Annotated in this window: 58 protein-coding genes (2 of these 58 cut by a window edge); 27 read left to right on the top strand and 31 right to left on the bottom strand. The window is 62.0% G+C overall.

All coding sequences use genetic code 11. The features are described 5' to 3' along the window. From BLS60_RS05600 to BLS60_RS05580, 5 genes are all read right to left on the bottom strand, one after another. A protein-coding gene (locus tag BLS60_RS05600) for an NAD(P)/FAD-dependent oxidoreductase (RefSeq protein WP_092365734.1) crosses the window boundary here: on the bottom strand, window positions 1-84 show its 5' end (the start). Its footprint begins 1182 nt before the window's first position; only the first 84 of its 1266 coding nucleotides appear in the window; the start codon lies at window positions 82-84; its stop codon lies off the left edge, out of view. Between the two features lie 385 nt (window positions 85-469). Continuing rightward, window positions 470-3001, bottom strand: a complete 2532-nt coding sequence (locus tag BLS60_RS05595; RefSeq protein WP_092365731.1) for a penicillin acylase family protein — start codon at window positions 2999-3001, stop codon at window positions 470-472. A gap of 163 nt (window positions 3002-3164) precedes the next feature. After that, window positions 3165-3614 (bottom strand): DUF2489 domain-containing protein, encoded by a 450-nt coding sequence (locus BLS60_RS05590; RefSeq protein WP_244153369.1) that lies wholly within the window; start codon window positions 3612-3614, stop codon window positions 3165-3167. Next, on the bottom strand, window positions 3607-3813 hold the full coding sequence (locus tag BLS60_RS05585; RefSeq protein WP_092365725.1) for an SEC-C metal-binding domain-containing protein: 207 nt from the start codon (window positions 3811-3813) through the stop codon (window positions 3607-3609). The genes BLS60_RS05590 and BLS60_RS05585 overlap by 8 nt, the downstream gene beginning before the upstream one ends. Window positions 3814-3819: 6 nt before the next feature. Continuing rightward, a complete protein-coding gene (locus BLS60_RS05580; RefSeq protein WP_092365722.1) occupies window positions 3820-4317 on the bottom strand; it encodes an LEA/WHy family protein in 498 nt (165 codons plus the stop codon). 208 nt (window positions 4318-4525) lie between these two features. Here BLS60_RS05580 and BLS60_RS05575 point away from each other — a divergent pair, with 208 nt between their 5' ends. Next, the gene (locus tag BLS60_RS05575) at window positions 4526-5080 is read left to right on the top strand and encodes a hypothetical protein (protein WP_092365719.1); all 555 of its coding nucleotides are present in this window, start codon (window positions 4526-4528) and stop codon (window positions 5078-5080) included. A 10-nt stretch (window positions 5081-5090) separates the two neighbouring features. On the opposite strand, the gene BLS60_RS05570 is transcribed toward BLS60_RS05575, so the two are convergent. Together BLS60_RS05570 and BLS60_RS05565 are read right to left on the bottom strand one after the other, a co-directional pair. Beyond that, the gene (locus BLS60_RS05570) at window positions 5091-5573 is read right to left on the bottom strand and encodes a YchJ family protein (RefSeq protein WP_092365716.1); all 483 of its coding nucleotides are present in this window, start codon (window positions 5571-5573) and stop codon (window positions 5091-5093) included. Between the two features lie 2 nt (window positions 5574-5575). Next, on the bottom strand, window positions 5576-6073 hold the full coding sequence (locus tag BLS60_RS05565) for a DUF6231 family protein (protein WP_070882303.1): 498 nt from the start codon (window positions 6071-6073) through the stop codon (window positions 5576-5578). Window positions 6074-6237: 164 nt separating this feature from the next. Here BLS60_RS05565 and BLS60_RS21965 point away from each other — a divergent pair, with 164 nt between their 5' ends. The 3 genes from BLS60_RS21965 (at window position 6238) to BLS60_RS05550 (ending at window position 8082) form a co-directional block, all read left to right on the top strand. Continuing rightward, the gene (locus tag BLS60_RS21965) at window positions 6238-6873 is read left to right on the top strand and encodes an OmpA family protein (protein WP_092365713.1); all 636 of its coding nucleotides are present in this window, start codon (window positions 6238-6240) and stop codon (window positions 6871-6873) included. 152 nt (window positions 6874-7025) lie between these two features. Further along, a complete protein-coding gene (locus BLS60_RS05555; protein ID WP_092366536.1) occupies window positions 7026-7325 on the top strand; it encodes a DUF1145 domain-containing protein in 300 nt (99 codons plus the stop codon). Further along, window positions 7318-8082 carry a hypothetical protein gene (locus BLS60_RS05550; protein WP_092365710.1) on the top strand — a complete coding sequence of 255 codons (765 nt, stop codon included), beginning with the start codon at window positions 7318-7320 and terminating at the stop codon, window positions 8080-8082. Before BLS60_RS05555 ends, BLS60_RS05550 begins: the two co-directional genes overlap by 8 nt. 29 nt (window positions 8083-8111) lie before the next feature. On the opposite strand, the gene BLS60_RS05545 is transcribed toward BLS60_RS05550, so the two are convergent. Next, window positions 8112-8576, bottom strand: coding sequence for a CopD family protein (locus BLS60_RS05545; protein WP_092365707.1), 465 nt, complete (start codon window positions 8574-8576; stop codon window positions 8112-8114). A gap of 246 nt (window positions 8577-8822) precedes the next feature. On the opposite strand from BLS60_RS05545, the gene dinG reads away from it, so the two are divergent. The 16 genes from dinG to BLS60_RS05465 all read left to right on the top strand — a co-directional run bounded on the left by dinG (window position 8823) and on the right by BLS60_RS05465 (window position 27736). Continuing rightward, window positions 8823-10967 carry an ATP-dependent DNA helicase DinG gene (gene dinG, locus BLS60_RS05540; RefSeq protein WP_070882308.1) on the top strand — a complete coding sequence of 715 codons (2145 nt, stop codon included), beginning with the start codon at window positions 8823-8825 and terminating at the stop codon, window positions 10965-10967. A 329-nt stretch (window positions 10968-11296) separates the two neighbouring features. After that, window positions 11297-13534, top strand: a complete 2238-nt coding sequence (locus tag BLS60_RS05535; RefSeq protein ID WP_092366533.1) for a beta-agarase — start codon at window positions 11297-11299, stop codon at window positions 13532-13534. A 46-nt stretch (window positions 13535-13580) separates the two neighbouring features. Then, window positions 13581-14726, top strand: coding sequence for a serine hydrolase domain-containing protein (locus tag BLS60_RS05530; protein ID WP_092365704.1), 1146 nt, complete (start codon window positions 13581-13583; stop codon window positions 14724-14726). An 83-nt stretch (window positions 14727-14809) separates the two neighbouring features. Then, window positions 14810-15634 carry an OmpA family protein gene (locus BLS60_RS05525; protein ID WP_244153368.1) on the top strand — a complete coding sequence of 275 codons (825 nt, stop codon included), beginning with the start codon at window positions 14810-14812 and terminating at the stop codon, window positions 15632-15634. 48 nt (window positions 15635-15682) lie between these two features. After that, entirely contained in the window at window positions 15683-16330 is a 648-nt protein-coding gene (gene pdxH, locus BLS60_RS05520; protein ID WP_092365698.1) for a pyridoxamine 5'-phosphate oxidase, read from the top strand. Between the two features lie 94 nt (window positions 16331-16424). Further along, window positions 16425-17534 (top strand): sugar diacid recognition domain-containing protein, encoded by a 1110-nt coding sequence (locus tag BLS60_RS05515; protein WP_092365695.1) that lies wholly within the window; start codon window positions 16425-16427, stop codon window positions 17532-17534. Window positions 17535-17674: 140 nt separating this feature from the next. Further along, on the top strand, window positions 17675-19033 hold the full coding sequence (locus tag BLS60_RS05510) for a GntP family permease (RefSeq protein ID WP_092366530.1): 1359 nt from the start codon (window positions 17675-17677) through the stop codon (window positions 19031-19033). A gap of 54 nt (window positions 19034-19087) precedes the next feature. Further along, a complete protein-coding gene (locus BLS60_RS05505) occupies window positions 19088-20230 on the top strand; it encodes a glycerate kinase (protein WP_092365692.1) in 1143 nt (380 codons plus the stop codon). Between the two features lie 240 nt (window positions 20231-20470). After that, a complete protein-coding gene (locus tag BLS60_RS05500; protein WP_092365689.1) occupies window positions 20471-20935 on the top strand; it encodes an outer membrane lipoprotein in 465 nt (154 codons plus the stop codon). A gap of 450 nt (window positions 20936-21385) precedes the next feature. Next, complete coding sequence (locus BLS60_RS05495; RefSeq protein ID WP_092365686.1) at window positions 21386-24178, top strand: monovalent cation/H+ antiporter subunit A; 2793 nt, start codon at window positions 21386-21388, stop codon at window positions 24176-24178. Next, complete coding sequence (locus tag BLS60_RS05490) at window positions 24178-24504, top strand: Na+/H+ antiporter subunit C (RefSeq protein ID WP_092365683.1); 327 nt, start codon at window positions 24178-24180, stop codon at window positions 24502-24504. Before BLS60_RS05495 ends, BLS60_RS05490 begins: the two co-directional genes overlap by 1 nt. Then, window positions 24504-26018 carry a monovalent cation/H+ antiporter subunit D gene (locus tag BLS60_RS05485; protein ID WP_092365680.1) on the top strand — a complete coding sequence of 505 codons (1515 nt, stop codon included), beginning with the start codon at window positions 24504-24506 and terminating at the stop codon, window positions 26016-26018. The genes BLS60_RS05490 and BLS60_RS05485 overlap by 1 nt, the downstream gene beginning before the upstream one ends. Next, entirely contained in the window at window positions 26015-26518 is a 504-nt protein-coding gene (locus BLS60_RS05480; RefSeq protein ID WP_070882318.1) for a Na+/H+ antiporter subunit E, read from the top strand. Before BLS60_RS05485 ends, BLS60_RS05480 begins: the two co-directional genes overlap by 4 nt. After that, on the top strand, window positions 26503-26772 hold the full coding sequence (locus tag BLS60_RS05475) for a K+/H+ antiporter subunit F (RefSeq protein WP_070882319.1): 270 nt from the start codon (window positions 26503-26505) through the stop codon (window positions 26770-26772). Before BLS60_RS05480 ends, BLS60_RS05475 begins: the two co-directional genes overlap by 16 nt. A 13-nt stretch (window positions 26773-26785) precedes the next feature. Further along, window positions 26786-27118: a Na+/H+ antiporter subunit G gene (locus BLS60_RS05470; RefSeq protein ID WP_070882320.1), complete on the top strand. Its 333-nt coding sequence runs from the start codon at window positions 26786-26788 to the stop codon at window positions 27116-27118. A 96-nt stretch (window positions 27119-27214) separates the two neighbouring features. Next, window positions 27215-27736 carry a GNAT family N-acetyltransferase gene (locus BLS60_RS05465; protein WP_092365677.1) on the top strand — a complete coding sequence of 174 codons (522 nt, stop codon included), beginning with the start codon at window positions 27215-27217 and terminating at the stop codon, window positions 27734-27736. Here BLS60_RS05465 and BLS60_RS05460 read toward each other — a convergent pair. Further along, complete coding sequence (locus BLS60_RS05460) at window positions 27724-29343, bottom strand: NAD(P)/FAD-dependent oxidoreductase (protein WP_092365674.1); 1620 nt, start codon at window positions 29341-29343, stop codon at window positions 27724-27726. The two genes, BLS60_RS05465 and BLS60_RS05460, sit on opposite strands and share 13 nt — an antisense overlap. Window positions 29344-29527: 184 nt before the next feature. Between BLS60_RS05460 and BLS60_RS05455 the strand changes: the two genes are divergently transcribed. Next, the gene (locus BLS60_RS05455; protein ID WP_244153367.1) at window positions 29528-30178 is read left to right on the top strand and encodes a DUF998 domain-containing protein; all 651 of its coding nucleotides are present in this window, start codon (window positions 29528-29530) and stop codon (window positions 30176-30178) included. Here BLS60_RS05455 and rlmF read toward each other — a convergent pair. Next, complete coding sequence (gene rlmF / locus BLS60_RS05450; RefSeq protein WP_092365669.1) at window positions 30154-31131, bottom strand: 23S rRNA (adenine(1618)-N(6))-methyltransferase RlmF; 978 nt, start codon at window positions 31129-31131, stop codon at window positions 30154-30156. The genes BLS60_RS05455 and rlmF overlap by 25 nt on opposite strands. Window positions 31132-31326: 195 nt before the next feature. Here rlmF and BLS60_RS05445 point away from each other — a divergent pair, with 195 nt between their 5' ends. After that, window positions 31327-31794 carry a bacteriohemerythrin gene (locus BLS60_RS05445; RefSeq protein WP_092365666.1) on the top strand — a complete coding sequence of 156 codons (468 nt, stop codon included), beginning with the start codon at window positions 31327-31329 and terminating at the stop codon, window positions 31792-31794. Between the two features lie 385 nt (window positions 31795-32179). On the opposite strand, the gene BLS60_RS05440 is transcribed toward BLS60_RS05445, so the two are convergent. From BLS60_RS05440 to BLS60_RS05410, 7 genes are all read right to left on the bottom strand, one after another. Further along, window positions 32180-34009, bottom strand: coding sequence for an SLC13 family permease (locus BLS60_RS05440; RefSeq protein ID WP_092365663.1), 1830 nt, complete (start codon window positions 34007-34009; stop codon window positions 32180-32182). Between the two features lie 224 nt (window positions 34010-34233). After that, window positions 34234-34530 carry a winged helix-turn-helix domain-containing protein gene (locus tag BLS60_RS05435; protein ID WP_070883344.1) on the bottom strand — a complete coding sequence of 99 codons (297 nt, stop codon included), beginning with the start codon at window positions 34528-34530 and terminating at the stop codon, window positions 34234-34236. Window positions 34531-34645: 115 nt separating this feature from the next. Then, window positions 34646-36025 (bottom strand): sodium:proton antiporter NhaD, encoded by a 1380-nt coding sequence (gene nhaD, locus BLS60_RS05430; RefSeq protein ID WP_070883343.1) that lies wholly within the window; start codon window positions 36023-36025, stop codon window positions 34646-34648. Window positions 36026-36314: 289 nt separating this feature from the next. Beyond that, window positions 36315-39146: a valine--tRNA ligase gene (locus BLS60_RS05425; protein WP_092365660.1), complete on the bottom strand. Its 2832-nt coding sequence runs from the start codon at window positions 39144-39146 to the stop codon at window positions 36315-36317. 150 nt (window positions 39147-39296) lie between these two features. After that, window positions 39297-39707, bottom strand: coding sequence for a DNA polymerase III subunit chi (locus tag BLS60_RS05420; protein ID WP_092365657.1), 411 nt, complete (start codon window positions 39705-39707; stop codon window positions 39297-39299). Window positions 39708-39716: 9 nt separating this feature from the next. Continuing rightward, entirely contained in the window at window positions 39717-40136 is a 420-nt protein-coding gene (locus tag BLS60_RS05415; RefSeq protein WP_092365654.1) for a DNA polymerase III subunit chi, read from the bottom strand. A gap of 60 nt (window positions 40137-40196) precedes the next feature. Next, window positions 40197-41696 carry a leucyl aminopeptidase gene (locus BLS60_RS05410; RefSeq protein WP_092365651.1) on the bottom strand — a complete coding sequence of 500 codons (1500 nt, stop codon included), beginning with the start codon at window positions 41694-41696 and terminating at the stop codon, window positions 40197-40199. A gap of 143 nt (window positions 41697-41839) precedes the next feature. Here BLS60_RS05410 and lptF point away from each other — a divergent pair, with 143 nt between their 5' ends. Together lptF and lptG are read left to right on the top strand one after the other, a co-directional pair. Beyond that, window positions 41840-42952 (top strand): LPS export ABC transporter permease LptF, encoded by a 1113-nt coding sequence (lptF, locus tag BLS60_RS05405; protein ID WP_070883338.1) that lies wholly within the window; start codon window positions 41840-41842, stop codon window positions 42950-42952. Continuing rightward, entirely contained in the window at window positions 42945-44006 is a 1062-nt protein-coding gene (gene lptG / locus BLS60_RS05400) for an LPS export ABC transporter permease LptG (RefSeq protein WP_070883337.1), read from the top strand. Before lptF ends, lptG begins: the two co-directional genes overlap by 8 nt. Window positions 44007-44092: 86 nt before the next feature. Here lptG and BLS60_RS05395 read toward each other — a convergent pair whose 3' ends face one another. Both BLS60_RS05395 and BLS60_RS05390 read right to left on the bottom strand, forming a co-directional pair. Further along, complete coding sequence (locus BLS60_RS05395) at window positions 44093-44587, bottom strand: RDD family protein (RefSeq protein WP_092365648.1); 495 nt, start codon at window positions 44585-44587, stop codon at window positions 44093-44095. An 89-nt stretch (window positions 44588-44676) separates the two neighbouring features. Beyond that, entirely contained in the window at window positions 44677-44889 is a 213-nt protein-coding gene (locus tag BLS60_RS05390; RefSeq protein WP_010486675.1) for a cold-shock protein, read from the bottom strand. Between the two features lie 707 nt (window positions 44890-45596). Between BLS60_RS05390 and BLS60_RS05385 the strand changes: the two genes are divergently transcribed. Then, on the top strand, window positions 45597-46409 hold the full coding sequence (locus BLS60_RS05385) for a site-specific integrase (RefSeq protein ID WP_244153366.1): 813 nt from the start codon (window positions 45597-45599) through the stop codon (window positions 46407-46409). On the opposite strand, the gene BLS60_RS05380 is transcribed toward BLS60_RS05385, so the two are convergent. Genes BLS60_RS05380 through BLS60_RS05365 form a run of 4 tightly spaced genes read right to left on the bottom strand, consistent with a single transcriptional unit; the run spans window position 46410 to window position 49295 of the window. Beyond that, window positions 46410-46724, bottom strand: coding sequence for a hypothetical protein (locus tag BLS60_RS05380; protein ID WP_092365642.1), 315 nt, complete (start codon window positions 46722-46724; stop codon window positions 46410-46412). After that, the gene (locus tag BLS60_RS05375; RefSeq protein WP_092365639.1) at window positions 46724-47029 is read right to left on the bottom strand and encodes a hypothetical protein; all 306 of its coding nucleotides are present in this window, start codon (window positions 47027-47029) and stop codon (window positions 46724-46726) included. Before BLS60_RS05375 ends, BLS60_RS05380 begins: the two co-directional genes overlap by 1 nt. Continuing rightward, window positions 47026-47583, bottom strand: coding sequence for a phage protein NinX family protein (locus tag BLS60_RS05370; RefSeq protein ID WP_092365636.1), 558 nt, complete (start codon window positions 47581-47583; stop codon window positions 47026-47028). Before BLS60_RS05370 ends, BLS60_RS05375 begins: the two co-directional genes overlap by 4 nt. Next, window positions 47580-49295, bottom strand: a complete 1716-nt coding sequence (locus tag BLS60_RS05365) for a DNA cytosine methyltransferase (RefSeq protein ID WP_092365632.1) — start codon at window positions 49293-49295, stop codon at window positions 47580-47582. Before BLS60_RS05365 ends, BLS60_RS05370 begins: the two co-directional genes overlap by 4 nt. A gap of 74 nt (window positions 49296-49369) precedes the next feature. Between BLS60_RS05365 and BLS60_RS05360 the strand changes: the two genes are divergently transcribed. Beyond that, the gene (locus BLS60_RS05360; RefSeq protein WP_092365629.1) at window positions 49370-50029 is read left to right on the top strand and encodes a hypothetical protein; all 660 of its coding nucleotides are present in this window, start codon (window positions 49370-49372) and stop codon (window positions 50027-50029) included. Between the two features lie 105 nt (window positions 50030-50134). Further along, complete coding sequence (locus BLS60_RS05355; RefSeq protein ID WP_092365626.1) at window positions 50135-50782, top strand: hypothetical protein; 648 nt, start codon at window positions 50135-50137, stop codon at window positions 50780-50782. On the opposite strand, the gene BLS60_RS05350 is transcribed toward BLS60_RS05355, so the two are convergent. From BLS60_RS05350 to BLS60_RS05315, 8 genes are all read right to left on the bottom strand, one after another. After that, complete coding sequence (locus BLS60_RS05350) at window positions 50773-51348, bottom strand: phosphohydrolase (protein ID WP_092365623.1); 576 nt, start codon at window positions 51346-51348, stop codon at window positions 50773-50775. The two genes, BLS60_RS05355 and BLS60_RS05350, sit on opposite strands and share 10 nt — an antisense overlap. Further along, window positions 51345-52538, bottom strand: coding sequence for a DHH family phosphoesterase (locus tag BLS60_RS05345; protein WP_167357650.1), 1194 nt, complete (start codon window positions 52536-52538; stop codon window positions 51345-51347). The genes BLS60_RS05350 and BLS60_RS05345 overlap by 4 nt, the downstream gene beginning before the upstream one ends. Continuing rightward, window positions 52535-53278 (bottom strand): hypothetical protein, encoded by a 744-nt coding sequence (locus BLS60_RS05340; protein ID WP_092365620.1) that lies wholly within the window; start codon window positions 53276-53278, stop codon window positions 52535-52537. Before BLS60_RS05340 ends, BLS60_RS05345 begins: the two co-directional genes overlap by 4 nt. A gap of 63 nt (window positions 53279-53341) precedes the next feature. Continuing rightward, on the bottom strand, window positions 53342-54172 hold the full coding sequence (locus BLS60_RS05335; RefSeq protein ID WP_092365617.1) for a DUF2303 family protein: 831 nt from the start codon (window positions 54170-54172) through the stop codon (window positions 53342-53344). Window positions 54173-54231: 59 nt separating this feature from the next. Then, window positions 54232-54576: a hypothetical protein gene (locus BLS60_RS05330; RefSeq protein ID WP_092365614.1), complete on the bottom strand. Its 345-nt coding sequence runs from the start codon at window positions 54574-54576 to the stop codon at window positions 54232-54234. 39 nt (window positions 54577-54615) lie between these two features. Beyond that, complete coding sequence (locus tag BLS60_RS05325) at window positions 54616-54891, bottom strand: pyocin activator PrtN family protein (protein ID WP_092365611.1); 276 nt, start codon at window positions 54889-54891, stop codon at window positions 54616-54618. After that, window positions 54888-55247, bottom strand: a complete 360-nt coding sequence (locus BLS60_RS05320) for a hypothetical protein (RefSeq protein ID WP_092365608.1) — start codon at window positions 55245-55247, stop codon at window positions 54888-54890. Before BLS60_RS05320 ends, BLS60_RS05325 begins: the two co-directional genes overlap by 4 nt. Further along, window positions 55244-55289: the 3' portion of a hypothetical protein gene (locus tag BLS60_RS05315; protein WP_092365605.1), read on the bottom strand. Its footprint extends 245 nt past the window's final position; the window shows 46 of its 291 coding nt (coding positions 246-291); the start codon falls outside the window, past its right edge; its stop codon occupies window positions 55244-55246. The genes BLS60_RS05320 and BLS60_RS05315 overlap by 4 nt, the downstream gene beginning before the upstream one ends.

Here is a 55289-nt window from a genome sequence, read left to right as displayed (position 1 = left end):
GTCCGGGGCGATCTTGAGCAGTTCTTCGAGCGTGCGTACACCGGCCATGCCGTTGCCGATCATCACTAACTTCAATCGTTTCATCCGCTACCTCCGTGGCCCTGAATGAATCGCCGCAAACAAAAAAGGCGTCCTGCACCGTGAGTGCAAGGACGCCTTTGTCCGGTCCCGATTCGTTTCGGGGAGCCGCGCCGGCTTTCGACGGGCTCTATGTCTGTAAGGACACAGAGCAGGGAGTGTGCCAATTACCGGTGCACGTGTCGGTCGGTTGGTAGGGGGCAGTTGAACTGATCCGGTTAGGCAGGGGTTCGCCGGGTGGTAACCCCTGCGGCCCTGGCCCTGCCGCCGGGAGAGGAGGCAGCGCGCAGCCGGCATCGTTTTGCCCAGTGCACCGATGGCGGCGCCTGATCACTCCATCGAGAACGCAATCGCTGCGCGGTGTTGGTGCGCCGCGCACTCTCGCTGTGCGTTAAGGGGTCAGCAGCAGGCGTTTGCGGCCATAGGCCTTTTCCAGGTTCTGCTGTTGTATGGGGAAGCTCAGGTACTGGGCGCGGCGCCAGGCGTCGATGCCGTCGGCATAGTGCGGGCTGGCCGGGTTACCGGATTGCCCGGAGCTGTTCAGGCCAATCATCGGTTCCTCGCGCCCGAAGTCGACGATCATCCGCATGCTCGGGATCAGCCAGGTGTCGAAGTCCTGGCCCCAGTTGTAGGCCGACACGTTCAACGTGCTGTGGTCCCCGCCAGCCGGGTACGGGCCGCGATCCAGATAGCCTTTCAGCGAGCCGATACTGGCGCGCTGACCGGCGCTCAGGTACGGCGCCATCTGCGTGCTGCCGCTCAGCCACTCGTAGGTGTGCAGCTTGCCCCACTGCCAGGCGGCGCGTTCGCTGCCCAGGCGCTGTTCGAGCAGCTCGATGCTGGCCGCCAGGCTGCGGGCGAGGATGGCCGGTTTGTCTTCCTTCTGCGGGGTGCGCACGTCGTTCCAGAACGGGCTGTCTTCGCGGCCAAGCAGGTGATCGGCCTGGGCCGAGTACGAGAGGTTGGCGGTATCCACCAGCGCCTTCCAGGCCTGCGAGGTCTCCGGGCCAAGCTCGTCGAGGAAGATCTGCCGCGCGCTCTCGTGCAGGAAGGCGCCATACACCGCAGCATCCGCCGAGTTTGCCGAGAGTTTGCCGTCGAAGGCCATTAGCCGGCTGAGGGCTTCATGCGCCTTGCCACGCTGGGCTTCGGGCAGACGATCGATGGCCTGGCGCAGCGGTGCGGCCATGTTCTCTGCCTCGAACATGTTCTGCAGCTTGGCGACGAAGGGCGAGGTCTGGTCGTACTGCATGGCGATCATGCTTTGCGTGTCATGGCGGCCACTGCCGGCCAATTGTGCCAGGCGCTCGTAGCGTTCCGGGTAATGCCAGGAATTGGACAGCTGCATGCCGTAACCGCGCGGCACGCTGCGCTGGTTGGCGCTGCCCAGCCAGCCCTGCTGTGGGTCCTGATCGTAAGGATGGAGCATCGGGTCAGCAAACCCGTCCCACTCGTAGTGGCTATCCCAACCCGGTGACGGCACCAGGCCCTGGCCGCCGCGACGATTGGGGAAGCGCCCGGTGACCTGCCAGCCGATATGTTCGGCATCGGCGAACACCAGGTTGAGCGGCATGGCGCGGATTTCCCGGGCCGCCTCGAAGGCCTGCTCGACCGACTGGGCGCGAGACAGGTCGAAAAAAGCGTCCAGGCTGGCGTCGTCTTCGAATTGTGTGGTCTGCAGTGCCAGGCCGTAGCCGCTTTGTAGCTGCAGCGGTTGCATCGGGTGCTTGCGCTCGCCCAGCACGCTGTTAAGCAGAGGGCCATGGCGGGTTTCGTAAACCGTCTCGCGAATCGGTTTCTGGCCCTTGATGATGAAGGTTTCCTGGCGCTCGCGGGCCGGCTGCCATTTGCCATCGGCGAGATACAACAGGCGATTGCCTTCGCGTTTGACCTGCTCGAGGAACAGGTCCTGGTTGTCGCCCATGACCATGGTCATGCCCCAGGCGAGCTTGCCGTTGAAGCCGGCAACCACCGCCGGCATGCCGGCGACGGTCACGCCCGACGCCTGGAATTTCGGCGCGCGAATCTGCACGAAGCTCCATACCGAGGGCAGTGCGATCGGCAGGTGGGTGTCGTTGGCCAGCAGGCTCTTGCCGCTGCGGCTGCGCGACGGGGCGATGGCCCAATTGTTCGAGGCGGCGACGCCGAGCATGTGCCGCTCGGAAACCTGGGCAGCGGCTGTTTTCACCGCCTGCAAGCCGGCAATGTTGCCGCTGAGAGCCAGGCCCTTGAGCTTTTCGGCTTCCTCGAACGGCAACGGCTCGTCCGGGTAGGTCGGCATTAGCCAGGCGAGTTTGTCGGCGCCGACTTTTTGGGTCAGGGTCAGCGCGGCAATCTCCTCCTGCAGGTTCACCGACAGACCGAAGTTGAGCAGGCAGAAAATCATCACCGAGTCTTCCGGCTTCCAGTACGGCGGGCGGTAGCCAGCCTCGGCCAGGTCCATCGGCAGCTTGTCGCGGTAGCGGAACAGGTAGGCGTTGACGCCGCGCGCATACACCTCGAAGAACGCCTTCATCCGCGGCGAGGCATTCTTGTAGAGCACCTCGGCGCTCTTCTTGAGGTTCACTGCACGCATGAACCTGTCCATTTCCAGCACGCCAGGACCGGCCATTTCCGCCAGGCGACCTTCGGCCATCAGGCGCAGGCTGACTATCTGGCTGAGGCGGTCGCTGGCATGCACGTAGCCGAGGGTGAACAAGGCGTCGTGAAAGGTGTGGGTTTCGATCAGCGGCATACCCAGCGGGTTACGGCGCACCGAGGCAGTCTGCGCCAGGCCCTGGACGCGGAAGGAGCCCTGGTCCGGGTGCACGCTGTTGCGGTAACGGCTGTCGAGCAGGGACTGACAACCGCTCAACGCAACCATGCCGGTGACGATGCCGGCAAGGCTCAGGGTGGCGAGAGGACGGAAAGCGCGCGGCAGCATGCGGCGGACTCCTGGCAGAAAGGGCGGTGGTGGGCGGCTGCCCGGGCGCGAATGGCGCTAAAGGTAGTGAGCGGCATGGCGGCTGGCAAGAGGCGCAGCGCTTGAAGCACTGCTGGTCGTCGGTAAACACAGCGGCACGCAGGCGCGCCGCTATCGGTGCGCGCTAAAGGCGGCTGGCCAGGCCTTCGTCGAGCAGCCAGCGGGCAGCCTCGCGGGCCTGCTGATCGTGTGCCTCGCTAAGCTCGGCGAAGCGCGCCTCATGGTGACGGCGCTCGTCGCGGCTCAGGGCTTTCCAGTTCTCGTGGGTGGGCACATCGACGGTCGCGTCATACAGCTGCTGAAAGACCTGGGTCTGTGGGGCCAGGCTCAGGCTGCTGTCGTAGTTGTCGAGCAGCACCTTGATGCGGATCGCGCCCTCGATCAGCGGCAGCTGTCCATCGAGCAACGAACTGGCCAGTACCCGCAAATCATCGTGCAGGCGCTGGCGCTGCGAGTTGAGTACTTCTGCCTGCTGACGCTGCCTGGCCCAGACTGTGCGCCACAGCTGGGCTGCGTACACGGCGAGGGCGATGACGACGACGGCCGCGAGCAGGATCAGCAGATAATCAGGCACCGTGGCACTTCTTGAATTTCTTGTCGCTGCCACACGGGCAGGGATCATTGCGGCCAACGTCCTTCAGGGTGTTGCGTACCGGCTCCTGAGGCGCGTGGTTGCAATGCGGGCCGTGCACATGGCCGTGGTGATCGTGACCATGATCATGCTCATGATCGTGGTTGCAGTCAGGGCCATGGACGTGGGGTTGCTGGGTCATGCGCGGCTACTCCGGTAGATATTGACCGGGAATTATCTCGCCATTGCGCGACATGTGCACGCGGCGGCCAAAGAATAATCCGGTTTTCACCTGGCCCTGCAGGCGGTAGCTGATGGGCTGATCCGGCTGCTCCAGCAACTTGACTACCTGGCGAACGTGGCGCCACAGGTTGGTACGTACCGGCACGTCGAACTCCGTATGACCTTTGGCGGGCACGGTGAACCAGACTTCCGACTCACCCTCGGCCAGCTTCACGTCGTTAAGGTGCACCACGTAGTTGAGGCCACGTACCGGCAGGCTGACGTCATTGGGGTTGTCGATGCGAAAGCGCAGCACGAAGCGCTGTTCCAGCAGCTTTGCCCGCACGACATCGACATTGACGAGGCGTACATCGGGGTCTTCGAAATCGTCCGAAAGCCAGGTCGAGCAACCGCTCGATACCGCGCCCAGACCAAGGAATACCAGTAGGCTAAGAATTCTTATCATTTGCGCCTGAGAAAACATTTCATACTCCGTTTGAACCCTCAGTGTATCAAGAGACCGCTTGGCTGCCCTAGGGGGGGACGTCAATTCATGGCGAGCGGTGGAAAGAGGGAAATGCAGACCGACTCTCGTATGCTCGCGAAAAGCTGCGTCATACTGGCCTGTATGCATTTAGGTTTTATTGCCGTGGCAGAAGCGGCGACAGGAATCGAGCAAAAGGAGCCTGGTGATGGCGCGGTATGAAATTGCATTTTCCGGAGAGCTGGTGCCTGGTGCCCAGTTGGAGACCGTACAGGGCAACCTGGCGAAGCTGTTCCAGGCTGACGCGCAGCGTATCGCCCAGTTGTTTTCCGGACGGCGGGTGGTGATCAAGAACAACCTGGACGAAGCCGCTGCCGAGAAGTACCGCAGCACGTTGGAGCGCGCGGGTGCCCGCGTCGAAGTAGTCGATACCGAGGCGGAGCTCGTCGAAGAGATCGAACTGGCGCCGCCGCCAGTGGCCGAGCCCGACAGTCGGGTAATCAGCCAGCCTGCCAGTCAGCCTCAGAGGCGTCTGCAGGTGGCGCCACGTGACGAGTACATGGCCGCTTTCGCCGATGTCGATGCGCCTGATTTCGGTGTCGCCGCGCTGGGCGCTGATCTGCAAGAGTTGGCACCCGAGGTACCCCAACCCGCGCTGGACCTGTCGCAGTTCAGCCTGGCGCCAGTTGGCAGCGACATGGGGCAGGCGAAGGGGCAACCCGCTGCGCCAGCGCCTGACACCTCGCACTTAAAACTGGTCTGAGGGCAGCCCGCTATAGATAGCCGGCGCAGCACTTCTTGAATTTCTGCCCGCTGACGCAGGGGCAGGGGTCGTTGCGACCGGCCTGCAGACCTACGGTTGGGTCGATGAAGTACCAGCGTCCCTGATTCTGTACGAATGCCGAGCGTTCGCGGTGGCTGTGCTCGCCGGCTTCGTCGTGCCAGCGCGCGACGAATGTCACGCGTGCGTGCTCAGGCTGGCCGCCCAGCAACTCGGAGTGCTCGACCTCGAGGCCCAGCCAGGTGCTTTGCAGGCTCCAGACACGAATGCTCTCGACATCCAGCTTGGCCTGCTGGGCAGGCAGCGTGGTCGCTACCAGATAATCGATATTACCGGTTACGTAGGCACTGTAGCGCGAGCGCATCAGGCTCTGCGCACACGGCGCTGGCGCTCCCTGGTGATAACGGCCACAGCAATCGGTCAGTGAATCGCCGCTGCCGCAGGGGCAGCCGGCTTGCGAGGCTTGGGTCACCATCCTTACCACCAATACTTCCCAAAATTTTCCGGGTTTGCCCAGAACTTGGCGTTCAGCCAATCGGGCGCCTGCTTGTATTCCATCAAGTCGTAGGTGAACAGACTGAGGATTTGTTCATCGCGTGTGAAGCGTTCGCTGACATGCAGCGCAAGCGCGAAGAAATCCGTGTCCTTCCAGTTGGCGGCCTGCAAATCGACCAGCACGGCCATGCGACTGGCATTCAGGTTGCGTATCCCACCAAGCAGTTGCAGGCCGTCGCGTTTGGGCATGTGCTCAAGGCAGTCAACCACAATGGCAAGATCGAAACGTTGCCCGGCCAGCGTTGCCGGCAGGCTGCCGGCCTCCGCGTGGGCGATCAAACTGGTGGGGTGTGCTTGCCGGAAGGCACTCACCGCAGGTTGCTCGCTGGCACCGATCAATAGCAGGCGCTCAGGCGCATAACGTTGCAGTAGAGCTGCCAGCGACTGTTGGGGCGTGCGAGTGGACGTGATGTGGCTCATCGAAAACCTCGAAAGAATCACAAAAGACTACCGCGCACCGGCGCAATCAACTAGAACTGTTCGTTCTGCCCGGCTGTCGTAACGCTGTCTGGCAGATTTTACTACGGGCGTCTTTAATCCAAGCGTGTCGATTTAAGCGCCGATTCCCATTAGGAGACTTGCATATGAGTATTACAAGGAAAGCGGTACCCCTGATCATTGCATCCACCTTTCTGACAGGGTGTGCTGGCGTTCAGAAGTCCGACTGGCCTACCTGTGCTGCAGTGGGCGGTGTCAGTGGTGCTGCGTTGGGCGCCATCGAGAGCTCGGCTTGGGCAGGTGGTGGTGCAGTAATCGGTGCTGGCTTCGCTGCTGCCTATTGCTGGGTGCATGGCGCTGACGGTCAGGAAGAGCTGGTGATGGTTGAAGAAACCATCGTTGAAGAGCAGGTCGTTGCTGAGCCGGTAGCCGAAGCAGTACGTGTCGAGCTGGACGTCAAGTTCGACTTCGACAAGGCTCAGGTCAAGCAGGAAAGCCTCGGCGATATCCGCAGCCTGGCTGATTTCATGACTCAATACCCGCAAACCTCCACAGTGGTTGAAGGCCATACCGACTCCGTTGGTACTGACGCCTACAACCAGCGCCTGTCGGAGCGCCGCGCCAATGCCGTGCGTGACGTACTGGTCAACCAGTACGGTGTCGGCGGCACCCGCGTGAACGCAGTCGGCTATGGCGAAAGCCGTCCGGTTGCTGATAACGCCACCGAAGAAGGCCGTGCGATCAACCGTCGCGTGGAAGCGGAAGTCGAAGCTCGGCCATAAGCCAGCCCAGACGTTAGTAGTCCTCCTGATCGGCTTCACGCCGGTCAGGAGGGCGATGTCACGCAATGGGCATCGTTTTCGTTTCACCCTCTGGTCTCGCCACCCGCAAACGCAGTAATGTGCCGCACAACAATAAGCGGCCGGGGCGGGGAATGAAGACTATCGCGGGACTGGGCAAACTGTTGGCGACACTGTTCTGGTGCGTCGTACTAGCCAATCTGATCGATCCATACGCTCAACCTTTCGCGCAGTTGTTGATGCTCGCAGGCGTTGCCGTGTTGGCGTTGCATGCTGCCGAGATGCTGCTGTTCAACCGCCTGCTTAGTGCACAACCCAGCGCTGGCGTAGCGCGGATGAACGTGCTGGCGTTCGGCATGTTTCATCTGTGGACGTTGCCTGGGGTGGAACACACGTCGCAGCCGGTCAGCCTCGAGGAAACCGCCCATGCGTAGGCTAGTGCTCGTCGCGGTATTGTGCTGCCCGCTACTGGCTGTGGCCGAGGCGGTGATCGAGGTCGACTCCCATCATTTCATGCGCCTGCCTGCTCAAGGCAGCGTATTGCAACTTGATCGACTCGCGGTCGCCGATAACGGCACCTTGCTGATTCCTGTCGGTGTCAGTGAGTTGCACATCGACACGCTCTACCTGGGACGCAATGCGCAGATTGCCGTCGCGCCATCCAGTGAAAGCCTGCATCTGGATATCGTTTCAGGCGAAATCGCAGCCGGCGCACAAATCAGCGCGCCAGGCGCACCGGGCACCGCACAGCGTCCGGCGATACCAGGGCGTACGCTGGTGGTGCGCTTGCAGGCAGTTACCACCGAGCAGTGGCTGATCGATGCACGCGGAGGCCGGGGAGCTGCCGGCTACGCGGGGCTGGACGGTGCCGATGGCAAAGCAGGCGGTTGTGCCTGGGGCCAGGCCAGTTCGGGCTATAACGGCCAGAACGGTACGGATGGCCAGGCCGGTGCGCCCGGCGGCGAGGTTCGCCTGGAAGTCCCAGCGGATTTCCCGGTCGAGCGTTTGCAGACGCGTCTGGAAGGCGGCCCAGGCGGTCCAGCGGGCGCTGCAGGCAATCCGGGTAGCGGCGGCGCAAGCAAGGGTTGCTGGATCTACAGCACCAGCGGTGCCCGCGATGGCTTGCCGGGAATCGCCGGTCAGCCCGGCGCGGCAGGTCGTGACGGGCGACTGGATGTTGTGCGTTTCTGAGCGATGACGGGCCTGTAAACAGGCCCTGATCAGAAGATCGGGCGGGCTGCTGCGATCGCTACCACGGCCAAGCCCAGCAACAAATTGATCGCTACCAGACGGCGAATTCCGCTCAGCACGGCGCCGCCGGCAGGCCAGTCCTGTGCGTCCACCGCGCGGCGCAAGGCTGGCAGCTGCAGGGCCTGGATGCGCAGAAACAACGCCAACATCGCCAGGTAGAGGCCCATCATCACGTGCACGTAGCGTGGTGCACCCGCGAAGCCACTAAAGCCCATGTGCAGCATGCCGATGCCGCTGATGGGCAGCAGCAGGACGGCGACCCACACCCAGACGAAAAAGCGGCGGAAGACGTCCAGCCACAGCGTCAGTCGCTCCGGCGCTTGCAACGAACTCATCGCAGCCGGGCGCAGCACCATCCACGCGAAGAACATGCCGCCGACCCAGATCAGCGCAGCGAGCAGGTGCAGGGTGTAGATGAGGGAATAAGGTTGCATTCAGGCACTCCGGTTAAACCTGTCACGCCGCGCGCCTGCTGACTCGGCGAGGCCGCTCATTGTCGGCCTCTCTTGCAAAGCAGGTAGTCACGCGCGACATGCACATCAGGTTTCAGAAAGTCTGCCCAGGCGCTGCTCTTTATCCGGTTTCGGCAAGCGAGTCAGCGCGCGGGCGATTGGCGCGTTATGATAACGGCCGTTTGCAAACACTGAAAATATATCCAGCCTTTTTAGCTTGAATTCTTAATGCTCAGCACCGAACTAAAATCTCAGATCCAAGGCGCCTACAGCCGTTTTCTCGAGGCCAAGGGGCTCAAGCCGCGCTACGGCCAGCGCCTTATGATCGCTGAAATCGCCAAGGTGCTCGGCACCATCAAGACCGATGACGAAGGTCGCCGCGTGGGCGAGCCGGCGGTGGTTGCGGTGGAGGCGGGCACCGGTACGGGCAAGACCGTGGCCTACAGCATGGCGGCGATCCCAATCGCCAAGGCCGCCGGCAAGCGCATGGTGCTGGCAACGGCGACCGTCGCCTTGCAGGAACAGATCGTGCACAAGGACCTGCCGGACCTGATGCGCAACAGCGGCCTCAGTTTCAGCTTCGCCCTGGCCAAGGGCCGCGGCCGCTACCTGTGCCTGTCCAAGCTCGACGTGCTGTTGCAGGAAGGCCAGGCGCAAAGCTCTACCGCGCAGTTGTTCGAGGAAGAAGGCTTTCGCATCGACGTGGATGAGGAAGGGCAAAAACTCTTTACCACCATGATCGAGAAGCTGGCGGGCAACAAATGGGATGGCGACCGTGACAGCTGGCCGCAGGAGATGGAAGACAGTCGCTGGGCGCAGCTGACCACCGATCACAGCCAATGCACTGGCCGGCATTGCCCGAATTTTGGGCAGTGTGCGTTCTATAAAGCTCGCGAGGGCATGGGCAAGGTCGACGTGATCGTCACCAACCACGACATGGTGCTGGCTGACCTGGCCCTGGGCGGCGGTGCGGTGCTGCCTGATCCGCGCGACACCCTGTATGTGTTCGACGAAGGCCACCACCTGCCGGACAAGGCCATCGGCCATTTCGCCCATTTCACCCGGCTGCGCTCCACCGCCGACTGGCTGGAACAGATCGCCAAGAACCTCAGCAAGCTGCTCGCTCAGCATCCATTGCCGGGCGACCTTGGCCGCTTGATCGAACAGGTGCCAGAGCTGGCCCGCGAGCTGAAAACGCACCAGCAATTCATGTTCAGCGCCTGTGAGCAGGTTGCCGACTTCAAACCCGGTGAGGACATGGAGGGCCGCGAGCGCCCGCGCCATCGCTTCATCGGCGGTGTGGTGCCCGAGCATTTGATCGAGCTGGGTCTGGAACTGAAAAAGGGCTTCTCCAAACTCACCGATCTGTTCACCGGGGTCACCGAGCGGCTCAAGGAAGCCATGGACGGCGAAACCAGCATCGGCATCGCCAGCCACCAGGCCGAGGAGTGGTATCCGCTGTTCGGCAGCTTGCTGGCGCGTGCGCAGGGCACCTGGGAGCTGTGGCTGGCGTTCACCAGCGAAGACCCGGAAAACAGTCCGCCAATGGCGCGCTGGCTGACCCTGGCCGAGAGCGGTGCGCTGTTCGATATCGAGGTTAACGCCAGCCCGATCCTGGCGGCCGAGACCTTGCGTCGCAACCTGTGGAACGTGGCCTATGGCGCGCTGGTGACCTCGGCGACGCTGACCGCGTTGGGCACGTTCGACCGCTACCGCATGCGCGCCGGGCTGCCGAAGGTGTCCGTCACCGCCGTGGTACCGAGCCCGTTCCACCACGCCGACGCCGGTGTGTTGCGGGTGCCGGATCTCAAGGCCGACCCGCGCAATGCTGCCGAGCACACGGCCGCCATCATCCGTGAACTGCCTGGGCTGGTGCAGGGCTCGCGGGGGACGCTGGTGCTGTTTTCCTCGCGCCGACAGATGCAGGACGTATTCGACGGCCTGGAACGCGATTGGCGCAAGCGGGTGTTCATCCAGGGCAATCTGTCCAAGCAGGAAACCCTTAACAAGCACAAGGCGCGGGTCGACAGTGGTGAGGAGAGCGTGCTGTTCGGTCTGGCCAGTTTCGCCGAGGGCGTTGACCTGCCAGGCGCTTACTGCGAACACGTGGTGATCGCCAAGATTCCCTTCGCCGTGCCGGATGACCCGGTCGAGGCCGCGCTGGCGGAATGGATCGAAGCCCGTGGGGGCAATCCGTTCATGGAAATCTCTGTGCCCGATGCCTCGTTGCGCCTGGTGCAGGCGTGCGGACGCTTGCTGCGTACCGAGGCGGATCGCGGCACCATCACCTTGCTGGATCGGCGGGTGGTCACCCAGCGTTACGGCAAGGCGATTCTCAATGCGCTACCGCCGTTTCGCCGGGAAATTTCCTGAGCCCCACGGCGTTCTCCCGCGCTTCGCTGACGCGGCATAAAAAAGCCGCGCCGAAGCGCTGCTAATCGACATGCGGGCTTTGCGGTCGAGCCCCCAACTGGCGCACTATTGCGCCTTCGCGCGCGGTGCGCGAAAACGGCGTGTGGCAGGGTTGCCGCGCGCCATCCATATCTGTCGAGTTGCGGGGAGAAGGGGTCTTGAAGGTCAACACCTGGCTGCTGTCGGCAGACCGTTCGGTGCAGTGCGAAGCGCACTCAGCCACCGAGGGTCTGGTTTCCAAAGTTCTGTCACTGTGCATCGCTGCAGCCCGTCCCCGGCAACCCATGGCGATGGGGCGCCTGGCGCTGATCGCGCTGCTTGGCCTGCCCTTGGTGGGCAACGCCGCGGACCGCCAGGAATTGTTCAACTTCGTGCGCCCGATGGATGCCGTGCAGGTCGCTGGCGACAATGCGTTCCTGCCCAGCATCACCGCAGAAAGTGGCGCTCAGGGTGAAATCCTGCGCCGCGCGACGTTCAATCCGGGCGAGCGGCCGACCCTGCGGCTGACCCCGCAGAGCGGCAGCTGGGACTGGTCGGAATCGAGCGCCATGAGCCTGCGCGTGCAGAACGCCATGGACTGGGCGCTGACCGTCGATGTGACCATAGAAAGCACCGATGGCAAACGCCTGACCACGCAGATCGCGCTGCCTGCCGGGCCGGCGCAGACGCTGCTGGTGCCGCTGGGTGCTACTTCGCCACGTGCACAGGGTATGCGCGCCGGTGTGGTGATGCCGTGGCGCTATGACGGTCGCCTGCTGTTGCTGGCGGAAACCGTGAATGGCGAGATCGACGCCGCCAGCGTCAGCGCGGTGACGCTGTCGATCCCCAATCCCCAGGCCGCCCAGCATCTGCTGCTGGGGCGTTTTGGCGTGCGCGGCAGTGAGGACCTGGATGATGCCTACCAGGGCATCGTCGACAGCTATGGCCAGTTCACCCGCCGCGACTGGCCGGGCAAGATCAAGAACGACGAGCAGTTGCGTCAGAGCGTTGCCCAGGAAGACAAACAGCTGCAAGCCTGGCAGGCCGACCATCCCAAGCAGGACGTATACGGCGGCTGGATCGGCGGGCCGTCATTCGAGGCCAGCGGTTTTTTCCGTACCGAAAAGCGTGGTGGGCGTTGGTTTCTGATCACCCCGGAAGGCAACCCGTTCTACTCGCTGGGCGTGAATACCGTGATCGGCTCGCAGAGCCAGACCTACATCGAAGGTCGCGAGAAGATGTTCAGTGCGCTGCCGGCTGAAGGCGAGCCGCTGGCGGCGTTCTATGGCAGCAGCGATAACCAGTCCGACACCGGCGCCAATCGCGGCCGCTCGTTCGACAGCGGTCGTTGGTACGATTTCTACGGCGCCAACCTGCAGCGTACGTACGGTGCTCAAGAGCCTCAGGTTTGGCGCGAGCGTGCGCAGAATCGTCTGCAGGCCTGGGGCTTCAATACCCTGGGCAACTGGAGCGACAACGACTTTGCCGTCGACAAGCGCATGCCCTATAGCATTCCGCTGTCCATTCACGGCGACTACGCGACCATCAGCACCGGTGTCGACTGGTGGGGCGGTATGCCTGATCCGTTCGATCCGCGTTTCGCCATGGCGGCTGAACGCGCCATCGCTATCGCCACCCGTGACCATCGTGATGACCCTTGGGTGATGGGCTATTACGCCGACAATGAGCTGGCCTGGGCCGGCCCGGCAGACGACCCGTTGTCGCGTTACGCCTTGGCTTACGCCACCCTGCGCCTGACCACCGATGTGCCGGCCAAACGTGCCTTCCTCAAGCAGCTGCGCGACAAGTACCGCAACCAGGAGGGGCTGTCCAAGGCCTGGGGCATCGAGCTGGAGGCCTGGGAGCTGATGGAAGACCCAGGCTTCAAGGCGCCGCCAATCAGCCCGGCGTACCCAGCCATCGAAAGCGACATGAAGCGTTTCCTGCGTCTGTTCGCAGACACCTACTTCAAGACCATCGCCGACTCGCTTGACTGGCACACGCCGAACCATCTGCTGCTCGGCGGCCGTTTCTCCGCGAGCATTCCTGAAGCGGTAGAAGCCTGCGCGCAATATTGCGACGTGCTGAGCTTCAACTTCTACACCCGCGAGCCGCAGCACGGATATGACTTCGAGACCCTGCGCAAGCTGGACAAACCGATGCTGGTCACCGAGTTCCACTTCGGCTCTCGCGACCGCGGCCCGTTCTGGGGTGGCGTTGCCGAGGTCTACAAGGAGGAAGAGCGTGGCCCGGCTTATGCGCACTTCCTCGAAAAAGCCCTGGAAGAGCCGCAGATCGTCGGCGTGCACTGGTTCCAGTACCTCGACCAGCCGGTAACCGGGCGTTTGCTCGACGGCGAGAATGGTCACTTGGGCCTTGTGGCAATCACTGACCGGCCGTGGGACGGCTTCGTCAAGGCGGTGCGTACGGCCAACCTGGCCGTAGCACCGCTGGTGCTGGACGCCGCCAAGGCTGAGGCAACGCCTGCTAGCGAGGCGGTAACCGAGCCAGCACCAGCAGCTGAGCCCGCAGCCGCGCCCAAGCCATAATCACCCGCGCCAGGGCTGCCTGGCGCTGCCTTTGCAGGAGCAGTGTGTGCAGATTCAGGGTTACTTCGACCTCAAGTTCGAAGCCGTCAAAGACGCCTTTGCCGATTTTTTCGCTGATCCTCAGGAGCGAGGTGCCGCGCTCTGCGTGCAGGTCGGCGGCGAGACCGTGGTGGATATCTGGGCCGGTGTGGCCGACAAGGACGGCCAACAGGCTTGGCACAGCGATACCATCCTGAATCTGTTTTCCTGCACCAAGCCGTTCACTGCCGTCACGGCGTTGCAATTGGTCGCTGAAGGCAAGCTGGAGCTGGATGCTCCCGTGGCCCGTTACTGGCCCGAGTTCGCTGCCGCCGGCAAGGAACGCATCACCTTGCGACATCTGCTCAGCCATCAGGCCGGCCTGCCGGCGATCCGCGAGAGCCTGCCGGCCGAAGCGCTGTATGACTGGCAGACCATGACCAGCGCGCTGGCGGCCGAAGCGCCTTGGTGGGCACTCGGTGATGGGCACGGCTATGCGCCGATCACCTACGGCTGGCTGGTAGGCGAATTGTTACGACGCGTTGAGGGGCGTGGTCCGGGGGAGTCGATCGTCGCACGCACTGCCAAGCCGCTGGGGCTGGACTTCCATGTGGGCCTGGCTGATGAAGAATTTCACCGCGTGGCGACTATTACCCGTGGTAAGGGCAATGCCGGCGATGCGGCTGCGCAGCGGCTACTCAAGACCATGATGAGCGACGCCCAGGCGCTGACCACCCGAGCATTTGCCAACCCGCCGTCAATCATGACCAGCACCAACAAACCCGAGTGGCGGCGCATGCAGCAGCCCGCTGCCAACGGCCACGGTAACGCCCGTAGCCTCGCCGGTTTTTATAGCGGTTTGCTCGATGGCAGCCTGCTCGACAGCGAGCTGCTGGCAGAACTCACCCGCGAACACAGTGTCGGTGAGGACAGGACATTGCTGACCGCAACGCGTTTCGGTCTCGGCTGCATGCTCGACCAGCCCACCGTTGCCAATGCCACATACGGCATGGGGCCGGGCGCTTTTGGCCACCCTGGTGCAGGCGGCTCGACCGGCTTCGCCGACCCGCAGCGCGACGTTGCCGTAGGTTTCGTTACCAATAACCTGGGGCCGTTCGTCTTAATGGATCCGCGGGCACAGAAACTTGCAGGTATCTTATGCAAGTGTTTTTAAGAACCACGGCTAAACTCTTGCGCAGTATGGCTTTTAGCTTTTGATTCCGGGTTACCCGGGCGACCTCGACTGATTGGATGTGGATGACGATGCTTTCCTACAAGACTTGCGCACTGGCGCTTTGCGTACTGCTGACAGGTTGCTCCCTGTTCGACAAGAAGGAAGACCCGAAGCCGGCCCCGATGCCGCCGCCCGAGGTAACCCAGGCCTGGTTGGACGAGTACGAGCCGCTGGTACGTGAAGCGATCAAGGACAGCAACTTCGAACTGGAGCGTCGCGAAAACCTGCTGGTGGTCACCGCCCCGGTCAAGGGTTCGTTCAATCCGGATCGCCCTGGCATGTTGCTGCCAGTCACCCTGGGCCCGATCACTCGCGTTGCCAAGGTGCTGGAAAAAGACAGCAAGGTTGGCGTTCTGGTCCTGGGACACGCTGACAGCAGCGGCGCTCTGGAAACCAACCGTGAGCTGAGCCATGAGCGCGCCCGTGCCTTTACTGCCATTTTCCGTCTTAGCGGCCTGAAGCAGGATCGCCTGATGGTCAAGGGTATGGGCCCGGACATGCCACGTGCAGCCAACGACAGCGCCAATGGCCGTGAGCTCAATCGCCGTGTGGAAATCCTCCTGACTCGTCAGGACACCCTGCGCGCGCTGATCGCTCAATACAGCCAGCCGGCTGCGTCGGTCACTGCCGAAGCCACTGCGGTGGCCGTCGCCGACAAGCCAGCCGCCAAAGCTGATGCCAAGCCCGCTGCCAAGGCGGTGGCCAAGTCCTCCGCTAAACCTGCAGCCAAGCCAGCGGCTAAGCCAGCAGCCAAGGCCGTTGCCAAATCTGCTGACAAGCCAGCCGCGAAAGGCACCACCAAGCTGGCCGACGCCAAGAAAGTGATTGCTGCGGATCAAGCCAAATAAGTGCTACCCCGTTAAGCTAGGGTTTTTGTCGCTTCCGAGAGCCTTCTCATGACTCAGACCCTGGCTGACATGCGCCGTGATTACATCCGCGACGGCTTGAGTGAGGATCAGGCCCCACCTGAACCCCTCACCTTGTTCAAAAGCTGGTTCACCGACGCGGTGAACACTGAGCAACTGCCTGTAGAACCCAACGCCATGACCCTGGCGACCGTCGACGCCGACGGCCGTCCGCACTGCCGTGTATTGCTGCTCAAAGGCCTGGACGATCAGGGCTTCACCTTCTTCAGTAACTACCAGAGTGCCAAGGGCGAGCATCTGCTGGCGAACCCTTTTGCGGCGATGACTTTTTTCTGGCCGACACTGGAGCGCCAGGTTCGAATCGAAGGTCGCGTGGAGCGGGTATCGCCGGCAGAATCCAACGCCTATTTCCAGGTACGCCCGCTGGGCAGTCGCCTCGGTGCCTGGGCATCGCCACAGAGCCGGGTGATCCGTGATCGCGGCGAACTCGAAGGGTTGTTGGCCCAGGCCGAAAAACGCTTTGCCGACGAAGCGCCGGAGTGCCCGCCGCACTGGGGTGGATACCGCCTGCTGCCCGAACGCATCGAGTTTTGGCAGGGCCGAGCCAGCCGCCTGCACGACCGGCTCGACTATCGGCGTGACGGCGAAGCCTGGTTACGTCAGCGCCTGGCACCCTGAGTCCACCCAAACCCCATCGCTGATGCGGTGACCGGCATGTCGCCGCAACAGCCATTCTGCATACAATGGCGGCTTCCTTTACCGAGGCCGCGCCATGCTCGAACTCGACTCCACACTGGCCCAGCACATCGTTGATCGGGCGATGGCTATCTTGCCGTACAACATCAATGTGATGGACGCCCAGGGCATGATCATCGGCAGTGGTGATCCTGCACGCCTGCATACCCGCCATGAAGGGGCGCAACTGGTGCTGGCCAACCGTCGCGTGGTGGAAATCGACGAGCAGGCCGCTACGTGCCTGCGCGGTGTGCGCCCTGGGGTCAACCTGCCGTTGTTGCACGACGATGACCTGATTGGGGTGCTCGGCATTACCGGCGCACCGGAGGTGGTGCGGCCTTATGCCGAGCTGGTGCGCATGGCTGCCGAAATGCTGGTCGAGCAGCGCCAGTTGCAAGCCGAAAGGCATTGGCAGCGGCACCAGCTGGACGCCTGGTTGCGTCAGTTGTTCGACCCGGCGGTGCCGCTCAATACCCTGGCTGCAGATGCTGAGCGCCAGGGCCTGGCACTTGGCTGGCCGCGCCAGGTGTGCCTGTTGGAGCTGGACGAGCAGGGCGAGCCGCTCGGGCAGCAGGCCCGCCTGCTTGGAGCGTTGAGTGGCAAGAGCGAGTACTTGTGCGCACCGCTGGGCATGCGTGAACTACTCTGGTGCCGGCCACTGACCGCCAGCCGCGATGATGCCCACTGGCTGGAGAATGCCGATGAACGCGGCTGGGGCGTGAAGCGCCTGCTGATCAGCGACCCAGTGCAGTCGCTTGGGCAGCTGCGCCAGGCTTGCCTGGCGCTGCGCGATCTGCAGGCTTTCGCCCGAGCGCGCTATCCCGCATTACGTCTTGTCTCGTTGGAGGAGCATCGCCTGCCGACGCTGCTTCACTCTCAGCGCAACAGTTGGTTGCTGCAGGGCTGGCTGGCGCCCCTCAAGCACGTGTTGGCTCACGATGGCAACGGTGTGTTGCGCGAAACCCTGGAAGCCTGGTGCGCGCATGACGGTCAGGTGCAAAGTTGTGCCGCGGCGTTGGGTATTCATCGCAATACCTTGCGTTATCGCCTCGAACGCATCGCCGAACTCAGTGGTGTGGAACTGACGCGGCTGGACCGACGCTTGCAGCTTTCATTGGGATTGGGGCTGATAGAGCCGAACGGATAGCTATCCTCATGTTGCGCATGCACAGTAACTGCCGCCTGGTTTGCGTTGCTGATTGTGCGAGTGAACAGGGTGCCGATGCACGCCGCTGAGTGACAATGCGCAGCAGTAGCACCCACCATAACAACAATGAGGACACCGGCATGGCTCTGGTTCTGATCCTGGTCGCATTGATCGCGTTCATCGTGCTCTCGACCACCCGTCTCAAGCTCCACCCCTTTCTTGCACTGCTGGCAGCTGCCCTGATCGCTGGCTTTGCCTACCAGCTGCCTCATCAGGACATTCTCAAGACCATCGCCACCGGCTTTGGCGGCATCCTCGGCAATATCGGCATCGTGATCGTGCTGGGCACCATCATCGGCGTGATTCTCGAACGCAGCGGTGCGGCGATCACCATGGCGGAGACGGTGATCAAGCTGCTCGGCGAGCGCTTCCCGACGCTGACCATGTCGATCATCGGCTACCTGGTGTCGATTCCGGTGTTCTGTGACTCCGGGTACGTCATCCTCAACTCGCTGAAGAATGCATTGGCCGCGCGCATGAAAGTGTCGGTGGTGGCCATGAGCGTCGCTTTGGCGACAGGCCTGTACGCCACTCACACCTTTGTGCCGCCAACACCTGGGCCCATCGCCGCCGCTGGCAACCTGGGGCTTGAATCGAGCCTGGGGCTGGTGATTGCCGTCGGCCTGTTCGTCGCGATGGTCACCGCGTTGGCCGGCATGTTGTGGGCGAACCGTTTCGTCGGTAAGGACATCGCCCTGGTAGACGACGGTACACCGCTGCCCAGCAGCGAAGATTTTGCCGATTTGCGCGCCAAATACGGTCAGTTGCCCAGCGCGATGCAGGCCTTCTCGCCAATTTTCCTGCCGATCCTGCTCATCTGCCTCGGCTCGATCGCAGCATTCCCGAGCAAACCCTTCGGTGAGGGTGATGTGTTTGCCGTGCTGCGCTTTTGCGGGCAGCCAGTGATCGCCCTGTTGTTCGGCCTGCTCCTGGCCTGCACCTTGCTCAAGGGCAACGGCAAGCGTCAGGCCCTGCATGACCGGGTCGCCGAAGGCATCGTTTCCGCCGCCCCGATCCTGCTCATCACCGGTGCAGGCGGAGCGTTCGGCGCGGTACTGAGCGCATCGCCACTGGGCGGTTTCCTGGGTAGCACGCTGTCGGGCCTGGGCGTCGGTCTGTTCATGCCGTTCCTCGTTGCTGCTGCACTCAAGACGGCTCAGGGGTCGAGCACAGTGGCACTGGTGACCACCTCGGCGATGGTTGCCCCGCTGATGGCGCAGCTTGGCCTGGATAGCGAGATGGGGCGTGTACTCACCGTGATGGCTATCGGCTCGGGTGCGATGACCGTTTCGCATGCCAACGACAGTTTCTTCTGGGTGGTTACCCAGTTCAGCCGCATGCCGGTAGCCGTCGCTTACCGCGCGCAGACCGTGGCCACCCTGATTCAGGGCGTGGTCGGCATGCTTACCGTCTGGCTGCTCAGCCTGGTACTGCTGTAAGCCGTTTCTCTTGGGGGCGCCCGCGGGCGCCCCGCCGTTTTCGAGGTCGCCTCCATGAAAATCGTCATTGCTCCTGATTCGTTCAAGGAGAGCCTGAGTGCGCCTGAGGTTGCTCAGGCCATTGCCCGCGGCTGGCTCGCCGTCTACCCGGATGCCGAAATCGCCTTGTGCCCGATGGCCGACGGCGGTGAAGGCACTGTGGATGCGGTGCTGGCGGCCACTGGCGGCGAACGCCGTGAATTGACTGTACAGGGCCCCTTGGCCACGCAGGTACAGGCCCACTGGGGATGGCTGGGAGATGGCACGGCAGTCATCGAGATGGCCGCTGCCAGCGGCCTGCACTGGGTGCCGAGCGCACAGCGTGATGCTCGCGTAACCAGCAGTTACGGCACTGGAGAGTTGATTCGGGCAGCGCTGGATGCCGGCGCCACGCGAATCATTCTCGGCCTCGGCGGCAGTGCCACCAACGATGGCGGCAGCGGCCTGTTGCGCGCGCTCGGCGCACGCTTTCTCGACGCCGGCGGCAACGAGTTGCGGCCTGGCGGGGCGGCACTGGCCAAGTTGCAGCGCGTCGATCTCAGTGCACTCGATGCTCGTTTGCACGACGTACAGGTTGATGTGGCTGCAGACGTCGACAATCCGCTGTGTGGCCCCCGAGGCGCCTCAGCGGTGTTCGGGCCGCAGAAGGGTGCCAACCCTGCGCAAGTCGAGGAGCTGGATGCTGCGCTCGCGCGCATGGCCGAAGTGGTCAGCGAGGCGCTGGGCGAAGATTTCAGCAATTTCCCAGGCGTGGGGGCGGCCGGTGGGCTGGGCTTTGCCGCCAAAGCGTTCTTCGATGCCCGCTTTCGTCCGGGTGTCGAGCTAGTAGCAGAACTTTCCGGGCTGGCCGAGGCTGTTGCTGGCGCGGATCTGGTCATTACCGGTGAGGGCCGGCTGGACGCCCAGAGTCTGCATGGCAAAACCCCGGTTGGTGTGGCGCGGGTAGCGCAGGCGCAGGGCGTTCCGGTGGTTGCTCTGGCCGGCAGTCTGGGCGATGGCTATCAGCAGGTGCGCGAGGCAGGTATCGAGGCAGCGTTCAGCCTGGCGCCCGGGCCGATCAGCCTCGAGTACGCGTGCGCTCACGCCGCCGAAGAACTGGAGGCGCGGGCCGCTGATCTCGCCCGATTCTGGCGCGTGGCACAGGCGGCAAGAAGCTGATCACAGTGCCATATGGTGCCTTCTCATGCGGCTCGATGCTGGCTGTTGGTCGCTAGTGTGCACTGCGTCGGGATGGCGACAATCGGGTTTCGGCGCTGCCTATACTCGCTGGTGCGTGTGACGTTGCCGAAGCGCAATGCTGTACCGTTTCTGAACGAGCGGTGCAATTTGCGCATTCTGAATGAGCGTCCTGCTTACCGTGCTGTCATAGCGTTATCAGTCCACGTCTGGAGAATCGTCATGCATAAACTTGGTATTTTCGTTGTCCTGTTTGCCGCAGCGACTCTCACTCTCGGCGGCTGCGCATCGAGTCTGACTGGCGACAGCTATTCGCGTGATGAAGCACGCGCGGTACAGACCGTTCGCATGGGCACCATCGAATCTCTGCGCCCGGTCAAAATCGAGGGCACCAAGACGCCGATCGGTGGCGGTGCCGGTGCCGTGATCGGCGGTGTGGCAGGCAGTGGCGTCGGTGGCGGGCGTGGCTCGGCCGTCGCGGCGGTGATCGGTGCCGTGGCAGGTGGCCTGCTGGGCGCTGCGACCGAAGAAGGCATCACGCGTACCCAAGGTGTGGAAATCACCGTCCGTGAAGACGACGGCAGCATGCGCGCTTATGTGCAGGCAGTCGAAGAGAATCAGGTCTTCCGCGTCGGCGAGCGAGTACGCATCATGACGGTGAACGGCACCAGCCGCGTCACCCATTGATGGGGTGCTGACGGAACCAGCGTTTCGTTTGCAGTCGCTAGGAAAGGTCGGGCCAGTTCGCTGGTCCGGCCTTTTTTTGGAGCAATTGAGCGGACCGTTGCGTAAGGTGCGGCTTTGCGGCGCAGGGCAGGGATAGCTTTCGTAATAATTCTATCCATGACGCGTGGTCGATAGTTAAGCATAATCGACGGCGTTTTCCCGGCAGGTGCCAGCCGCGGTCCGTGAGCAGAAAAACAAGTCGAACGCCTCTGTTGTTTCGCCAGTCAGTAGACCGGGCTGCACCGCGTGCGGATACTTGGTCTTGACGCTGCGACTGGTGGTTCCACCGCCTGCAGGATTGGGTTTACGCAACTACCGCAGGGATCGGCCCGGACGCCTGGCGACCGGCCTTCTGACACACACTAACTGGCCGTCCAGTTGAATGACGGGCTTGTACAAGGGGTTTAGTGTATGGCGCTTGCGCTGATCATCGCCTTACCATTTCTGGGCATCATCCTGCCGTTATTGGCCGACCGTATGGGCCGCTCGCTGTGTGCGCTGGGCGCTGCGCTCGGCCCGGCGGCGGCTCTCGTGCTGCTGTGGCTGGAGCAACCGGCCGTATTCGCCGGTGAGGTGCAGACCGTTCGCTATCCGTGGCTGACGAATCTCGGCCTGGACCTGAGCTTGCGGCTGGATGGCCTCGGGTTCATGTTCGCCCTGATGATTCTCGGCATCGGTCTGCTGGTCATTCTTTACGCTCGTTATTACCTGGCCAAACAGGAGCCGATGGGGCGCTTCTTCGCCTATCTGCTGTTGTTCATGGGCTCCATGCTCGGTGTGGTGCTCTCCGAGAACCTGCTGCTGATGCTGATGTTCTGGGAGCTGACCAGTCTGTCTTCCTTCCTGCTGATCGGTTTCTGGAGCGGCAGTTCCGATGCGCGCCGTGGCGCGCGCATGGCACTGACGGTGACCGGTGGCGGCGGCTTGGCGCTGCTGGCAGGTATTCTTCTGCTCGGCAACATCGCTGGCAGCTTCGAGCTGAGCCAGGTGCTGGAGGCGGGCGATGTAATCCGCGCCCATTCGCTGTACCCGCTGACCTTGATCCTGATTCTGCTCGGCGTCTTCACCAAGTCCGCGCAGTTCCCGTTCCACTTCTGGTTGCCGCAAGCCATGTCGGCGCCCACACCGGTATCGGCTTACCTGCACTCGGCAACCATGGTCAAGGCCGGGGTGTTTCTGCTGGCGCGTCTTTATCCGGCGCTGTCCGGTACGGACTGGTGGTTCTACCTGGTCAGCATGACCGGTATGGCGACGCTGCTGTTCGGTGCCGGCATGGCGCTGTTCCAGCATGACCTCAAGGGCTTGCTGGCGTATTCAACCATCAGTCACCTGGGCCTGATTACGTTGCTGTTTGGCTTGGACACGACCATGGGCACGGTCGCTGCTCTGTTCCACATCATCAACCACGCGACCTTCAAGGCGTCGCTGTTTATGGCGGCGGGGATCATCGACCACGAAACCGGCAGCCGCGACATGCGCAAGATCGCCGGGTTATGGAAGTACATGCCGCATACCGCGGTGCTAGCCATGGTGGCAGCGTCCGCCATGGCTGGCGTGCCGCTGCTCAATGGCTTCCTCAGCAAGGAGATGTTCTTCAGCGAAACCCTCAATCAGGACCTGTTGGGCATTTTCAACTGGATGATCCCGGCCGCCGCGACCCTGGCCGGTGTCTTCTCGGTAGCCTATTCGCTGCGCTTCATTCACGACGTGTTCTTCAACGGCGAGCCGAAAGACCTGCCCAAGTACCCGCCTCATGAGCCGCCGCGCTACATGAAGATACCGGTTGAAGTGCTGGTGTTCATTTGCCTGCTGGTAGGCGTGGTTCCGGCTTATACGGTAGCGCCGCTGCTGGCCTCGGCGGTATCTGCGACCCTCGACGGTCACGTGCCGGAATACAGCCTGGCGATCTGGCACGGCTTCAATCTGCCGCTGATGATGAGCTTCATCGCATTACTCGGCGGTATCGTCGTGTACCTGTGCCGTGAGCCGCTGTTCCGTTGGTACAACGGTCTGCCGTCGGTCAATTCGCTCGAGGTATTCGAACGTTGCGTCACCGGTTTGGCGAAAGGCGCTCGTAAGCTGACGCGCCTGCTGGAAAGCGGTTCGTTGCAGCGCTATATAGCCCTGCTGCTGTTCAGCGCGCTGCTGTTGCTGACCATAGCGCTGTCGTCGCTGAAGAGGCTTCGCGGTGAGGTTCCACTGTCGCCTATGGATGGCATCACCGCGTTCGGCATGGCAGTGCTCTGCGTGATGGCGGTGTTAACCGTGGTGTTCCATCGCAACCGCTTGAAGGCCCTGATGATTCTCAGCTGCGCCGGGCTGATGGTGGCGCTGGGCTTTGCACGCTACTCCGCGCCTGATCTGGCACTGACTCAGCTGTCAATCGAAGTGGTAACCATCATTCTGCTCGTGCTGGCGCTGTTCTTCATGCCGGACCGCACGCCCATGGAATCCAGTAGCCTGCGTGGTTTGCGTGATTTCATGTTGGCGGGGGGCGCAGGCATCGTGGTGGCGCTGTTGACCTACGCGATCATGACCCGTCCGTACGACAGCATCTCCTCGTTCTTCCTGGAGAACAGTGTCAGCGGAGGTGGCGGCACCAACGTGGTGAACGTCATTCTGGTCGACTTCCGTGGCTTCGATACCTTGGGCGAGATCTGCGTATTGGCGATCGCCGCCGTGGGTATCTACGGGCTGCTGTCGGGCCTGCATCTGCCGCATCCGCGCACCGATGCCAACGGCAAGGAGTGGTCGCGCGACGCCCATCCGATGATTCTCGACAATATCGCTCGCGTGCTTTTGCCAATGGCGCTGCTGGTGTCGGCCTTCATTTTCCTGCGCGGGCACAACTTGCCCGGTGGCGGATTCATTGCCGGGCTGATCACCGCCGTGGCGTTGATTCTGCAATACGTCGCCCATGGTGTGGAGTGGACACAGCGCCGCCTGCCATTCAGCTTCCACAGCCTGGCCGGTTTGGGGGTGATGATCGCGGCATTGACCGGCCTGGGCAGTTTTGTCTTCGGCGCACCGTTCCTGACCTCCGCGTTCAATCATTTCCACCTGCCGCTGATTGGTGAGTTCGAGCTGGCCACGGCGCTGCTTTTCGACCTTGGCGTGTACCTGGCAGTCGTCGGAGCGACATTGCTGATCCTGTCCAATATCGGCCATGTCAGTCAGGACGAATCCAGCAAGGAGGTATTTTGATGGAAGCGTTATTCGCCATTACCCTGGGCGTGCTCACGTCCAGCGGCGTCTATCTGCTGATGCGCGCACGCATCTATCCGGTGGTGATGGGGCTGACCCTCATTTCCTATGCAGTGAACCTGTTTCTGTTCGGCATGGGCCGCCTAGGCACCGGCGTGCCGGCGGTGATCGGCAAAAGCAGTGAATACGGGGATCCGCTTCCTCAGGCGTTGGTGCTGACCGCCATCGTCATTGGTTTTGCCATGACCGCTTTCGTGGTGGTGCTGTCCTTGCGGGCACTCGGTGAGTTGAGTACCGATCATGTGGACGGCGAGGAACCACGCTGATGAATCATGGGGTAATTCTGCCGATCCTGCTGCCGCTGTTCGCTGGCAGCCTGCTGTTGATCCTTTCGCGACTGTCGATGACCGGCAAACGCTGGATATCGATGTGCTCGACCCTGGCTTTGCTGCCGCTGAGTGTATGGCTGTTGCTGCAGGCCAACACCGGCGTGCTGCATGTCTATGCCCTGGGCAATTGGCAGGCGCCGTTCGGTATCGTGCTGGTGCTCGACCGACTCGCGGCGCTGATGTTGGTCGTGACCGCGGTGCTGGCTACGTTCGCTGCGCTGTACGCCATTCGGGGCGACGATGAGCGCGGGCCGAACTTTCATGCCTTGCTGCAATTCCAGTTGCTGGGCATCAACGGCGCCTTTCTGACCGGCGATCTGTTCAACCTCTTCGTGTTCTTCGAGATTCTGCTGATCGCCTCGTACTCGCTGCTGGTGTACGGCGGCGGGCCGAAGCGCGTCAAGGCCGGGATGCACTATGTGGTCCTCAATCTGGTCGCTTCGTCGCTGTTCTTGATTGGCGTCGGCACGCTCTATGGGTTGCTGGGTACGTTGAACATGGCTGATCTGGCGGTGAAAATCGCCGCCGCGGATGTCGAGCGGCAGCCGCTGATCGCAGCGGCTGGCTATCTGCTGCTGATCGTGTTCGGCCTCAAGGGCGCCATTCTGCCGCTGTACTTCTGGCTTCCCAGTGCCTATGCCTCCGCCACGGCGCCCGTAGCGGCGCTGTTCGCAATCATGACCAAGGTCGGCCTGTATGCGGTGATCCGCGTCTTCACGCTGATGTTTGGCAGCGAGGCCGGTGGCCTTGCTCACCTGGTCGATGAACTGCTCTGGCCATTGGCGATGCTCACGTTGGCCGTTGGCGCTGCTGGTGCGTTGGCGATGCGCAGCCTCGAGCGAGTGATCGGCTACCTGGTCATCGTGTCGGTCGGCACATTGCTGGCGGGTGTGGCGATCGCCACGCCAGAAAGCCTGGCAGCGGCGTTGTTCTATCTGGTGCACAGCACCTGGGTGTGCGGCGGGCTGTTCTTGCTGGCCGACGTGGTGGCCCGCCAGCGCGGCGAACTGCGCGGCCGGCTGCGCGGCCGGCTGCGCGAGGGTCCCCGTTTGCTGCAACCCTTGCTACTCGGCTCGTTATTTTTCATGGCCGCTATCTCAGTGGCCGGGCTGCCGCCATTTTCCGGCTTCCTCGGCAAGCTGATGCTGTTGCGCTCGGCGCAGACCGGCGAGCAGATGCTGGTGTTGTGGCCGGTGGTGCTGATCGCTGGGCTGGTAATGGTCATCGCCCTTGGCCGCGCCGGCAGCACGCTGTTCTGGCGCTCGGCGCCTGAATCGGCGGCAGACGCCGAGTCCGACTGGGTCAGAATCCTCGTCGTGATTGGCCTCCTGGCGTTTAGCCCGTTGCTGGTGGTGGCCGCTCAGCCAGTGCAGGAATACATGCAGGCGACGGCGCAACAGCTGCTGAATCTGCAGCCCTATCTGCAAATCGTGCGTGGAGGTGAGGCATGAGTCGCTCTCGCTGGTTGCCTCACCCCATGCTCACCCTGATGCTGACAGTGATCTGGCTGCTATTGGTCAATACACCCAGTGTCGCGCATTTGCTATTGGGCGCGTTCCTGGGCTGGGGCATTGCCCTGCTATGCCGGGGCTTCATGGTCGATCTGCCGCGCCTGAAGCGTCCGCTGTTGCTGCTGCGCTATGTCCTGATGGTGCTGTGGGACATCCTGCGTGCCAATATCAGCGTGGCAAAGCTGGTACTCGGACGCATTGAAAAGCTGCAACCGGCGTTCGTCGAAGTGCCTATCGACATCGAGAATGAATTCATCCTGTCGGTGCTTGCGTGCATTCTGTCTCTCACGCCAGGCACCGTGTCCTCCGGTCTCAGCGCGGATCACAAAACCCTGCTGTTGCACGTTCTTGATGTCGATGACGCCGAGGCCCTGATCGACCAGGTGAAATCGCGCTACGAGGCACCGCTGATGGAGATCTTCCAATGCTCGAATACGTGATTCTTCTGTGCATGGCGATAATGAGTGTCGCCACACTGCTGAACGTGATCAGCCTGCTGCGCGGGCCCGACATGCCGGATCGAGTGCTGGCGCTCGATACGCTGTATATCAATGCGCTCGCGTTGCTGGTGTTGTTCGGCATCTGGCTGGAGTCGGATCTGTTTTTCGAGGCGGCGCTGCTGATCGCCATCATGGGTTTCGTCGGCACTGTTGCAGTGGGCAAACATATGCTGCACGGCGACATCATCGACTGACTGGAGATTCATCATGGCATTCTGGATCGAAGCACTGGTCGCCTTTTTCCTGCTTGTGGGCTGTATCTTCGCGTTGATCGGCGCGATCGGTCTGTATCGCCTGCCGGACTTTTTCACCCGCTTGCACGGCCCTACCAAGGCGACAACGCTTGGAGTGGGCAGCATGGTCGCCGCCTCGATGATTTTTTTCGGCAATCTGGGCAACGGCCTGAGCCTTCATGAGTTGCTGATCACCCTGTTCCTGTTCATCACCGCGCCGGTCAGTGCTCACATGCTGGCCAAGTCGGCGATGCAACAGAAGGTCAAACTGCTCGATCGCACCCGCGGGCGCCCCTGGGATTCCTGAACTGAGCGGCAGACTGCCTCAGCGAATGTGCCTGTCGCCAGACAGGTATCACTCATAGACTGCATCGCGTGTTCGTTTGCCATGAGGGCTTCACCGATGCAGTGGCAATCCCGCGCGGCCACCGCCGCTGATGTCGACGCGCTTTGTGCGCTGATTTTCGAACATGGCGCCAATCCCTGGAATCACCTGCCGCGTGCAGAGGTCCTGGCCCACCTTCACGGTATTGGCGATGGCAGCACGCGCGCCGTGCTGGCGGAAGAAGAGGGCAGGCTGCTGGGGTTTGTCAGCCATGTACGCACCACCTGGTTTCATGAATACCAACCGTTGGGCCGCCAGGATGATGCGCACGCCTACGTCTGCGAGGCGGTGATCCATCGCGACATGGCCGGGCGTGGTCTTGGCTCGGAGTTGCTGAGACAGGTGGTGGCGGCCATCCACGCCGATGGACTCGACGACATCTACATCGACCGTCACGAAGAAAACGCCGCGTCGGCAGGCATGATGCGCAAGGCAGGCTTCGTCGAAATCAGCACCTACGACGATGCCGAGCGCCGGCCCAATGGGTCGCGGCGCACCACCCTATGCCGCTGGCAGACGCCGGTGGGTCAGCCCGGCTGACCCTGCAGCAGAGCGCGGGCCAGCCCTTCTGCGACGCGGATACCGTCGACGCCCGCCGAAAGAATGCCGCCGGCATAACCTGCACCTTCTCCGGCCGGGAACAGCCCGCGCACGTTGAGGCTTTGTAGGTCCTCGCCCCGGGTGATGCGCAGCGGAGAGGAGGTGCGCGTCTCGATGCCGGTGAGTACTGCATCGTGCAGGTCGAAACCTTTGATCTGCTTGCCGAAGGCCGGCAGCGCCTCACGGATAGCCTCGATGGCGAAGTCCGGCAGTGACGGCGCCAGGTCACCCAGCTTTATTCCGGGCTTGTAGGAAGGCTCGACACTGCCCAGCGCGGTGCTCGGCTTGCCGGCAATGAAGTCGCCAACCAGTTGGCCTGGCGCTTCGTAGTTGCTGCCGCCCAGCACGTAAGCGAGCGATTCCAGACGCTCCTGCAGTTCGACGCCCGCCAGCGGGCTACCGGGGTAGTCCTGCTCTGGCGTGATGCCGACGACGATACCGGCGTTGGCGTTACGCTCATTGCGCGAGTACTGGCTCATGCCGTTGGTTACCACGCGGTGCGGCTCGCTGGTGGCGGCGACCACAGTGCCGCCTGGGCACATGCAGAAGCTGTACACCGAGCGACCGTTCTTGGCGTGGTGCACCAGCTTGTAGTCGGCGGCGCCGATCTTCGGATGCCCGGCGTACTTGCCGAGGCGGGCGCGGTCGATCAGCGATTGCGGATGCTCGATACGGAAGCCCACCGAGAACGGCTTGGCTTCCATGAACACGCCGCGCTTGTGTAGTGCGCGGAAGGTGTCACGCGAGCTGTGGCCGAGGGCCAGAATCACGTGGCGGCTGTGGATCTGCTCGCCGCTTTCCAGCTCTACGCCGACCAGTTGGCCGTCTTCGATGAGCACGTCGCTGACGCGCTGCTGGAAGCGCACTTCACCGCCCAACGCCTTGATCTCTTCGCGCATGGTGGCGACCACGCCGGTCAGGCGAAAGGTGCCGATGTGCGGCTTGCTGACATACATGATTTCGTCCGGTGCACCGGCCTTTACGAATTCTTCCAGCACCTTGCGGCCGTAGTGGTTGGGGTCCTTGATCTGGCTGTACAGCTTGCCATCGGAAAAGGTCCCCGCGCCGCCCTCGCCGAACTGCACGTTGGACTCAGGATCGAGCACGTTCTTGCGCCACAGGCCCCAGGTGTCTTTGGTGCGCTGGCGCACTTCCTTGCCCCGTTCCAGCACGATCGGCCTGAGTCCCATCTGCGCCAGCAGCAGAGCGGCAAAGATGCCGCACGGGCCGAAGCCGATCACCAGCGGGCGCTGTGCCGGCTGCTGCTCGGCAGCGATGGTCAGCGGCTTGTAGCGCACGTCCGGGGCGACGCCAAGGTTGCGGTCATTGTTCAGGCGCGCCAGCAGCGCGGCTTCGTCACGCACGCTGAAGTCGAGGGTGTAGATAAAGGGCATGTCACCGAACTTCTTGCGCGCATCGTAGCTGCGCTTGAACACGCTGAGCTCGAGCAGCTCGCTGTCGTCGATACCCAGGCGCTCTACGAGTGCAGGGCGAATGGCATCGTCCGCGTGGTCGAGGGGCAGTTTCAGTTCGGTGATGCGCAGCATGTCGGTCTACCTTTCAGGGCCGGAGGTCACCCGGCAGCTTTTCGAGGGCGGCGATTATGGCCGAAAAATCCGCACGAGGCTGCAGTTCAGGCTGCGCAGTCGACGGGCAGAGCCGAGATGAAGTGTGTCACTTGTTGGATCAGGTGCGTCATTGCCAGACCTCACCGGCGCAAAGGACTCTCGCATGCAATCGCAAAGGATGCTTTCCATCGGCTATCTGGCTGGCCTCATCACACCGCTCTGGCTGACGTTGGGCGTGGCCTTGGCCGGTGCGCTTTATCCCGGCTATAGCCATCTAGACCACGCCATGAGCCTGCTTGGCGCTCACGGTGCACCTACCCAGAGCCTGTCACCGCTGATCAATAACTTCCCGCTGGGCGCGTTGTTCATGGTCTTCGGCGTCGCCGTTGCGCTGAGTTTCGACAATCGCTGGGCGCGCTTGAGTGGCATTCTGATCGTCGTGCATGGCCTGGGCAGCTTCGGTACTGGTTACTTTTCCTGTGATGCAGGCTGCGCGCCAGAGAGCCCGTCGGCCAGCCAGAATCTGCATAACCTCGCAGGGCTGGCCATGGCGCTCAGCCTGCTGCTGGCCAGTGCGCTGTGGGTTTACCTGGGACGTCGTCTGCTCGGCTCACGCGGTTTTTCCTGGCTGTCGCTGCTGTGCACGTTGCTGGTGCTCGGCACCTTGCCGTTGATGGCCGGGGCGCTGGAAAGCGGTCATGGGTTCGGCCTTTACCAACGCATCAATTACGGCGCATCGCTTTTATGGGTGGCTGCGCTGGCGCTGATGTTGTTGCGGCGCGAACGTATTCAGCGAGTGCCCAACCACCCCTGACGCTGCTCGCTATTCAGAAAGGTCCAGGCCACGAAGCGGCTCTGCTTCTGGCCCTGGCTCATTTCCACCGTACGGGTTTCCAGCGCGCCGGCCTTCTTGAGTGCGGCGTACACGCCCGGCAGGTTGCCGGATTTGGAAATCAGCGTGCTGAACCACAGCACCTGTTCAGCATGTTCGGCGCTCTCGCGAATCAGTCGGGAGGCGAACGCCGCTTCACCGCCGGGGCACCACAGCTCGGCTGCCTGGCCGCCGAAGTTCAGCACCGGCAACTTGCGCTTGGGATCGAGCTTGCCCAGATTGCGCCATTTGCGTTTGCTGCCGCTGGTGGCTTCGTCAGCCGAGGCGTGAAAGGGCGGGTTGCAGATCGTGAGGGCAAAACGCTCACCAAGCTGCAACAAGCCCGTGAAAACGTGTCGCGCGTCGGGCTGCAGGCGCAACTCGATCTGCTCGCTCAGGCCAGGATTGGATTGCACGATGGCCCTGGCCGACGCGATGGCCTGCGGCGCGATGTCTGCACCAACGAACCGCCAGCCGTATTCACAGGTGCCCAGCAGCGGGTAGATGCAGTTGGCGCCCACGCCGATGTCCAGTGCCTGTACCCCGGCGCCCCTGGGGATTTCACCGCCGTTGTCGCTGGCCAGCAGGTCCGCCAGGTAGTGCAAATAGTCCGCGCGCCCCGGAATCGGCGGGCACAGATAGTCCGCCGGGATGTCCCAGTGCGCGATGCCGTAGAACTGCTTGAGCAGGGCGCGGTTGAAGACCTTCACCGCCGCCGGGTTGGCGAAGTCGATACTCTGGTTACCGTACGGATTGATGATCACGAACGCCGCCAGCTCCGGGCTGGCTTTGATCAGCGCCGGGAAGTCGTAGCGCCCTTGGTGGCGGTTGCGCGGATGCAGCTGACCTTTGTCAGTCGGCGAGGCAGGCGGTTTCGGCGGGCGTTTGGCAGGCATGCTGATGGATCACACAAAGGGCGGTGGGACATTTTCCCACAGCCGTCCGTGACGTGCTTGCCGGCTTTGCTGCGGTGCGCTGGAAAGCTGCGGCGGCCACGATTGGCGTTCGGCGGCGCACTGACCCAGGTCAAGGGTGCGCCGCCTGCCCAGCTCTAGACTGGCGCGATCTATGGATATGACAGGGAGGCCGACATGGCCTATCTCAATTGGAGCGATGACCTGAACACAGGGATCGCGGTGATCGATGGTCAGCACCGGCGCATCGTCGACATGATCAACGAGCTATATGTCGCGCAACAGAAGAGTTCACGCGAGGGCGTGGCCCAGGTGATCGAGGAGCTGGTGGACTACACCACCTCGCACTTCGCTTTCGAGGAGGCGATGCTCGAAGAGGCCGGCTACGTGTTCACCAAGGCCCACAAGCGGGTGCACGACATTTTCATCAAGCGGGTCGACGACTACCGCACGCGCTTCAAACAGGGCGAGGACGTCTGCGATGAATTGCGCAGCCTGCTCGGGCGTTGGCTGTTCGGCCATATTCGCAATGACGACCAGAACTACGTGGCGGCCGTTACCGAAAACCTGCGTCGCCTGGCCGCCGACAAGACCGAAGACGGCTGGCTGAGTCGCGCCAAACGGCGCTTCTTTCGCGCGGCATAGCGGGTGTTTCAAGGCGAGAGCGGACGTAGGGTGGATCGGGGCGCGTAGCTGACGCTCTTTTCATCCACCATTGCGATCGCAGAGCGGTGGACGGGTCGGGCCGCGTAGATGAGGCGTCGTCCACCCTACGACTGTGGGAGCGGGCCGTGCCCGCGATTCGCGTGCATGAACAACTGGGCGTCCCCGCCCGCTCCCACCATTCGTAGGTTACGCATCATCTGCGCGCATCCCAGGTAGACGTAGGGTGGATGGCGCTTTTTTCATCCACCATTGCGATCGTAAAGCGGTGGACGGATGAAGCGTCGTCCACCCTACGCCTAGAGCCCCTCCCGCGATCGTGAACGGCCGCTCCCGCCACCAACCCGCCGTTGTTCCTTACGTTGATCTAGAGCGGGAATATCCACGGCACCATCACCACGCTGACGATCATCACCAGCACGGTGAACGGCACGCCGATGCGCACGAAGTCGCCGAAACGATATTGGCCCGGTCCCAGCACCAGGGTGTTCACCGGTGAGGAGATCGGTGTCATGAAGGCGGCCGAGGCGGCCAGCGCCACGGTCATCGCGAAGGGTACGGGGGAGGCACCCAATGCTTGGGCGGTGGCGATCGCTACCGGAGCCATCAGCACCGCAGTGGCGGTGTTGGAGATGAACAGGCCTATCAGTGCGGTAACAGTGAACAGGCTTGCGAGGATCACCCGCGGCCCGGACTCGCCCAGCGCGCCGACCAGGCCGTTGACCGCCAGGTCGATACCGCCGGTTTTCTGCAGGGCCAGGGCGAAGGGCAGCATGCCGACGATAAGAATCAGGCTTGGCCAGTGGATCGACCGGTAGGCGCTGGTCATGTCGATGCAGCGGAAGGCGCCCATCAGCAGGCAGCCGATCAGCGCGGCCATCACGTTGGGCACCAGCCCGCTGATCATCAGCCCGACCATTACCATCAGGCTTAGCAGGGCATGGGGCGCCTTGCTGGCGGCAGGCGCCACTTCATCGACCTCGGCCGGCAGGCTGAGCACCAGAAAGTCGCGGTTGAGGCTTTGCAGGTGGTGGATCCGCTTCCAGCTACCGGCCACCAAGAGCGTGTCGGCGTGGGTCAGCTTCTCGTCCACCAGCAGGCCTTCCAGCGCCTGGCCATGGCGACGCAGACCGACCACGTTGAGCTTGTAGCGGCTGCGCAGGCCAAGTTCCTGGATGGTCTTGCCCGGCAAATGTGATTCCGGCGGCAGGGCCACTTCGGCCAAGCCGAGCTCGTGGGAATGCACGCTGTAGTAGGAGTTGCGCAACGGCAGGGCTTCCAGGCCAAGTTCGTCATAGGCGCCGAGCAGGGCGATGGCCGGGCTGGCCAGGTCAACCAGCAGCACGTCACCAGGCTGCACCTGGGTATTGCCGGTGGCCATCAGCAGCAGGGTGCGAAACTGCCGCTGGCGCTCCACGGCGATCACATTGATGCCGTATTGCGAACGCAGTTTCAGTTCATCCAGTGCCTGATTGGCCAGAGGGGAGTCGGCGCGTACCTGCAAGCGCCGTTCGCGCTCACTGAGCCGGTAACTCTGGGCCAGATCGGCCAGGGTCAGGCGCGGCGGCGCGGTCTCGTCACCGCTATCGTCGCGTTGCAGCCAGCGCCGGGTGGCGAGCATGTACAGCACGCCGAGTACCAGTACGGTAAGGCCGATTGGTGTGAAGCTGAAGAAGTCGAAGCCCGGCAGGCCGGCGCGCAGCAGCTCGCTGTGCACCACCATGTTCGGCGGCGTGGCCACCAGGGTGAGCATGCCGCTGATCAGTCCGGCAAACGCCAGCGGCATCATCAGCCGGCCCGGTGCGATCTTCAGGCGTGCGGCCACACCAAGCACCACCGGGATAAAGATCGCCACGACACCGGTCGAACTCATCACCGAGCCGAGCCCGGCGACCGCCACCATGAGCAGCACCAAGAGGCGTGTTTCGCTGCTGCCAGCCTTGGCCACCAACCAGTCGCCGAGGCGATAGGCGATGCCGGTGCGCACCAGCCCCTCGCCAATCACGAACAGCGCGGCGATGAGGATTACGCTGGGGTCGCTGAAGCCGGCAAGGGTCTCCTGAATGCTGAGCACGCCGGTCAGCGGCAAGGCGACGAGAATCATCAGCGCGACCACGTCCATGCGTGGTTTGTCGAGAATGAACAGCACCACGGCGGTGAACAACAGGCCGAGCACCATGAGTAATTCGTAGGTCATTCTGGCTCCTTGTCAAGGAAGTTTCAGCGCCCGTTTAAAGGCTCGCGAGCGATAACAGTACGAGGCCCAGGCGGCTTCGCGAAAGAGGCGAGGTAGCGGAGTTCACAGGTATAAGTGAGCATTACCGCTTCGCGTCTGGCAGCACTAGTGTGTGTTTGAGCACGTGGTTGCCAAGTCTGCTGTTAACGCCGCAGTGTCGATAAGCAGCAGACGTTGGGAGTTTCTCAGGGATAGCCGAGTACTGCCTTGATCTGCTGCAGGTTGGCGGCGATCCAGTGCTTGTCGATGGCGCCCCAGTCGCGGATCAGGTAACGCCCGGCGTTGTTGCGTTCGCCATCCTGCTGCTGGAATTCGCAATGGATATCCAGCTCTTCCAGCGCAGTGAGGGTGTCCTGGGCGGTACGTCGTGGCATGCCGGTGGCGGCAATCAACGCCGGCACGCTATCGGCCGTGCCGCTGTCGATCAGCCAGGCAACGTAGAGGCGGCGGTAGAAGCTGGTTTTGGTCTTGCTTACGTCCATGCAGGTTGTCCGTGTTGGGCCAGGGTAGGGCGACTATAGCAGCGCTGACGGCGCGGCCCTACGCAGCGGGACAACCCGCCAGCCGCGCGCAAACGCGGCTGGGCATTCATCTTCATCAACCGGCCAGTTGCACCAGCGCAACGTACGTACCGGCGCCAGCAAGATAACCGAGGAAGGCCAGGCCGGTGATGCGCTTGAGGTACCAGATGAAGTTGATCTTCTCCATGCCCATGGCCGCAACGCCTGCCGCCGAGCCGATGATCAGGCAACTACCGCCTGTGCCGGCGCAGTAGGCGAGCATCTCCCAGAAATTGCCGTTGATGACGAATTTGCTAAGCCAGGGCAGCTCGTCGACGTCGGCGAGGCTGAGCATCTCGGGGGTAACCAGCGGGTACATCTTCATGGCGCCCGCCACCATTGGCACGTTGTCCACCACGGCTGACAGCAAGCCGATGGACATCGCGATGCTGTAGACATTGCCCAGGCTGTCCTTGAGCAGCGTGGCGACCTGAATAAGGTGCCCGGCGCTCGACAACGCGGAGACGGCCAGCAGAATGCCGAGAAAGAACAGCACGCTGGTGATGTCGATACGGCGTAATACGCCGACTACCGACAGTGGGTCCTTTTCTTCACTGTTCTTGCTGCGATGGATCACCTCGGTCACCACCCATAGCAGGCCGAGACCGAAAAGGATGCCCATATAGGGGGGCAGATGGGTGATGGTCTTGAAGATCGGCACGAAGATCAGCGCCCCCAGGCCCAGGCCGAACACCAGATTACGCTCGAACGGCGTGGTCGGGTCGCGGCTCTCGGGGCTTTCCTGGAGCGGCGGCTGCTGGATCTCACCGCGCAGCCTGAAGCTCAACAGGATCAGCGGTGCCAGCAGGCAGGCCAGGCTGGGCAGGAACAATTGGGAAATGATGCCGGTGGCGCTGACCTGGCCGCCGATCCACAGCATGGTCGTGGTCACGTCGCCAATCGGCGACCAGGCGCCGCCAGCGTTCGCGGCGATCACCACGATGCCGGCGTAGAACCAGCGTTCGTGCCGGTCGGCGATCAGCTTGCGCAGCAGCGAAATCATCACGATGGTGGTAGCCAGGTTATCCAGTGCTGCGGACAGGAAAAAAGTGATCAGACCCACCAGCCACAGCAGATGCACACGCTTGTTGGTGCGGATGCGGTCGGTGATCACCTTGAAACCTTCGTGGGCATCGATCAGTTCGACGATGGTCATGGCGCCCATGAGGAAGAACAGAATCTCGGAGATCTCGCCGAGGTGATGGCGCAGCTCCTCGACCACACGATGGGTATTGGTGCTTGAACCGGCGGTGCCTGAACCGATCATCGGCATGATGCTGTCGGCACCCAGCACCAGCAGCGTCCAGGCCACCACGGCGGTAAGCAGCGCAGAGGCGGCCTTGTCGATCTTCAGCGGATGTTCAAGGGCGATGCACAGGTAACCAAAAACAAAGATGACAGCCATCAACGCATACATGGTGGGTCCGCCTGATTTTTTATGAGTGTTGAGGTCGGTAGGCGGGGGAAGATGCCTGAAACACCTTGAAAAAGGAAAGCGCTAAATGCCGTACTGAGGAGCTTGCGTCGCTCTTAGGTAAGCGCCTCCCGAACCGGTAGGCGATGGTGCACTTCGCTGCATCGTTCGGGCGCGCCTGCTAAGCGCGACAGGCTTGTCGCCGCCGCCCCGTTTGCAGCCGCCGACCCAAACGCCGCGCAAAAAAAGACCCGCGCCTGTGAGGGCGCGGGTCGCTGTGTCGCGTGCGGATTTACAGGCTGGCGATCTTGCTGCGCTGCTCGACCAGATTGGCCAGCGCCTGCTCGGCCTCGGCCAGCTTGGCGCGCTCCTTCTCCAGTACTTCGGCTGGCGCCTTGGCAACGAAGCCCTCGTTAGCCAGCTTGCCGCCGACCCGCTTGACTTCACCTTCCAGGCGCTGGATTTCCTTATCCAGGCGCGCGAGTTCGGCTTCTTTGTCAATCAGCCCGGCCATCGGCACCAGGACCTGCATGTCGCCGACCAGTGCGGTGGCGGACATCGGTGCCTCTTCGCCGGCTGCCAGTACCTTTACCGACTCGAACTTGGCCAGCTTGTTGAGCAGCGGGGCGTTGTCGTTGAGGCGGCGCAGGTCTTCGCCATTGGCGTTGGCGAGGATCACGTCGATGCGCTTGGCCATGGAGATCTTCATTTCGCCACGGATCTGCCGCACACCGAGCATCAGCTGTTTGACCCACTCGATGTCGCCTTCGGCCGCCGCGTCGATTCGGGCCTCAACGGCCACCGGCCAGGGTTGCAGCATCAGCGTTTCACCGCTGACCCCGGCCTGGCCCTTGATGCGCTGCCAGATCTCTTCGGTAATGAACGGCATGAACGGGTGCGCCAGACGCAGGATTACTTCCAGCACGCGCACCAGGGTGCGGCGGGTGCCGCGCTGGCGTTCGATCGGGGCGTTCTCGTCCCACAGCACGGGCTTGACCAGCTCCAGGTACCAGGCGCAGTACTCGTCCCAGACGAATTCGTACAGGGCTTGAGTGGCCAGGTCGAAGCGGAAGGCGTCGAGGTGGCGGGTGACGTCCTGCTCGCAACGCTGCAGCGCGGAGATGATCCAGCGATCAACCGGCGACAGGTCAACGGATTCGCCATTCACACCGGTGTCTTGGCCATCGGTGTTCTCGATGACGAAATTGGCGGCGTTCCACAGCTTGTTGCAGAAGTTGCGGTAACCCTCGACGCGGCCCATGTCGAACTTCACGTCGCGGCCGGTGGTGGCCAGCGAGCAGAAGGTGAAGCGCAGGGCATCGGTGCCGTAGCTGGCGATGCCTTCTGGGAACTCGGCCTTGGTCTGCTTGGCGATTTTCTCGGCAAGCTTGGGCTGCATCATGCCGCTGGTGCGTTTCGCCAGCAGGGTCTCGAGGTCGATGCCGTCGACGATATCCAGGGGGTCGAGCACGTTGCCCTTGGACTTGGACATCTTCTGGCCCTGGCCGTCGCGCACCAGACCGTGCACATAAACGGTCTTGAACGGAATCTGCCCGGTCAGATGGGTCGACAGCATGATCATCCGGGCGACCCAGAAGAAGATGATGTCGAAACCAGTGACCAGCACGTCGGTGGGGTGGAACGTCTTCAATGCTTCGGTCTGCTCGGGCCAGCCGAGGGTGGAGAAGGTCCACAGGCCGGAGCTGAACCAGGTGTCGAGCACGTCGTCGTCCTGGCGCAGCGGCCGGTCGCCGAGGTTGTGCTTGGTGCGAACTTCGTCCTCGTCGCGCCCGACGTAGACGTTGCCTGCACGGTCGTACCACGCCGGAATACGGTGGCCCCACCACAGCTGACGGCTGATGCACCAATCCTGGATATCACGCATCCAGCTGAAATACATGTTCTCGTACTGCTTGGGCACGAACTGGATGTCACCGCTCTCGACCGCGGCGATGGCCTTTTCGGCCAGTGGTTTGGTCGACACGTACCACTGATCCGTCAGCCACGGCTCGATGATGGTGCCGGAGCGATCACCCTTCGGCACTTTCAGGGCGTGGTCGTCGATCTTTTCCAGCAGGCCGAGCGCATTGAAGGCGGCAACGATCTGCTTGCGTGCTTCGAAACGGTCCAGGCCGGCATATTCGGCAGGCAGGCTGGCATCGAGCAGGGCGTTGACGCTGCCGTCGATGTTGAAGATCTGCGCACCCGGCAGTACCGCTGCGTCCTGGTCGAAGATGTTGATCAGCGGCAGGTTGTGGCGCTTGCCGACTTCATAGTCGTTGAAGTCGTGGGCCGGGGTGATTTTCACGCAACCGGTGCCGAATTCCGGGTCGCAGTAATCGTCGGCGATGATCGGAATGCGACGGCCCACCAGCGGCAGCTCGACGTAATGGCCGATCAGCGCCTTGTAGCGCTCGTCTTCCGGGTTCACGGCAACGGCGGCATCACCCAGCATGGTTTCCGGGCGCGTGGTGGCGACGATCAGGTAGTCATTGCCTTCGGCGGTCTTGTGGCCGTCGGCCAGTGGGTAGCGCAGGTTCCACAGATGGCCTTTCTCGTCGTGGCTTTCGACTTCCAGGTCGGAGATGGCGGTGTGGAATTTGGTGTCCCAGTTGACCAGGCGCTTGCCGCGGTAGATCAGGCCGTCCTCGTGCAGGCGCACGAAGGCTTCCTTGACCGCTTCGGACAGGCCGTCGTCCATGGTGAAGCGCTCGCGCGACCAGTCTACCGAAGAGCCCAGGCGACGGATCTGGCGGGTGATGTTGCCACCGGATTCGGCTTTCCAGTCCCAGACCTTGTCGAGGAATTTCTCGCGGCCGAGGTCATGGCGATCGATGCCCTGAGCGCCGAGTTGGCGTTCCACCACCATCTGCGTGGCGATACCAGCGTGGTCGGTGCCTGGCTGCCACAGGGTGTTGCGACCCTGCATGCGGCGAAAGCGGATCAGCGCGTCCATGATCGCGTTGTTGAAACCGTGGCCCATGTGCAGGCTGCCGGTCACGTTCGGCGGCGGGATCATGATGGTGTAAGGCTCGCCGGAACCCTGCGGAGCGAAGTAGCCCTTCGCCTCCCAGTTTTCATACAGCGCGGTTTCGATGGCGTGGGGCTGGTAGGTCTTGTCCATGCGCGGCGGGACCCTTATGGCGTCTGATCGGAAAAGCCGAGCAGTATAACCAACCGCCAGGCAGTTTTCCTCCGCTCTCGAGGCTATCGGTCGAGCGGAGGTGGGCGATGCGTCATCGTTGAGGCTGTGGTGGTGGGCGGCCGCTTTTGATCAGCGGCGTGGCGGCAGCAGGCGATGCAGGCGTGCCTGCAGGCGACGTTGGAGTTCAGCTTCGATCTGCGGCACGAAATCATCGATCACGTCTTGCAAAAGCAGCTGGGCAGCCGCGCGCAGTTCGCTGTCGAGGCGGTTGATTTCGTTGTCACGGCCGATGGCGCGCTGCACTGTCTGGCGCAGCTCGTGTTCCGACGCCATGCCGGTTGCAGTGCCAGCGGCGACGTGCGGGCGCGGGCTGGCCACGGTATGGGCGGCCGGGACTATATCGGAGAGCAGCGGAATATCGTCGGGATCGAATTTTTCGGTCAGCAGGGGCGGATCGAGATCATCATCCAGCAGCTCGCGAATCGACTCTAGATCGTTCAGCAAAGCGCCAGGCTTGTGCGGTGGTTTCAGGTTGTCCATGGGGGGCTTTTACAGTTCGACACGTTTGGGATCATAGCCCCGTTGACGGTAGCTGCGGAAATTCTCCCGGCAGGCGGTCAGCAGGTCAGGTTCCTGGTTGACGATCTCGATCACTCGGCTGAAGTGCTCGATGTGCGGGCTGAGCGTGCTGCCCAGATTGATCAGCACGCCCTGAGTTGCGTCGGGCGTTTCGTCGATACCAATCACCACAGGTGATTTGGGGTCATCCTGGTGCAGGTCGTGAGGGATGAAGCTTTCTTGGCGAGCGTGCCAGAGCATGTCGTCGAGCTCGGTACATTGCGCAGCGTTGCTGCCGCGTAGAAACACCGGCAAGCCATGGCGCCAGGCTTTGCCGGCAAGCTGGCAGGCGGCACGCAAGCGCTCCGCCGTGGTGTTCGACGACAGTACGTAGAATTCTATTCGGGGCATGAGGGTATCTGCGGATATCCAGCGAGCAGCGCGACAGGGGTGGCGCGCTGCTCGCAGTAATCAGCGTTGCTCCTGCTGCAGACGGTCAAGCAGGTATTGCGTCAGCAACGGAACAGGTCGGCCGCTCGCGCCCTTGTCTTTGCCGCCGCTGATCCAGGCGGTACCAGCAACGTCCAGGTGCGCCCATTTATACGACTTGGTGAATCGCGACAGGAAGCAGCCGGCGGTAATGGTGCCGGCCTTGGGGCCGCCGATGTTGGCGATGTCGGCGAACGGGCTGTCCAGTTGTTCCTGGTATTCCTCGTACAGCGGCAGCTGCCAGGCGCGGTCATCAGCCTGGCGTCCGGCAGAAAGAATGTCCTGCACCAAGTCGTCGTCGTTGCCCATCAGTCCCGATACATTGCTGCCCAGCGCGACGATACAGGCGCCGGTCAGGGTGGCGATATCAATCACCGCTTGCGGCTTGAAGCGTTCGGCATAGGTCAGGGTGTCGCACAGCACCAGGCGGCCTTCGGCGTCGGTGTTGAGAATTTCAACGGTCTGCCCGCTCATGGTGGTGACGATATCGCCAGGGCGGGTGGCGTTGCCGCTGGGCATGTTCTCGGCACAGGCGAACAGACACACCAGGTTGATCGGCAGCTGCATTTCCAGCACCGCGCGCAGGGTGCCGAACACGCTGGCAGCGCCGCACATGTCGTACTTCATCTCATCCATGCCGGCGGCCGGTTTGATGCTGATGCCACCGGTATCGAAGGTAATGCCTTTACCAACCAATACGTAAGGTTGTTCGGTTTTCTTGGCGCCCTGATAGTTGAGGACGATCAACCGCGGTGGCTGGTCGCTGCCCTGGCCTACGGCAAGGAACGCACCGGCGCCAAGCGCCTGCAGCTTCTTCTCGTCGAGAATCTCGACCTTTAGGTTCTTGTGCGCTTTGGCGAGGTCCTTGGCCTGCTCGGCCAGGTAGCTGGGATGGCAGATGTTCGGCGGCAGGTTACCCAGGTCCTTGGTCAGCGCCATGCCGATCGCGATGGCGCGAGCCTCGACAGTGGCGCGCTCGACATCGGCGACGTTGGCCTTGTCGGTGATCACGGTGATTTTTTTCAGTGCGCTCGGTGTGGCTTTCTGGCTCTTGAAGCGGTCGAACTGGTAGCCGGCGTCGGCCAGGCTTTCAACTAGCAGGCGGGTCGTGCCGTAGGCGTCACGGTTTTTTACCTGAGCATCCTGCAGGGCCAGCACGGCATCGCTGCCACCGAGATTTTTCAGCACGCCGTAAACCGCCGCGATCAATTTACGCAGCTGGCGGTCAGACATTTCGGCGTCTTTGCCGGTGGCTACCAGCAGTACGCGCTCGGCCTTGAGGTTCGGCAGGCTGTGGGCCAGCAAGGTCTGGCCGGGCTTGCCGGCCAGGTCGCCACGCTTGAGCAGCGCGCTGATGGCGCCGCCACTGGCAGCGTCCAGCGCTTGCGCGGTTACGCCAAGGCTGCCGCCTTCGCCAACAGGGACGACCAAAGTGGCGGTTTTCAGTGTTTCCGGGCGAGCGCTTTTGACAATAAATTCCATGCGTGGTGTCCCCAAGACAACGAGTCGCGAATACAGGATAATGACGACAATTTTTTCGGCCGGTTCGCTAAATAAGCGTACTAGCATGCAGTGCGGTTAGTTTGAGCACAGCCGCCTGAGCCTGACAACCCTGGAGTGTCTGTTTGATCGTCTTCCGATATTTGTCCCGAGAGGTTCTGACTACCTTGAGTGCGGTGAGCGCCGTGCTGCTGGTAATCATCATGAGTGGCCGCTTCATCAAGTACCTGGCCCAGGCGGCTCAGGGGGTGCTTGACCCAGGTGTCCTGTTCCTGATCATGGGTTTTCGTCTGCCCGGCTTTTTGCAGCTGATCCTGCCGCTGGGGCTGTTTCTGGGTTTCCTGCTGGCGTACGGGCGGCTCTACCTGGACAGCGAGATGACCGTGCTGTCGGCGACCGGCATGAGCCAGCAGCGGCTGTTTCTGTACAGCCTGGCGCCGGCGACGGTGGTTGCACTGTTGGTGGCGTGGCTGAGTATGGGGCTGGCGCCTCAGGGCGTTTCCCAGGTCGCGAAGATCTTCAACGAGCAGGATGCGTTGACCGAGTTCGACACGCTGGTACCAGGGCGCTTCCAGTCGATGCGCAACGGTTCGCGGGTCACCTATACCCAGGAACTCTCGGAGGATCGCACCGAGCTGGGTGGTATTTTCATCTCGGACAAGCGCCTGTCTCGTGACGGTGACAAGGATCGCGGCATTACCGTGTTGGTGGCAGAGAGCGGCCGTCAGGAAGTGCAGGCTGATGGTAGCCGTTACCTGATTCTGGAAAACGGCTATCGCTACGACGGCAATCCCGGCCAGGCCGATTATCGCGTGGTGCAGTACGACACCTACGGCGTGCTACTGCCCAAACCCTCGGTTGCCGCCGATATCAGTGAGCGAGAAGCCATTCCCACATCGCAGCTATTCGGTAGCGAAGAGCCGCGTCTGCAGTCTGAATTGCAATGGCGACTGTCGATTCCTTTGCTGGTGTTCATCGTGACCTTGATGGCGGTACCGCTGTCGCGGGTCAATCCACGTCAGGGCCGTTTCCTCAAGTTGCTGCCGGCCATTCTGCTGTACATGACCTACCTCGGGTTGCTGGTAGCGGCACGCAGCGCCCTCGACAAGGGGCGCATTCCGCCGGCAGTCGGGTTGTGGGGCGTGCACCTGTTGTTCCTGCTGATCGGGCTGGGGCTGCTGTATTGGGAGCCGTTGCGTCTGAAGCTGGTAAGTCGTCGGGAGAGCGCTCGTGGTTAAGCTGGATCGTTACATTGGCGCTCAGGTGCTGTTCGCCATCCTGGCTGTGCTCGGCATCATCGTCGGCCTGGCCCTGCTGTTCGCATTCATCGATGAGCTCGGCGATATAGAAGGCAGCTACGGCATCGGCGATGCCCTTTGGTATGTCTTTCTCACCGCGCCGCGGCGTATCTACGACATGCTGCCGATGGCCGCGCTGGTCGGCTGCCTGATCGGTCTGGGCACATTGGCCAGTAACAGCGAGCTGACCATCATGCGTGCGGCCGGCGTGTCCATCGGGCGCATCGTCTGGGGCGTGATGAAGCCCATGCTGGCGCTGATGCTGGTCGGCATTCTGATCGGTGAGTACGTCGCCCCGTGGAGCGAGAATCAGGCCCAGGCCGGGCGCGCCATGGCTCAGGGGGCCGGCGAGGCGCAGACCGCCAAGCGTGGTATGTGGCACCGTCAGGGCCAGGAATTCGTGCACATCAACACCGTGCAGCCCAACGGCGTGTTGTTCGGCGTGACGCGTTATCGCTTTGATGACCAGCGTCGTCTGGAGTCGTCCAGCTTCGCTCGCCGCGCGACTTATGAAGGTAGCTACTGGGAGCTGGAAGACGTGGCCACCACCCGCTTCCTCGAGGGCAAAACCGAAGTGGCCAAGGCGCCGAGCGAGCGCTGGGATATCGAACTCAACCCGCAGCTGCTCGGTACGGTGGTGCTGGAGCCGGAAGCGCTGTCGGTCAGTGGCTTGTGGCGCTACATCCATTACCTGAAAGAGCAGGGGCTGAATAACGGCCAGTACTGGCTGGCCTTTTGGACCAAGGTACTGCAACCACTGGTAACGGCTGCACTCGTGCTAATGGCGATTTCCTTCATCTTCGGGCCGTTGCGCTCGGTCACCCTGGGTCAGCGCGTGTTCACTGGCGTGCTGGTCGGCTTTGTGTTCCGCATCGCTCAGGATCTGCTCGGGCCGTCGAGCCTGGTGTTCGGTTTCTCGCCGCTGTTTGCGGTGCTGATTCCGGCAGCGATCTGCGCGGTGGCGGGCGTCTGGCTGTTGCGCCGAGCCGGCTGATCAATCCCGCCTTCTCCCATCTGGCGGGAGAGGGCGGGGCGTCACCTTTTTTCATGTACCTTCGCTGACTCGAAGCGTCACTCTCGCTACTTGCGGTGGGCGTTTTTCGGCAGCTGGACGGTGAGGCTGTTCGAATAACGGTCATGCCAACTGCGTTTTTTCTTATCGACGAGTATCCACAGGTAGCCCAGCCCCAGGGCCAACCCCGCGGGAATCGCGACCAGAAAGCGCAGCAGTGCCTGCCAGGGGCTGATTGCCGTGCCGTCCGCATTCTGCACCCGTATTCCCCATACCTGCATGCCGAGCGTCTGTCCGTTATGCGTCCAGAACTTTGCGAAGAAGCCGAACAGACTGAATAGCAGCAGGGTGGAAAGCAGCGGATCGCCGTCCAGCGTGCCGGCTTCTGACCACTGCCTTAGCTGTGCCTCGCCGTAGATACCCATCTGAATCAGCTTGTAGACGAACGCCACGACGATCAGCAGCGCTATGCACAGGAAGCTGTCGTACAGCACTGCCGCCAGGCGGCGACTGAGGCTGGCTGCAGGGAAGTCGCCCTGAGGGCGCAGGACGTGTCTGGGCATGGAAAACTCGAGGCAGGGGCGGAAAGGAATATTAATTCACAGGCATAAAAAAACCCCTGATATGCATCAGGGGTTTTTCGAGCAGCGGCTTATTCCTGGACTTGAACCTGGTCAGCCTGCATGCCTTTTTGACCTTGTACAGCAACGAAGCTAACTTTCTGGCCTTCTTTCAGGCTCTTGAAGCCGTTGCCTTCGATAGCGCGGAAATGTACGAACAGATCCGGACCGCTTTCTGGAGTGATAAAACCAAAACCTTTCTCGTCGTTAAACCACTTGACGGTACCGTTCTGACGATTCGACATGTCTCATTTCCTTGGAACTAGAGTTGATGACAGCCTCCTTGTATAGAGGACTGAAGACTGGTTGCAAGGAGTGTTGGAAGTCGAGCGGGATGTAGCGGATCTTGATCGATCTACTGCATCAGGTCACGATTTTCGGCGACCCATGCAAACACAGTGGCTGAACTCTACGCTAACTTCGGAGCAAATGCCAACCCCTCGGGCACGCATAATCCCACGTAATACTCGCGAGGCTCTGAAGGTGCTTTCAAGTTGGTTTTTTGTAATGGCTAGTTGATAGTGCGAAGAGGCGTCGCGCAGCACAGCTTTGGTGCGAACTGTCACAAGTAAGTAACAGCTGGAAGATATATGGTGCCCCGGGGGGGACACTCCCCACGGCGGGCAGCATTCTGCACATTATTGCAGTTGCGTGCAAGTGCCGGTTTAGCTGGGGTTGGTGCCAATCGCCGTAGTACAAGCTCGGGCGGTTAAATGCAGTTGCGTGGTACTGTTTACGCCATTTTTACGCCAAGGGAGCTATGTGCGTGGCGTCATTTAGGAAGCGCAGTGGCGGATGGCGGGCTGAGGTTGTAAAGAAGGGCATCAGGGATTCGCAAACATTCCCCACCAAGGCTCAGGCACAGGCCTGGGCGACCCAGCGAGAGGCTGAGATTCTGGCCGGCGTGCCAGGCAACGTGGCTGGCGTGAATTCGAGTCTTTCAGATGCTCTGATGCGTTACAAGCGCGAGGTGTCTCCCTCCAAGGCGGGGCAGCGTTGGGAAGAGATTCGTCTGGACAAGCTAAATAGAGAGCTTTCGTTCGTTGGTTTGCGCATTGGTGACGTTACCGTCGACCAGATAGCTGAATGGCGTGATGCATCCCTGAAAACATTGAAGCCGCCAAGTGTGCGGCGCGAGATGACATTGCTTTCGTCGGTGTTCGAGATCGCCAAGACAGAGTGGCGTTGGTGCTCGAACAACCCAGTTCGGGATGTGAAGCGCCCAGGTAATGGTCGTCCTCGTGATCGCCGGCTATCCGCCGATGAAGAGCGCCGCCTGCTGGAGCGCTTCGGATATGTGGAAGGGGCGGCGCCTGAAACGTTGATGCAGGAGCTGGCCTACGCCTTCCTGATTGCCTTGGAAACCGCCATGCGGCAGGGAGAGATCCTGTCACTGAGCAAGGCCAACACCTTTCTGCCGCAGCGCTACGTGCGCCTGGACATAACCAAGAACGGTGATAGTAGGAATGTGCCGCTGAGCCGCCGTGCTGCTGAACTGATCGGTGTGCTGGTCGAGTCGGCCGGTGCGAGCGGTGACCTGTTCAGGCTGGAGAGCGGTTCAGCGGATTCGATGTTCCGGCGTGTGCGTGACGAGCTGAAGATTGATGGGTTTAGATTCCATGACACTCGGCATGAGGCGATCACTCGGCTGGCTCGCAAGCTGGAGCTGCTCGATCTGGCTCGGATGACTGGCCACAGAGACCCACGTTCGTTAATGGTGTACTACAACGCAACGGCCACCGAGGTGGCCAGTCGGCTGGATTGATCAAGCGGCCTTGCGGCGAGCCCGACCGGAGGGAAGTTTGGAGCGGTTCTGACGTGCCCAGGTGATCACCTCACCGGCGAACCAGCGTTTAACCGCTCTGGCTCCGGTGAGGCATGGCTGCAGCGGTGCCGGGAATTCCGGACGGGTTACCACTCGCCGCTCGATGGTGTAGGTGGCCAGCTTCAAGTAGTTGGCAATGTCATCCGATGTCCACAGCTCGTCATCCTGATTTACTCGCGGGCCGCTTAGCTGACTGACCAGCGCCTTAATGGCGTCGATCAGTTCGGATGGTTGCGTGTTCTGATCGGGCGCCATTAGCGTTTCCTCCCCTTGCTGCGATTCTTGCGGGTGCCGCCGTGGGCTGTTGCTCGCCAGCTGACGAAGGTGGCCAGGTTGCCGGCTTCGTTGCCGAGGTCGTCGATGGTGGCGTCCATGATTGCGTAGAGCTCGTCGTAGCTGGCTTTTTGGATGATCTTGGTGCTCTCGACGAGCGTGCGACCGTCCGGGGTTTTGATCAGGTACTCGACAGCCCAGCGCATTGGCTTGCGCGGGATGTTGCCAGTTAGGATTGCGCCGCGGCCCTCTGGCAGTTCAGTGCTGTGGAAGATGGTGCAGGTCATGCTGCACCGCCTTCTGGCATTGCCAGCACCGTGCCCACTGGGTAGTAGTCGTGTGGGCCCATGTCCGGATGAGCCTCGGCGTTATGGTCGCGAATCTCCGTCCAGCGCTTCTCGTCTTTGAGTTCACGCAGCGCTATGCCCATGACTGATTCGCCCGGGTTGGTGGTGTAAGTGCGCTGCGGCACGAGCTCGGCCGGGATAAGGGCGACTGGGCCCAGCTGCATGCTCACGATTGCGCGCATGGCTGCAGTGAGCATGTCGCGAGCTTTGTGCCCGCACCGAATGCCCGCCTCAAGGTAGCTTGCTCCGTTGCATTGGAAGTCCAGGTGCAGACGTTCGCGTCGGCCGTGTTTCACGAGCAGCGGCCAGGCTTGCGCTGCATCCTGCTCAGGCCACCACCGAATAGCGCGGCCGCTGATGTTGGCAAACACGCCAGGTGCGCTGCCGTACTGCCCGGGCTTTATGTACATGTCCAGCCCCTCGGCAGTGCCGACCGCCCAGGCAAGGGAGCCGGCGGTGAGGGTGGAGGTTTGCACTTCGGTGAGCTGGGTCATGCTGCCTCCTTACGGTAAAGGTCGATCAAGTCGGCGGCGTTTGCGGCGATCAGATCTTCGGATTCGCAGGGGCTGACGCTGTTTCCGATCAGGCGGATCTGGTCTTGATTCTTGACCGCCTTCCACTCCAGCTCCCCGGTGGTTGGGTTCTCGAACAGGCCGCGGTCGACGATGTAATCCGGGTCGAAGCCTTGGGCGATTTTGAGTTCGGTGGGCTTGAGCATGCGCAGTGTGAAATCGACCAGCACGTAGTCGCCCAACACCACGAGGTCTACCGGCTCTGGGAAGTGCTCGGGGAGGTGCTTGTGCAGGAAGGCAGCACACTTGCTTGCCTTGGCCATCAACTCGGGCGGCAGTATCGAGGTAGGAATCTGCTGCACAGTTACCAGAGCCATGCGATCCCGGGTCGGTACCGTGTGCATGGGCTCACTCATGCCTTGCCATTGCCCTCCGGTGCTGTAGAACTTCACCAGGTAGGCGCTGGCCAGCCGCTGGTTGGAACCGGCTTGGGTTATGGTGCTGAGCGGTGCATTCGCTGCACGGCCGTCACCGGTATAGAAGCCTCCGTTGGCCTGCTCGAAGTGACAGGCCGCCATGGCGTGGTGGCCGGAGTTGGTGGTGATGGCGTTGACCGGCGCCGTCATTGCGCTGCCCACCGAACCTTTGCGCAGTGTGACCATCGCCGCGGTCGCCAGGGCGAAGTGCCCGCCTTTGACGTGGGCTACCTGTGTACGCAGTGGCTCGGCCACGCTGAAGGTGCGCTGATGACTGGCGTTGGCGAATTCGGTCAGGTTGGCAGCTGCGATATGGTCATCGTCCATCGCTACCAGGTATGGCTTATCGGCCATAACGGTGTGGCGCCAGAAGCCCTTCGCCACTCGGCGGCAGGTGTTGTCGACGTGCGGCTTTGTGCGGTCGATCATGCTTTTTCCCAGGTCGCTCCAGTCAATGCACTCGGCGGCAGTGCGCCACGGCAGCTGGTTTGCCTTGGGTTTTTCGTGACGCTTGGGCTGTGTCCAGATGATGGGGCGGCCATCAGTACGGCCAATCATGAACAGGCGTTTGCGGATGGTGGGTGCTGCTGCGTTGGATGCGCGGCGCTCGCGCCATTCCACATTGCAACCCAGTCCGCGTGCCAGCGCACTTTTCGGCACTCGGGGGCCTAGGGCTTTGAGGATATCTGGCATGTCCGGGTGATCATCAGTCAGGCCTGTAGTCAAGCAACTGATGAACGCTTTGAAGGTGCGGCCTTCCTCGGCTTTGATCGGTTGGCCGTGGTCGTCCAGTGGGCCCCATTTCTGGAATTCTTCGACGTTCTCGAGGAAGAACAGGCGAGGGCGGGTGAGGTAGACCCAGAGCACCACGACCCAGGCCAGCGAGCGCACTTGTGGGCTGCGTGGGGCGCTGCCTTTTGCCTTGCTGAAGTGGCGGCAATCAGGCGAGGCCCACAGAATGCCAACAGGTTGGCCGCCGGTGGCCTCCAGTGGGTCTACGTCGAACACGTCGGTGATGTAGGTCTTGGTGGTGGGGTGGTTCGCCTTATAGACGGCAATCGCCACCGGGTTGTGATTGATGGCGATATCCGGATCGCGGTAGGCCTTGCGTCCGCCGCTGCTCGCACCTCCGAGTCCGGCGAAAAGGTCGACGTACAGTTCTTTGGTGAACGGTAGGCGCTGCTGACTGACAGCAATGTGCTTGTTGAAAGCTGTCATGCTGCACCCCGCTGGACATAGTGGCGAGGCGCCTGCAAGCTCGGCGTATAAAGAACGGCAAGGAGCCTAGAGGGATGAGTTGGTTTCCGGTATCGCACTCCATGAAGGTGGCTAGTGTTTGGGGTATATGGGCATTCATCGCCATAGGCTCTTTGGGATGGGCTTTGTTCGTAGTACTTGCCCACTTTGACGCTTTGGATAACGCACATGGATGGGTGCAGGCGGTGGGATCTATTCTGGCGTTGATAGTGGCAATTGTGGTGCCATATCGGCTTAGGATTGATGACGCCATGACTAGGGACTACGCACACGGAATGCGCCTTTACACCGTCATTTGGGAGGCGCTGGAGATCACTGAACAGCTCTTGAGGCAAGAGCGCGAGCATCAAGCAGCAAGGCTTCAGAGAGAAATGGTTCAAGAGGTTATTGGGCATCGCATCGAGATTGCTCTGTCTCGCTCTCGACAAGTGCTGCAGCGTGACGTGGACTTTTACCAGCGAATATTCCAAAGGGCCGCAACCAACTTGGATGACGATCTGAGCGACCAACGCCACAAGATCGCGGCAAAGTTCCGTTTTAACCTCTCGGTGCTCATAAGTTCTCTGTCCGTCCGGGTCAACGGCACACCGGATGCTGGGCTGTTGAGAATATTGGAGAGCGCGCACGAAAATTTTGGAAGCGATCTCGTAAAACTTGTTGGGGTCAGTCCGCAGCTCGAAGGGGCGATGGGCTGACTTTTGGGCGCGGCGCACGCCTGACAGGGGGTATGCCTCGCCTCGCTGGACATAGTGGCGAGGTGCCTGCAAGCTCAGCTCCGCAAAACATGACTGGAGCGGGCGATGCGCGGCAAAGTAATACCTTACAAGTCTGTAGCCATTGCTCTGATCAAGCGGCCCTGGTTCTTTCCGATGATGATCATTCTTTTGTTCATCGCCGTGTTCGGTGCGACATATGCGCCATGGGGCGCGGATGCTGCTCCTGCATGGGTTCAGGCGGTAGGTTCTGTCGCTGCGATCATTGCGGCGTGGCTCATACCCCAGCTCCATGATCATCACCGTGAGAAAAAAAACCGTGAAGACGTGATTGCTTCTATTCACTGGGTAGCAGTGATGGGCAAGAACAATCTTCAAGCTCTTATTGGCGTTATCGAGCGATCTGAAGTTGGTTACCTTAAATTCTGGAAAAGCACGAGCAGCGGTGCCGATTTCAAAATCCTTCTGGATGCTGCCAACGCCGTTCCGCTCACAACTTTCAGTGGGAGCGATATTTCTTACGTTATTAATCTGAGGCAGGCTCTCAGTTTCGGTGACGAGTGTGCGGAGGTTCTTCGAAACTGGACTGATGGAGAGGCTCCTTTGCTTGCTGGAGCTTTTCCGAAAATCAATAACTTGACCCACCATGCTCACCAGATCGACTGGGTATTGGAGCAGCTTGCAGGTATGGCCGATGCTGCTGGGCGCATTACGAAGGCCTCCACTCATGCCTGAACCCTCGAGCGATGCGTGGTGCTCAGCAGTGACATCAACCGCTGGAAGTACCGATCGCGGGCTTCCTCTGCACTCCATGGTTTGATGTGCCACGCGGGCAGTTCGATGCCCTGGATGCAATCCCAGGCGTCGGGGTGGGCGGGCATGAGGTCGCGGCGTTCGACGGCGAGTAGGTACATGTCGACCTCTTTCACCTGGTCGGGCAGTTCCGGTTCGAGGTCGAAGCGTTCGCAGATGGCGAGCCAGACGCGGCGTTCGATGGTGGCGTACACATCATCGATGTGGAGAGCCGCCGCGTACTTGCGCATTTCAACTTTGATTGGGCGCACCATGTCGCCCACGTATGCCTCGGTGGCGTCGTGGAGCAGGGCGTGGAGTTGGTGCTCTGGCTCTACCAGATCGGCTGCAAGGTAGCAGTGCTGGGCGACTGAGTAGTGCTTTCCGGTGTGGCCGTTGAAGCGGCACAGCCGGGCCAAGCTGAAGGCGATGTCGGCCGGGTGGATCATTTCCGCAGTGGGGGCGAGCAGCTCGAAGCGGATGCCCTGGTTGGTGAGAATCCAAGTCATGGCTGTTGACCATCCGTGCTGGTTTGGGAGGATGTGTCGCGCATGACCTGAATAGCCCTGAGCATTACTGCCTTTTCAGTCTTTGGCATTGGAACCAGTCCCAGACCCGCCTCCAGGTGTGCAAGGCCAAATAGCGTTGATTCGCCCAGCAGGCCGGCCAGGGCTTCGCGGAGCTGCAGAATTGTTTGCTCGGCTTCACGCATCGGGTGCTTAGGGCATTGGCGGATGTGGTCGGTGAGTACCTGGTCGCCAGCTGCTGGGGTGCCCTGCGGGTATTCGTGGGCGCAGTAGACGCAGGTGAGAACCCTTATTTCTGTGCTCTCCAGCGTTGCCAGCACGTAGCCCGTAACCAGCTCGTGGTCGAACGGCACGGTGAAGCCGGCGGCGTTGCGGTGGCCACCGCCGCCGTAGGTTTTGGCGATTTCGGATACGTCCAGGCCTTCATCGGTGCTGCGCAGGGAGAAGATGCGGCCCTTGGGGGTGTCGCTGTAGACGGCGGCGAAGGGTTCGCCCTGGGTCAGCGCGTGGCCTGCGTCGCTGGCCATGAAGTAGGGGGCGTTGAGGGCTGGCACGTCGTGGCCGCCGATGGTTAGGCGGCGGGCGTTCTTGAGCTGGTCGGCGAGGTCTTTGGCGTGTTTGCGCTCGATGGTTTCGCCTGCCTGCCAGTGACTCTGCATGGGCATGTCCATTAGCCGATCCCACACCTCGAAATCTTGTGGGTAGCTGAAGACGTTGGCCATGATTGGGCGCGTGTTGGCTAGCTCGAAGCGCCACAGGTCACGATCCTCAATGTGGTTGATCAGCGCTGGCCGGTCGCTGGCGAAGAAGTAATCCCAAGCCAGGCCAGCCCCGCTCCGGTTCATGTCGAACACGGCGCCCAAGGGCTGCTGCCACTCGAGCCATTCAGCGTAGTGGGCTGGGGCCGGCGGGATCTGGGCCAGATCTTCGGCGGCGGTTTTGTGGTGGTCGAGTATCAGTACCGAACGGGCCGACTGGGCCAGTTGCAGAAGCTCGGGCAGTTTGTAGGAGAAGTCGACAATGATCACGTCGCGGTCTTCTACATCGGGTGCTGGGGCGCCGTAGCTGCCTGGGTGAAACTCGACGTTTGCAGGGCCCAGGGCGACGCGTACGACCCAGGCGGCGCCGAAGCCGTCGGCGCAGTTAGCGTGGTAGATGCAGAGGGTTTTCATGCTGCGGCCTCCTGCTTGGCGACGTGCTGCATGGCCTCGTCGTAGCTCATGACCGAGCGGAAGCCCATATTCTTGGCTTCGTCGTGGTAGGTCAGGTAGAGGGTGTGCTGTTTGTCCAGCGCGTCGCCGGGCTGCCAGTTGTCGACGATCTTGCTGAGCCCTAGGGCCTTGGCAATGCGGGCGGCGTTGAGGGTTTTGCCGCAACCCTGTGGGCCTTGGACGATCACGGATCGCTCGGTACCGGCTGTTGCTTGGGTTGGGTCAGCGGCGACGGCCTGGGGTGCCAGGGCTGCCAGGCGACCCACTATGGCACTGAGCTGGACTTTAACCGCCAGGGCGTCGCGTTCGCCCTGGGGGTTGCCAAGGGTGCCGTGAGCAATTGCGGCGGGCCTGAGTTGAGTGATAGCGCGCTTCACCCACAACAGTTCGTTCTCGCTCAGGGCGCGATGGGCGAACAGCTTCACGCGGGCGTCAGCGTCCTGGCTGATGGATTCCAGGGCGTGCTGGTGATCGCGTACCAGGTTCAGGCGCTGGCCCTTGAGGCTGATGATTTCCAGCGCCTGGGCGTTGACGCTGTGCTTCAGCTCGTCGATTACGGGTTGGCGGGCTTGGCTGCATGCGCTGTAGCCCTGGGCGCGAATGCGTGCTTTGGTGGTGCGGCTGACCACCAGGTGGATGGCGATGCCGATAGCCAGGCCGGCGATCAGGCCGATGGCGAGTATTTGAATGGTCGGGTGCATGTGCTGTGCCTCTGTGCTGTGGTGGAGGCCGGCGTGGTAGGCGCCGGCCGGTGTTGGTTGGGCTTACTTGCCGAGGGCAAAGGTGCCGATGGTGAGCGGTACCAGGCCGCCGATTTCGCTGCTCAGTACGTTCTTGAATTCGTCGGCGAACTCTTCGCGTTGAGCTTCTTCACCGACCCAGCGGAGCTTGAGCACGGGGGCGTTCTCGCCGGTGATGACGGACAGGCGCAGGCTGATCAGCGTTGGCTGGAGGCCCTCGTACGGCACGGTGGTGAAGCTGAAGCTGGTGGGCAGGGTTTCCTGGCTCTTGGCTTCGATTTCATCCATGGCGCTGCGGCGCTCGGAGACGTCGCCGACGGAGCTGTCGCGCTGGCTGGTGGCTTTGATGGTCATGTGGCGGATGCCCGCGATGGCCTGCACGATGTTCAGGCGAGCGTCCCCGGCACTGGCTTCGAGGTTGCGTGCCCAGTCTTCCAGCCATTCGGCCAATTCTTTTTGGCTGAGGCGCTTGCCCACGATGGCCTCGACGGCTTTGAACGCGGCGGTACGCTTGAGGGTGATGCTGGCCGTGTCATCGGCGTGCCCGGCCAGATCCGGCGTGCCCAGGTTGAACACCACTTCAGCGCTCATGCTGTCCTGATTGACGAAGCCCGCCGGCGCGATGGCGTCGGCATCGTCCAGATGTTTGGTGACGTAGTTGGAGAAGTCGCGGATGGAGTGGGTGCTCAGTGCGCCGCGGAAGCGATAGCGGGTGGCTTCGTGCGCTTCCAGGGTTTGCAGGCGTACGGCTTCAGGCAGCACGGCCAGCTGAGCGCCGCCAGCGAGCTCAATGCGGGCGTTGGCAGCGGCCAGGGCTTGGGCTTCGATGTGTTGCAGGGTTTCTTTGCTGAACATGGGTTGATTCCTAGCTATTCAATTAATGGGTACGGCGGTGGTTGCGGCTGTGCTGCGGATCAGTCGCGGGCGTGAACCGGCGTGTCTTTCTCTTTGAAGAGCTGGGCGGTGGGGTTGGTCTGGAACAGCTGCAGGCCTTCTGGGGTGACGTAGAGCGGCGTGTCGAGGGTGGTGTCTTCGCGCTTCTTGCCGCGTTTGGTGGGCTGGGCGTAGTCCAGCTTGTGGCTGACGTTCACCTGGTTGCTTTGGGCGATCTGCTTGAGCTTGAAGGTAAGGGTGACGGTGCCCTCTTTGCCGTGGTCGACCACGCCCGCGGCGACATCGGACAGAGCGCGGCCCAACTGCTGGGCGAACACGCCCGCGTTAAGTGAGTTGATGAACTCGGTGCTATCGGTTGCTTTCATGGTGCTGTGCCTCTCGGTTGCTGGCCTTGGTGGGGCCGGTTATGCCGCGTTGGCGGCGTGTTCTGCCTGGCGGTCGAGCCAGGTGGCGAGCTGGGGCAGGTAGATGACCCAGGGGCTGCGCTTGGAACTGGCGTCCAGCTGCCAGAGCTGCAGGTGCAACTTGCCTTCGCGGATTTTGCGGCGCAGGTGCTGCACGCTGCTGATGTGCGGTAGGTGGTCGGCCAGCAGCTGCTCGGCGGTGATGTAGTTGGCCGCGTAACGTTGGCGCAGTTGCTCCAGCGTGGTGATGGCTGGCTGCGGGTTTGGCGGTGTCATGCCTTGGCCTGCGGTGGTTCGAAGCGGGTGGCGACCAGTTGCACGAGGCCTTCGATGGTTTTGCCGCGTTGGCGGTGAACCACTTCGCCTGCGGCGTTGGTGATGATTGCCAGGTATGGCGCTTGGTCATTGGCCTCCAGCGACACGTAGGGCAGGTGGCCGCGTGGTGTAACGCGCACCAGCTCGGCGTAAAGCCGGCCGAGCTCTTCGCGGTGCGGGTAGGCGGCATTGAGGCGTTGGATGGCCTCAACGCTGGTGGCGAGAAGCGTCTGCCCGCTGAGGGCGGTGGGGTGCTCGACGTGCACGCTGGCCAGCTTGAGGGCGCCGATGGCGTGGCTGATTGGGCTATTGCTCATGCTGGGCTCCCTGCCTGACGCGGCGGCATTGTGGTAACGGTT

The sequence above is a fragment of the Phytopseudomonas seleniipraecipitans genome (assembly GCF_900102335.1).
Taxonomy (GTDB): domain Bacteria; phylum Pseudomonadota; class Gammaproteobacteria; order Pseudomonadales; family Pseudomonadaceae; genus Aquipseudomonas; species Aquipseudomonas seleniipraecipitans.
This window is presented reverse-complemented; position numbering and strand designations above follow the sequence as displayed.

Coding starts and splice junctions, on each gene's coding strand:
- BLS60_RS05595 (WP_092365731.1), bottom strand. CDS start 3,001: ATGCTGCCGCGCGCTTTCCGTCCTCTCGCCACCCTGAGCCTTGCCGGC.
- BLS60_RS05585 (WP_092365725.1), bottom strand. CDS start 3,813: ATGACCCAGCAACCCCACGTCCATGGCCCTGACTGCAACCACGATCAT.
- BLS60_RS05580 (WP_092365722.1), bottom strand. CDS start 4,317: ATGTTTTCTCAGGCGCAAATGATAAGAATTCTTAGCCTACTGGTATTC.
- BLS60_RS05575 (WP_092365719.1), top strand. CDS start 4,526: ATGGCGCGGTATGAAATTGCATTTTCCGGAGAGCTGGTGCCTGGTGCC.
- BLS60_RS05570 (WP_092365716.1), bottom strand. CDS start 5,573: ATGGTGACCCAAGCCTCGCAAGCCGGCTGCCCCTGCGGCAGCGGCGAT.
- BLS60_RS05565 (WP_070882303.1), bottom strand. CDS start 6,073: ATGAGCCACATCACGTCCACTCGCACGCCCCAACAGTCGCTGGCAGCT.
- BLS60_RS21965 (WP_092365713.1), top strand. CDS start 6,238: ATGAGTATTACAAGGAAAGCGGTACCCCTGATCATTGCATCCACCTTT.
- BLS60_RS05555 (WP_092366536.1), top strand. CDS start 7,026: ATGAAGACTATCGCGGGACTGGGCAAACTGTTGGCGACACTGTTCTGG.
- BLS60_RS05550 (WP_092365710.1), top strand. CDS start 7,318: ATGCGTAGGCTAGTGCTCGTCGCGGTATTGTGCTGCCCGCTACTGGCT.
- BLS60_RS05545 (WP_092365707.1), bottom strand. CDS start 8,576: ATGCAACCTTATTCCCTCATCTACACCCTGCACCTGCTCGCTGCGCTG.
- dinG (WP_070882308.1), top strand. CDS start 8,823: ATGCTCAGCACCGAACTAAAATCTCAGATCCAAGGCGCCTACAGCCGT.
- BLS60_RS05535 (WP_092366533.1), top strand. CDS start 11,297: ATGGGGCGCCTGGCGCTGATCGCGCTGCTTGGCCTGCCCTTGGTGGGC.
- BLS60_RS05525 (WP_244153368.1), top strand. CDS start 14,810: ATGACGATGCTTTCCTACAAGACTTGCGCACTGGCGCTTTGCGTACTG.
- pdxH (WP_092365698.1), top strand. CDS start 15,683: ATGACTCAGACCCTGGCTGACATGCGCCGTGATTACATCCGCGACGGC.
- BLS60_RS05515 (WP_092365695.1), top strand. CDS start 16,425: ATGCTCGAACTCGACTCCACACTGGCCCAGCACATCGTTGATCGGGCG.
- BLS60_RS05510 (WP_092366530.1), top strand. CDS start 17,675: ATGGCTCTGGTTCTGATCCTGGTCGCATTGATCGCGTTCATCGTGCTC.
- BLS60_RS05505 (WP_092365692.1), top strand. CDS start 19,088: ATGAAAATCGTCATTGCTCCTGATTCGTTCAAGGAGAGCCTGAGTGCG.
- BLS60_RS05500 (WP_092365689.1), top strand. CDS start 20,471: ATGCATAAACTTGGTATTTTCGTTGTCCTGTTTGCCGCAGCGACTCTC.
- BLS60_RS05495 (WP_092365686.1), top strand. CDS start 21,386: ATGGCGCTTGCGCTGATCATCGCCTTACCATTTCTGGGCATCATCCTG.
- BLS60_RS05490 (WP_092365683.1), top strand. CDS start 24,178: ATGGAAGCGTTATTCGCCATTACCCTGGGCGTGCTCACGTCCAGCGGC.
- BLS60_RS05485 (WP_092365680.1), top strand. CDS start 24,504: ATGAATCATGGGGTAATTCTGCCGATCCTGCTGCCGCTGTTCGCTGGC.
- BLS60_RS05480 (WP_070882318.1), top strand. CDS start 26,015: ATGAGTCGCTCTCGCTGGTTGCCTCACCCCATGCTCACCCTGATGCTG.
- BLS60_RS05475 (WP_070882319.1), top strand. CDS start 26,503: ATGCTCGAATACGTGATTCTTCTGTGCATGGCGATAATGAGTGTCGCC.
- BLS60_RS05470 (WP_070882320.1), top strand. CDS start 26,786: ATGGCATTCTGGATCGAAGCACTGGTCGCCTTTTTCCTGCTTGTGGGC.
- BLS60_RS05465 (WP_092365677.1), top strand. CDS start 27,215: ATGCAGTGGCAATCCCGCGCGGCCACCGCCGCTGATGTCGACGCGCTT.
- BLS60_RS05460 (WP_092365674.1), bottom strand. CDS start 29,343: ATGCTGCGCATCACCGAACTGAAACTGCCCCTCGACCACGCGGACGAT.
- BLS60_RS05455 (WP_244153367.1), top strand. CDS start 29,528: ATGCAATCGCAAAGGATGCTTTCCATCGGCTATCTGGCTGGCCTCATC.
- rlmF (WP_092365669.1), bottom strand. CDS start 31,131: ATGCCTGCCAAACGCCCGCCGAAACCGCCTGCCTCGCCGACTGACAAA.
- BLS60_RS05445 (WP_092365666.1), top strand. CDS start 31,327: ATGGCCTATCTCAATTGGAGCGATGACCTGAACACAGGGATCGCGGTG.
- BLS60_RS05440 (WP_092365663.1), bottom strand. CDS start 34,009: ATGACCTACGAATTACTCATGGTGCTCGGCCTGTTGTTCACCGCCGTG.
- BLS60_RS05435 (WP_070883344.1), bottom strand. CDS start 34,530: ATGGACGTAAGCAAGACCAAAACCAGCTTCTACCGCCGCCTCTACGTT.
- nhaD (WP_070883343.1), bottom strand. CDS start 36,025: ATGTATGCGTTGATGGCTGTCATCTTTGTTTTTGGTTACCTGTGCATC.
- BLS60_RS05425 (WP_092365660.1), bottom strand. CDS start 39,146: ATGGACAAGACCTACCAGCCCCACGCCATCGAAACCGCGCTGTATGAA.
- BLS60_RS05420 (WP_092365657.1), bottom strand. CDS start 39,707: ATGGACAACCTGAAACCACCGCACAAGCCTGGCGCTTTGCTGAACGAT.
- BLS60_RS05415 (WP_092365654.1), bottom strand. CDS start 40,136: ATGCCCCGAATAGAATTCTACGTACTGTCGTCGAACACCACGGCGGAG.
- BLS60_RS05410 (WP_092365651.1), bottom strand. CDS start 41,696: ATGGAATTTATTGTCAAAAGCGCTCGCCCGGAAACACTGAAAACCGCC.
- BLS60_RS05395 (WP_092365648.1), bottom strand. CDS start 44,587: ATGCCCAGACACGTCCTGCGCCCTCAGGGCGACTTCCCTGCAGCCAGC.
- BLS60_RS05390 (WP_010486675.1), bottom strand. CDS start 44,889: ATGTCGAATCGTCAGAACGGTACCGTCAAGTGGTTTAACGACGAGAAA.
- BLS60_RS05385 (WP_244153366.1), top strand. CDS start 45,597: ATGCGTTACAAGCGCGAGGTGTCTCCCTCCAAGGCGGGGCAGCGTTGG.
- BLS60_RS05380 (WP_092365642.1), bottom strand. CDS start 46,724: ATGGCGCCCGATCAGAACACGCAACCATCCGAACTGATCGACGCCATT.
- BLS60_RS05375 (WP_092365639.1), bottom strand. CDS start 47,029: ATGACCTGCACCATCTTCCACAGCACTGAACTGCCAGAGGGCCGCGGC.
- BLS60_RS05370 (WP_092365636.1), bottom strand. CDS start 47,583: ATGACCCAGCTCACCGAAGTGCAAACCTCCACCCTCACCGCCGGCTCC.
- BLS60_RS05365 (WP_092365632.1), bottom strand. CDS start 49,295: ATGACAGCTTTCAACAAGCACATTGCTGTCAGTCAGCAGCGCCTACCG.
- BLS60_RS05360 (WP_092365629.1), top strand. CDS start 49,370: ATGAGTTGGTTTCCGGTATCGCACTCCATGAAGGTGGCTAGTGTTTGG.
- BLS60_RS05355 (WP_092365626.1), top strand. CDS start 50,135: ATGCGCGGCAAAGTAATACCTTACAAGTCTGTAGCCATTGCTCTGATC.
- BLS60_RS05350 (WP_092365623.1), bottom strand. CDS start 51,348: ATGACTTGGATTCTCACCAACCAGGGCATCCGCTTCGAGCTGCTCGCC.
- BLS60_RS05345 (WP_167357650.1), bottom strand. CDS start 52,538: ATGAAAACCCTCTGCATCTACCACGCTAACTGCGCCGACGGCTTCGGC.
- BLS60_RS05340 (WP_092365620.1), bottom strand. CDS start 53,278: ATGCACCCGACCATTCAAATACTCGCCATCGGCCTGATCGCCGGCCTG.
- BLS60_RS05335 (WP_092365617.1), bottom strand. CDS start 54,172: ATGTTCAGCAAAGAAACCCTGCAACACATCGAAGCCCAAGCCCTGGCC.
- BLS60_RS05330 (WP_092365614.1), bottom strand. CDS start 54,576: ATGAAAGCAACCGATAGCACCGAGTTCATCAACTCACTTAACGCGGGC.
- BLS60_RS05325 (WP_092365611.1), bottom strand. CDS start 54,891: ATGACACCGCCAAACCCGCAGCCAGCCATCACCACGCTGGAGCAACTG.
- BLS60_RS05320 (WP_092365608.1), bottom strand. CDS start 55,247: ATGAGCAATAGCCCAATCAGCCACGCCATCGGCGCCCTCAAGCTGGCC.